The organism is Nocardiopsis sp. TSRI0078 (assembly GCF_001905145.1).
In the GTDB taxonomy this organism is placed as follows: domain Bacteria; phylum Actinomycetota; class Actinomycetes; order Streptosporangiales; family Streptosporangiaceae; genus Nocardiopsis.
This window is the reverse complement of record NZ_LWLB01000010.1, coordinates 1-56,560: the sequence shown is the minus strand read 5'-3', so window position 1 is coordinate 56,560 and position 56,560 is coordinate 1. Positions and strand designations below refer to the sequence as shown.

The window sequence follows — 56,560 nt, the reverse complement described above, 5'->3', positions numbered from 1 at the left end:
CAGCCGGTCCGTCAGCCACGCGGCCAGCAGTTCGGCGCTCGGGTAGTGCGACTCGGCGGTCACCCTGGCCGCGGTCACCCATCCGCACGGCTGGTCCATGGCGCTGGCCAGCAGCGAACGCCACGGCGTCAGCCGGGTCCAGGTCAGGTCCGTGTCGCCCGGGCTGTAGTGGGCCACCCGCTCCACCAGGTCCCTCAGCGGATCCGGGGCGCGCAGGGCGTCGGTGATCCGCCTCTGGGCCAGGCGCCCCACCGGGTCGGAGGCGGGGTCGACCGGGCCGACGCCCGGCCACCACGTCACCACCGGTGCGTCGGGCACCAGCAGCGGGGTGACCACCGAGTCGGCGTGCTCGCCCAGAGGCCCGTACAGCCGCAGCAGTACCGCCTCGCCCGGGCCGGCGGTGCCCGGGCGGCGGATCTCGGCGTCGATGGCCGGTTCGGCCTCGGGGTCGCGCCGGATCAGCGCCACCACGCGTGAGGGGTGCTCGCGGCCCGCCTCGGTGGCGGCGCGCACGGCGTCGTAGTGGTCGGCCTCGTCGGTGACGATGACCAGGGTCAGCACCATGTTCATGGCACCGCCGCCCACGCTGAGGCGCTCGGCCATGAGCGCCTCGGTGATCTGCGAGGTGGTGGTGCGCGGTAGATAGAGCGTCATCGGTCCCTCCCGACGGTCTCGTTGCCGGTCACGGGCGCCGCCACTGGCGTCCGTCCCTGGTGAGCAGCCGATGGGCCGACTCCGGGCCCCAGGTGCCCGAACCGTACTGCTCGGGACGTCCCTCCTTGGCCCAGTACTCCTCGACCGGGTCCAGGATCCGCCAGGACAGCTCGACCTCCTCCTGGCGCGGGAACAGCGGCGGGTCGCCGATGAGCACGTCCAGGATGAGCCGCTCGTAGGCCTCGGGGCTGGCCTCGGTGAAGGACTGCCCGTAGGCGAAGTCCATGCTCACCTCGCGGACCTCCATGCTGGCCCCCGGCACCTTGGAGCCGAAGCGCAGCGTCACGCCCTCGTCCGGCTGGATGCGCAGGACCAGGGCGTTCTGCCCCAGCTCGCTCACGTCGGAGCGGGGGAACAGCTGCTGGGGCGTCCCCTGGAACACCAGCGCCACCTCCGTCACCCGGCGGCCCAGCCGCTTGCCGGTGCGCAGGTAGAACGGCACGCCCGCCCAGCGCCGGGTGTTCACCGCCAGCTTCAGGGCCGCGTAGGTCTCGGTCACCGAGTCGGAGGGGATCCCCTCCTCCTCCAGGTAGCCGCGCACCGACGCACCGCCCTGCCAGCCCGCCGCGTACTGGCCGCGAGCGGTGCCCGTCTCCAGGTCCTCGGGCAGCGACACCGACGCCAGCACCTTCTCCTTCTCCGCCCGGAGCGCGTCCGCGCTGTAGGAGATGGGCTCCTCCATCGCCACGAGGGCCAGGAGCTGCAGCAGGTGGTTCTGGATGACGTCGCGGGCCGCGCCGATGCCGTCGTAGTAGCCCGCGCGACCGCCCACGCCGATGTCCTCGGCCATGGTGATCTGCACGTGGTCCACGTAGCTGCGGTTCCACAGGGGCTCGAAGAGGGTGTTGGCGAAGCGCAGCGCCAGGATGTTCTGGACCGTCTCCTTGCCCAGGTAGTGGTCGATGCGGAACACCGACGACGGCGGGAACACGTCGTCCACCACCGCGTTGAGCTCCTGTGCGCTCTCCAGGTCGTGGCCGAAGGGCTTCTCGATCACCACCCTCCGCCACGGCCGTACCCCGTTCGTTTCCTCGTCCTCCCGGGGCTCGGCGAGGCCGCACCGCTTGAGCTGCCTGACCACGGTCGGGAACAGCTTGGGCGGCAGGGACAGGTAGAACGCGTAGTTGCCGCCGGTACCGCGTGCGGAGTCCATCTCGTGCACGCAGTGGGCCAGGCGGTCGAAGGCGTCGTCGTCGTCCAACTCGCCCTGGACGAACCGGACCCCCTCGCTCAGCTGGCGCCACACGTCCTCGCGGAAGGGGGTGCGCGCGTGCTCGCGCACCGCCTGGTAGGCCTGTTCGGCGAAGTCCTGGTCCTCCCAGTCGCGGCGGGCGAAGCCCACCAGGCCAAAGCCCGGCGGCAGCAGTCCCCGGTTGGCGAGGTCGTAGATGGCGGGCAGGAGCTTCTTGCGCGCCAGGTCGCCCGTGACGCCGAAGAGCACCAGCACGCTGGGTCCGGCGATGCGGGGCAGTCTGCGGTCCAGGGCGTTGCGGAGCGGGTTGGGCACCGCTCCGGGCATCACCGGTTCTTTCACGGGTCTCGTCTTCCTGTCGAGAGTGTCCGGTGGATGGCCGGGGCCCGCGTCCGCCCGTCCTCGCGCGAACGGGCGGACGCGGGCGGCCCGGGGAGGGCGTCGCGGCTCAGGAGAGCTTCTTGAGCTTGGCCGACAGCTCCTCCAGCAGGCTGTCCCAGGACTTGACGAACTTGTCCACGCCCTCCTGCTCCAGCACGGCGAAGACGTCGGTCAGGTCCACGCCGGCGTTCTCCAGGGCGGCGAAGTCGGCCTGGGCCTGCTCGTAGGTGCCGAGCACGGTGTTGCCGGTGATCTCGCCGTGGTCGGCGGTGGCGTCCAGGGTGGCCTGCGGCATCGTGTTCACGGTGCCCCGCGCCACCAGCTGGCTGACGTAGAGGGTGTCCTCGTAGGAGGGGTCCTTCACCCCGGTGGACGCCCACAGCGGCCGCTGCGGCTTGGCGCCGTGCGCCTCCAGGGCCTTCCACTCGGGGGAGGCGAACACCTCCTCGTAGGCCTGGTAGGCCAGGCGGGCGTTGGCCAGGGCGGCCCGGCCCCGCAGGGACAGCGCCTCGTCGGTGCCGATCTCCTTCAGGCGCTTGTCCACCTCGGTGTCCACGCGGCTGACGAAGAACGAGGCCACCGACTGGATGCGGGACAGGTCGTGGCCGTTGGTGCGGGCGAGCTCCAGCCCCTCCAGGAACGCGCCCATCACCTGGCGGTAGCGCTCCAGGGAGAAGATCAGCGTGACGTTGACGCTGATGCCGTGCCCCAGCGCCTGGGTGATCGCGGGCAGGCCCGCGGCCGTCGCCGGGATCTTGACCATCATGTTGGGCCGGTCCACCAGCCACCACAGCGCCTTGGCCTCGGCGACCGTGCGCTCGGTCTCGTTGGCCAGGCGCGGGTCCACCTCCAGGGAGACGCGCCCGTCCACGCGGTCGGTGGAGTCGTAGACCGGGCGCAGGGTGTCCGCGGCCCAGCGGATGTCGTAGGCGGTGATCATGCGGACCGCCTCCTCCACCGAGACGCCCCGCACGGCCAGTTCGCGGACCTGCTGGTCGTAGGCGTCGCCCTCGGCGAGCGCCTTGTCGAAGATGGTGGGGTTGGAGGTGACGCCGACCAGGTGGTGGGTCGACATCAGCTCGGCCAGGTTGCCGCTGCGCAGCCTCTCCCGGCTGAGGTCGTCCAACCAGACGGACACGCCCGCCTCGGACAGGTCTCGGAGTGCGTTGCTCATGGGTTCTCACGCCTTCCTAGGGGCGGACAAGGTGCCGCCCCCGGTCGCACACGTCAAAAAGCGGGACGGGCCCCGCCGGGGTGTCCGGCGGGGCCCGCCGGGGTCAGCTTCCGGCCTTGGCGAGGCTCTTGCGGGCGGCCTCGACGACGGCCTCGGAGGTGAGTCCGAACTTCTCGTACAGGACCTGGTACGAGGCGGAGGCGCCGTAGTGCTCCAGGCTGACCGACTCGCCGGCGTCACCGACGTACTCGCGCCAGCCCATGGCGATCCCGGCCTCCACCGACACGCGGGCGCGCACCGAGGACGGCAGCACCTGCTCGCGGTACTCCTCGCTCTGGCGCTCGAACCACTCCACGCACGGCATGGACACCACGCGGGTGGGCGTACCGGCCTCCTGCAGGGCCTTGCGGGCCTCCAGGGCGATCTGCACCTCGCTTCCGGTGGCCATGATGATCACCTCGGGGGCGTCCCCGTCAGCCTCGGCCAGCACGTAGCCGCCCTTGACCGCGCCCTCGGCCGAGGCGTACTCCTCGCGGTCCAGGGTGGGCACGTTCTGACGGGTCAGCGCCAGCGCGGACGGGCGGTCGCCCCTCTCGATGACGGACCGCCACACCACGGCGGTCTCGTTGGCGTCGGCCGGGCGGATCACGTCCAGGCCGTGGATGGCGCGCAGCGCCCACAGGTGCTCGACCGGCTGGTGGGTGGGGCCGTCCTCGCCCAGGCCGATGGAGTCGTGCGTCCACACGTAGGTGACCGGCAGCTGCATGATCGCGGCCAGCCGGACGGCGGGGCGCATGTAGTCGCTGAAGACCAGGAACGTGCCGCCGTAGGGGCGGGTGGGGCCGTGCAGGGCGATGCCGTTGAGGATCGTGCCCATGCCGTGCTCGCGCACGCCGAAGTGCAGCACGCGCCCGTAGGGGCTGCCCGGGAACATCTCGCTGGCGCGGTCGAAGGGCAGGAAGGAGGGCTCGCCCTTGGGCGTGGTGTTGTTGGAGCCCGCCAGGTCGGCCGATCCGCCCCACAGCTCGGGCAGCAGCGGCGCGACGGCCGAGAGGAACTCGCCGCTGGCCTTGCGGGTGGCGATGCCCTTCTCGCTGGGCTCGAAGGAGGGAACCGCCTTCTCCCAGCCCTCGGGGAGCCTGCCCTCGACCAGGCGGTCGAACAGCTCGGCGCTCTCTCCCGCGCTCTCGTGCCAGGCCTTGAACTCGACCTCCCAGGCGGCGCGGGCCTCGCGGCCCCGCTCCACGGCGCGGCGGGTGTGCTCGATGACCTCGTCGTCGACGTGGAAGGGTTCGTCGGGCAGACCCAGGACCTGCTTGGTGGCGGAGACCTCCGCCTCGCCGATGGCCGCACCGTGGATGGCGCCGCTGTTCTGCTTGTTGGGCGCGGGCCAGCCGATGATGGTGCGCAGGCGGATGAAGGTCGGGCGCCCCGTCTCGGCCTTGCCGCGCAGGATCGCCTGGTACAGGGCGTCGACGTCCTCGACGTACTCACCCGTGGCGGTCCAGTCGACCTCCTCGACGTGCCAGCCGTAGGCGCGGTAGCGCTCGGCGACGTCCTCGGAGTGGGCGATGCGGGTGTCGTCCTCGATGGAGATCCGGTTGTCGTCCCAGATCATGATGAGGTTGCCCAGCTTCTGGGTCCCCGCCAGGGCGCTGGCCTCGTGGCTCACGCCCTCCTGGACGTCGCCGTCGGAGCAGAACGCGTAGACGTGGTGGTCGAAGGGGCTGGCGCCCGGACCGGCCTCGGGGTTGAACAGGCCGCGCTCGCGGCGGGCGGCCATGGCCATGCCGACCGCGTTGCCGACGCCCTGCCCGAGCGGGCCGGTGGTGGTCTCCACACCGGGGGTGTGGCTGAACTCGGGATGGCCGGGCGTGCGGCTGTCCCACTGGCGCAGGTTCTTGAGGTCCTCCAGCTCCAGCCCGTACCCGGCGAGGTAGAGCTGGATGTACAGGGTGAGGCTGGAGTGGCCGATCGACAGCACGAAGCGGTCCCGGCCCGTCCACTCGGGGTCCGAGGGGTCGTGCCGCATGACCTTCTGGAAGAGCATGTAGGCGGCGGGAGCCAGGCTCATAGCGGTGCCGGGATGCCCGCTACCCGTCTTCTCGACCGCGTCCATCGCCAGCGCCCGAACCGTGTCGACGGCGCGGAGGTCGAGGTCCGACCACTCCAGGGATTGCGGGGTGTGGGCGTTCACGGACTTTCGTTCTCCTTCTCGGGCCACCCCTCGCGTTCCGGTGGCCGGGGCGCGGGGGTGTGTCGGTTGCGTTGGTCTTCGAACCGTCGCCGGGCACTGCCGGATCGGCCCGCCCGAGGGCGGGACCGCAGGGGGCGGGGGAGGGCGCGTCCGCGCACGGCTTGCAGGGCGCGGACGTGTCCTCCTTGTCGTCCCCCGAACGACGGCCGTCGCGGCCTGAGAACCACGACAGGTTCGGCCACTGCCGAGCCTATCGTCCGGCTCCGTGGATGTCGTTGCCCGACACCTCTCATTACCGGCAGGTAGGAAGGTGATGTCCGCCCTTTCCGATTCGGAGCGCTGTTAGTTGGCCACTCTCGGTGAAGGTCGGGGGTCCGTGGCCGCCTCCGGACGGTGCGTGGCAGGCTGGAAGCGTGTCGGGGCGTGTGCGACCCTGCTGTACACCCGGTGGCCCCCGTCCGCGACCGTCCCCCCCCGGGGGGATCAGGGAGTTCTCCCGGTGAGGGGGCTGGTCCCCGGCCCCCGTGAGGAAGTACTACAGTATGTCGTTGACGGGGTTTCGGCCGATCCTGACACTTTGTCGGTCTGCTCGACCCCGCGTGGCGAGCAGTGTCGAAATCCCTAGAGTTGTCGAGGTATCCGCGTGTCTGAAACCGAGCCGGTGCCCCCCGTGGGGACGCGAGCGAGCCGTCCGGCCGTGGGGACGCGGTACTGATGGCCCTGACCAACCGAGCTCCGCGAACGAACCCGGACGGTGCCGGGCCCCGGGAGGCTTCCCACGGGGCCGCCTCCCTGGGCGCGTACGTCCGCGCCTACGTCGCGCTCTCCAAGCCCCGCGTCATCGAGCTGCTGCTCATCACCACCATCCCGGTGATGTTCGTCGCCGCCGGGGGCGTGCCGCCGCTGTGGACCGCGGTGGCCACCCTGCTCTTCGGCACCATGTCGGCGGCCAGCGCGAACGCGATGAACTGCTACATCGACCGCGACATCGACCGTGAGATGCGCCGTACCCGCCAGCGCCCCGGCGCGATGGAGCTGGTGACCCCGCGCGGCGCGCTCGTCTACGGCCTGGTGCTGGCCGTGGGCTCCACCGCCGGGTTCGCCCTGCTGGTGAACCTGCTCTCGGCCGTGCTGTCGGTCTTCGCGATCCTGTTCTACATCTTCGTCTACACGATGCTGCTCAAGCGGCGCACCGCCCAGAACGTGGTGTGGGGCGGCATCGCCGGGTGCATGCCGGTGCTCATCGGCTGGGCCGCCGTGACCAACAGCCTGGACTGGGCGCCGTTCGTGCTGTTCCTGGTGGTGTTCTTCTGGACGCCGCCGCACACCTGGACGCTGGCCATGCGCTACAAGGAGGACTACGCGCAGGCCAAGGTGCCGATGCTGCCCGTGGTCGCCAGCGACCGCCGGGTGCTGCTGGAGTGCGTGCTCTACAGCTGGGCCACCGCGGTCGTGTCGGTCGCCTTCTGGCCGGTGGCGGGTACCACCTGGTTCTACGGCGCGGTCGCCGTCGCCCTGGGCGCGCTGCTGGTCTTCCAGGCGCACCGCCTGCTCAACCGCTCCCGCGCCGGCGTGACCGGGGCCAGGCTCAAGACGATGGGCTTCTTCCACCTGTCCAACGCCTACCTGGCGCTGCTGTTCGTGGCGGTCACCGTCGACCCGCTGATCGCGGGCGTCCTGGGCTGACGCCCCGGACCCTCCTGTGGCGGCGCTCCGGTTCCCGGGGGCGCCGCCACAGCCGTCTTTCGGCCGCCACCCGCGGCGGACCCCCGCCAGGAAGCAGCCGGGTCCCGCCGCGCGCACCGGGGCGCGGGCAGCGGTGCGAAGGAGCGCCGGGGCAGGCCCGGGGCCTCAGCGTCCGCGCCAGGCGAGCACGGCCGACCACACCGCGACCCCCGTCAGGGCCAGCGCGAGGGGGACGTGCACCTGGAGCGGCCCGTAGGTGCCCAGTGCCGCCTGCGCGAATCCCAGCGCGAACGCCAGCAGGCTGACCAGCAGGACCGTCCGTGGAAGCCCCGCGCCGCGTCCGGACCCTTGCCAGTACAGCGCCGCGGCCAGCGCCTGCAGCCCGGCCAGTGTGTGCACCCCGAAGGCGCCGTAGTAGTGCAGCGGCAGTGCGTCCGTGTTGTACGTCACCAGCTGCCCGGCGGTCGCGCCCTCCCACAGGATCGCGGCCAGGTGCAGGAGTACGGCCACACGCAGGAGCCACAGCGGGCCCGTGGTGGTCGGAGTCGTGGTCGCCCGGTCCATGCGTGCGGCCCCTTCTGTTCCGGTGTTCGCGGTCTCGTCCCGCCTCGATCCTGCCCCATCCCGGGCGCGGCCGCACCGCCGGGAGCCGGGGTGTGCGCGGGCCCCGCGCTGGTCACGCGGGGGCGGGATCCGCGGTCGCCCCGTCTCCCGCTACGATCGGTGCCCATGCCCCGTCTCGACAGCAAGGCCATCCTGCAGGGCCGCCGCTCCCGTTACTCGCTGACCCTCATCACGGGCACCACCGTCAGCGTGCTCTGCATGATCGGAATGCTGGTCTACCTGTGGCTGCTCGCCCTGGCCGGGGGAGCGGCCGCCGGGATCGACGGCGGGCTCGGCTTCGCCGTCAGCCTGGTCACCGCGGTCATCCCGGTGTGCATCCTGGTGCCGCTCATCCTCATGCTCGACCGGATCGAGCCCGAGCCCGGATGGGTGCTGTTCTTCGCCTTCGCCTGGGGCGCCGGCGTGGCCGTGGTGGTCTCCCTGCTGCTCAACAGCTGGGGCCTGGCCCACGTCACCGTTCCGCTGTTCGGCCGGGACCTGGGCGACTTCCTGGGCACGTCGGCGGTGGCGCCCCTGGTGGAGGAGAGCGCCAAGGGCATGGTGCTGCTCATCCTGCTCTGGCGCCGCCGCAACGAGCTCGACACCTTCACCGACGGGGTCGTCTACGCCGGGATGGTCGCCACCGGCTTCGCCTTCACCGAGAACATCCTGTACTTCCTCAGCGCGTTCTTCGACGGCACCCTGGTGGCCACCTTCGCCATCCGCGGGCTGGTCGCCCCGTTCGGACACCCCGTCTACACCGCGATGGTCGGCATCGGCGTGGCCTACGCCGCCATGCGCACCGGTCCCCTGCGCCTCGCGGCCCCCGTCGCCGGATGGACGGCCGCGGTGCTCCTGCACGGCATGTGGAACGGGTCCACCTACTTCGGCTGGTACGGCCTGGCCGTCGCCTACATGGTGCTGTTCGCCGTGCTCGTGTGCATCCTGGTGCTGGCCACCCGCGACCGCCACCGGCAGATCGGCGCGATCGCCCGCCACCTGCCGCCCTACGTCTCCACCGGGCTGGTCACCCCGGCCGACATCGCCATGCTCAGCTCCCTGCAGGGGCGCCGCCGGGCCCGCGAGTGGGCGGCGCGCAACGCCGGGCGCAGGGGCCGCGAGGCGATGAGGGAGTACCAGCTCGCCGCGACCGAGCTGGCGCTGCTGCACCAGAAGCTGGAGGCGGGGCGGCCCCGCGGGGACTGGAAGACGCGCCGGGACTCCTTCCTGGCGCTGATGCACGTGGCCCGGGACACCTTCCTGGGGCGGCTGCCCCAGCCGGTCGCCCCGGGCTGGGCGGAGAGCCCCACCGACTCGGGCTTCCTGCGCCGGGCCGACTTCGCGCACGTCATCGCCCAGGCGCGGGCTCAGCAGGACTACGTTCCGCGTCACGGACCACAGGGTCAGCGGGGCCCTCGCTGAACTCCTGTCCCGGAGGTGTCAGGCGCGTGGTGGAGAAGTACAGGCGGCAGATCGCGACCCAGGTCAGGGTCGAGCCGAGGACGTGCAGGACCACCAGGGTCTCGGGCAGGCCCAGCGCGTACTGGGTGTAGCCGAGCACGCCCTGGAGGACCACCACGGCCAGGAGGAACGCGCTGCTCGTGCGGACCGGCCGGCGGGCGCCTCCGCGGAAGGCGATCACGGTGGCCAGCAGGGCGCCGGCCAGCGTGAGCCAGGCCAGCGCGGAGTGCAGGCGCGTGACCGCGGGCAGGTCGAAGGTCCAGCGGGGGGCGGCTGCGTCGCCGCCGTGCGGGCCGGTGCCGGTCACCACGGTTCCGGCGATCAGCAGCATGAAGCCGACCACGACCAGGCCGACGCTGAGCGCGTGCAGCATGGGGCCGACGGACACGCGCGGCCTGCCCTCGGGCTCCCGGCAGCGCACGTACAGGGCGACCGTGACGAAGACCACCACCATGGACAGCAGGAAGTGCGCGGCCACGGAGGCGGGGTGCAGGTCGCTCCACACGGTGATGCCGCCGACCACGCCCTGGCCCAGGACGCCGAACGGCACGATGGCGGCCATCCGGACCAGGTCACGGCGGCGCGGGCTCGTCCGCATGACGGCGACGAACGTGATGACGGCGACCGCCAGCACGACGAAGGTGAGCGTCCGGTTGCCGAACTCGATGGCGGCGTTGAGGGCGGCGTGCCCGGTGTTGACGGGCACGAAGCTCTCGGGGGTGCACTTGGGCCACTCCGAGCAGCCCAGTCCCGAGGAGGTGACGCGCACGGTGGCGCCGGTGACGGCGATCCCGGCGTTGACGACGATGTTGCCGAACGTCCAGGCGCGCAGAGACCGCGGAGTGGGGTTCCAGATGGTGCGCGCCAGCAGGACCAGCGCGAGTACTCCGGCGACCGCGACGGCGATCTGCCAGCCCCACAGGGGGACTCCGAGAAGGGCGATGTCCTCCGCCGCGAGTGGGGGGACCGTGTTCGCGGCCAGCACCGCGGAGGCCGGGGAAACAGACATACGACAGACTGTAGTACATCGCTCCGGGAGCTGTTGCCCAGCCCCACCGCAGCTTCCACCTGCGCCGACGCGGCCGTCCCGGGGCGTGGAAGGGGGCGCCCGCGGGCGGGCGCCCCCCGGGGTGGCTAGTTGTTGTCGTGGGCGATGCACTGGCTGAGCAGGTTCAGGTCCAGGTTGACCAACCCGAGGGCGTTCTGCTCGTCAATGCACGCCTGGTAGTCGTCGCTCGTGGCGGAGGCGGTGCCGACCCCCATGCCGAGCAGGCCGGCGGTGAACAGAGCGGTCATCATCAGTTTGGCGGTGGTGCGCATGGCTCCCCCTTCGAACGCGTCGGTCGGCCGTTTGGTCGACCCACCTGGACAGATAACCATTTGTGCGCGTTAGGAAACACATGGTGACGATCTCGGTTTCCTCCGTGGTTTCCGGACGGAGCACCCCAGGACGTCACCAGGTACCCCAGGCCGCCACCATCGGGGACACCGCGGCCCGCTCCCGTGAGCGGCGGGAAGCGCGCCCGCCGGTGCCCGCCTCAGCGGTCGCGGGGATCCTCCCGCGGGGACCGCGCGGAGGCCTCGTCGGCCCCCCGTCCGTCGTCGTCGCGCCCTGACGAGGTGCGCGTGGAGCCCGCGCTGGCCACGATCACACACGCCACCGCGAACCACTGCCACACGGTCAGCAGCTCACCCAGCAGCACCAGCCCCACGAGCGCCGCGGCGGCGGGCTGCAGGCTCATCAGCACACCGAACACCCGCGGCGGCATGCGGCGCAGGGCGCTCAGCTCCAGCGTGTACGGCACGACCGAGGACAGCACGCCGACCACGAGGCCGAACAGCAGCAGGCGCCAGTCCAGCAGGGCCGCGCCGCCCTCGGCGACGCCCATCGGGGCCATGACCACCACGCCGACCACGCTGGCGATCGCCAGCCCGGACGCACCGCTGAACCTCTGGCCCGTCGCCGCGCTGAGCAGGATGTACCCCGCCCACGCGGCCGCCGCCAGGGCCGCGAACACGATGCCGAGCGGGTCCATCGACCCCGACTCCAGTCCCAGCGCGACCACGCCCAGCCCGGCCATGCCCGCCCACAGCAGGTCGATCCGGCGCCGCGAGCCCAGGATCGCGATGGCCAGCGGCCCCAGGTACTCGATGGTGACGGCGATCCCCAGCGGGATCCTCGCGAACGCCTGGTAGATGAGGAAGTTCATCATCGCCAGCGCGGTGCCGTAGCCGACCACCACCAGCCAGTCGGTGCGTGAGCGCGCGCGGAGCACCGGGCGCGCCACCAGGACCAGGAGCACCGCGGAGGTCAGCAGTCGCAGCCACACGACCGCCGCCGGGGGAAGCGCGTCGAACAGGTTCTTGGCCACCCCCGCGCCGGTCTGCACCGAGACGATGCCGACCAGTACCAGCCAGACCGGGGGTACCGCCTCCGCCGCGCGCCGCGGGGAGAGGTGTGCCTGGGGGCGGTTCGGGGTGCTCATGGGAAATCATCCTATGTTTTCGGGCGCCCTCTTCGCCTTCCCGCCCTTGTCGGCCGACACGTCCCGTCCGTCCCGGCCGCTCCCGTCCGGCCGCCGGGCGACGGCCGCGGCCAGCAGCAGGAGCCAGGCGACCGTCGCCACGCCGGGCTGCACCAGCGTCATGACCAGCCCGTACACCGTCTGCTCCGCCCGGTCGGTGAGGAGTTGCAGCCCGATCCACAGGTACGGCAGCGCCGCGGCGCCCAGGTTCGTCCCCAGCGCGGCCCACACCAGCCCGGGCCGCGCCGGCCGCCGCCACACCAGCAGCGCGCCGCCCACGGCGAGCAGGAGCAGCGGGGGCCCGAGGTGCCGGACCGCCATGAACCAGGGAACTCCGATCGCTTCCATGGGCCGGACACTATCGAGTCCGCCGTGGACAACAGAGGGTGAGCATGCGCAAAACAGGCCAAGTGGTGTGAAATGGTTCGTGGCCGTGGACGTTCCACGCCCCCCACCCCCGTAGCCCGCTGGAGTCCCTCACATGTCCCGACGCCGTGCCCGCTCCTCCCGCGTCCACGAACGGTACGTACCCCGCTGGCCCCTCGTCGCCGGAGCCCTGGCGCTGATCCTGGTCGCCGTCATCGGCGGCTACACCGCGGGCCTGCTCGCGACCGAGAGCGCGGAGGCCGAGGAGCCGGACATGCGCGTGGAGGCGGGTCTGCTCGCCGAGCCGCCCGGCGCCCCCGAGGAGAGCGAGGCGCCGGCCGAGGAGGAGACAGAGGAGGCGGTCGTCCATCCGGCGGGGCTGGACCCCGAACTCGTCTACGCCCTGCAGAACGTGCACGGCGACCGCGTCATGGACGTCGCCAACAAGTCCACCGCCAACGGCGCCCCCATCCACCTCTGGGACCGCCACGACGACACCAACCAGCAGTGGCGGTTCGTCCCCGTCGAGGGGGGCTTCTACGAGGTCGAGGGCATCGGCAGCGACAAGCTCCTGGAGATCCCCTCCGACCCCGCGGCCCAGCCGGGGGCGGCGCTGCTCACCCGGACGGGATCGCCCAACCAGCACTGGACCGTGATCGAGGTCGGCCCGGGCGTGGTCCGCCTGGTCAACCGCGCCACCGGCCAGGCCCTGGAGGGGCAGGGCGGGGCTCCGGACAACGGCACCCGGGTCGCCCAGGCACCCGACGGAGGGCACGCCCACCAGCAGTGGCGGCTGCTGCCCGTGGGCTGAGCCCGCCCGGGGATCAGCCGACCAGCAGGGGGCGCACGGTCTTCCAGCACGCCTCGTCGGCGGCGTCGAGCAGTCCGAGGGCGTCGTCCCCGGGGCGGTACGCGCTTCCGTCCGGGCGCCGGGACACCCCGCCCGCCTCGGTGAGCATCAGGGCGCCGGGCGCGTGGTCCCAGGGCAGGGTCCGGTGGAACAGCACGAAGTCCAGCTCGCCCTCGAAGAGGCGGGGGTAGTCCACCCCGGCGCAGTGCGTCCCCGGTCCGACCGAGGCGAACCCGGGCGCCGCCTCCTCCACGCGCCGCCGCGCGGTGGGGCCGAGGAAGCGGGTCAGCACGGCACCGCGCATGCCGGCCGGGGAGGCGGGCGCCGGGGACCGGCGCACACGTACCCCGTCACGCCAGGTGCCCGCGCCCCGTTCCGCGACGTATGAGCGCTTCGCGCAGGGCTGCACGATCCAGGCGGCCACGGTCTCGCCCCCGCGCACCAGGGCCGCCATCACCGCGTACTCGGTGCGGCCGTTCACGAAGTTCCTCGTGCCGTCCAGCGGGTCGACCAGCCAGGCCGTGGGCTCCTCGCGCAGCGCGCGCACCAGCGCGGGATCGGCCGAGGCGGCCTCCTCGCCCACCACCGGCGCGTCGACGATCGCGCGGAGCCGGTCGCTGATGAGCTCCTCGGCCTCGCGGTCGGCCACGGTGACGATCTCCCCGGGCGACTTCTCCACGACCTCGCCCTCGGACAGGGCCCGGAAGCGGGGGAGGATCACCTCCTCCGCCGCTTCGTGGAGGATGGCGGTCACCGCGTCGACGTCGAACATGCTCCGATGCTAGAGCCAGGCCCGGTGGGCGGGGACGGGCGGGGCCCTACTCCCAGCGGAAGAGGCGGCTGGCCAGCAGGCCGCCGACGAGGGCCCACACGGCCAGTACCGCGAAGGCGCCCGGGCCCGGAGGGGCGCCCCCGGCCAGGGCCGCCCGCAGCCCCGAGCTGAGCGCGGTGACGGGCAGGACCGACGCCGCCTGCTCCAGCGGGGCGGGGAAGCTGCTGGTCGGGAACAGTACTCCGCCCAGGCCCAGCATCAGCACGTACACCAGGTTGGCCCCGGCCAGGGTCGCCTCGGCCCGCAGCGTGCCCGCCATCAGCAGGGCCAGCGAGCTGAACGCGGCGGTCGCCAGCAGCACCAGCGCCGCCGCCGCCAGCACGCCCCCCGCGGTCAGCGAGGGCGACCAGCCCAGGGCCAGCGCCACCGCGCACAGGACCACCGCCTGGATCGCCTGTACGCCCAGTACGGCCAGGGTCTTGGCGGCCAGCAGCCCGAACCGGGACAGCGGCGTCGCCCCCAGCCGCTTGAGCACCCCGTAGCGGCGCTCGAAGCCGGTGCCGATGGCCAGGCCCGTGAACGACGTGGACATGACCGCGAGCGCCAGAACGCCGGGCGTGAGCGCGTCGACCCGGGCGCCCTCGCCCACGTCCAGCACCGAGGTGAGGCTGAACCCCACGAGCAGCAGCACCGGGATCACCATGGTCAGCAGGAACTGCTCGCCGTGGCGCAGCATCACCCGGAGCTCCATGCCGGCCTGTGAGGCGACCATCCGCCACATCGGGGCGGCTCCGGGCGCGGGGGTGAACAGTGAGGCGTCGTCGCCTCCGGTCGCGGGCGCGTCGGTCGCCCGGGCGGATGCGGTGAAGGTGTGCTCGGTCATTGTTCGCGCAGTTCCCGGCCGGTGAGTTCGAGGAAGACGTCTTCGAGGGTACGCCGCCGCACGCGCAGGTCCTCGGCCAGTACTCCGGCCGAGGCGCACCAGGCGGTGACCGTGGCGAGGAACTCCGGGCCGAGCGCGTCGGGGTCGTCGGTGGTCACCGTGTACTCGCGGCGGCCGTCGGCGGTGTCCTGCGAGCCGACCCGGCTGCCCTCGGGCAGGGCGGCCTCCAGCCGCGCGGTGTCCACGGCCGCGCTGGTGGAGAAGCACACCTCGCGGCGGCCCCCGGTCAGCTCGGCCGGGGTGCCCTCGGCGGCCAGGGCGCCGCGGTCGATGACGACCACGTGGTCGGCCAGCCGCTCGGCCTCCTCCATGTAGTGCGTGGTCAGAATCACCGCCACGCCCGCCGCGCGCAGGGCCGCCACCAGGTCCCAGGTGGCCATGCGCGCCTGCGGGTCCAGCCCCGCGGTCGGCTCGTCCAGGAAGACCAGTTCGGGGCGCCCGACCACGGCGCAGGCCAGCGACAGGCGCTGCTGCTGGCCGCCGGACAGGCGGCGGAACGGCGTGGCGGCCACGGAGGTCAGGCCGAGCCGCTCCATCAGCAGGCGGGGCTCGATCGGCCGCGCGTGGAAGGAGGCCATCAGCCGCAGCCACTCGGCCGCGCGGGCGCCGGTGGGCACCCCGCCGGACTGGGGCATCACCCCCACGCGGGGCTTGAGGGCGGCGGCGTCGGCGACGGGGTCCAGGCCCAGCACCCGCACCCGCCCGCCGTCGGCGCGGCGGAAGCCCTCGCAGACCTCGATGGTGCTGGTCTTGCCCGCGCCGTTGGGCCCGAGCAGCGCCGTCACCGCGCCCCGGCGCGCGCTGAAGGTGAGGCCGGTGACTGCGGTGGTGGCGCCGTAGCGCTTGACCAGGTCGACGACCTCGACCGCGGCTGTGTCCATGGGCCCTGAGTCTACGTGCGGCCAGGCGGAGCGGCTCACCGCCCCGGGCCGGGCGCCGGGGGCGCAGGGGGCGGGGAGCGCGGGACGTCCGGATGGCGGGACCGCCGTCCCAGAATGCGGTCGCCCGGAATGGTCCGACCCCGGTCCGGGGTTACATCCCGAGTGCGTCACGCGGGTGAAACCGCTGTTAGGCAAGGCTGGCCTTCGTGAGAAAAGGCATGGGTCGGGGTTTGCCTAGGCGGACTTATTTACGCCACACTGATGTTGTCAAAAACGTGAGCCGTGTTCCGAGGAGGGAGGGGAACCCCGTGTCCGAAGGCGTGCCCCGCCCCCTGGCCGGACCGGACCGCGGTGCCGAGACCGGCACCCGCGCCCGGGTCGCCCGGCTCATCCTGGAGAAGGGCCCGATCACCGCCTCCTCCCTGGGAGAGCGCCTCGGACTCACTCCGGCGGCCATCCGCCGCCACCTTGACAACCTGACCAGTGAGGGCATGGTCGAGGCCCGCGACGCCCGGCCCCACGGCGGACGCCGCCGCAGGGGTCGTCCGGCGCGTGTCTTCGCCATCACCGAGGCCGGACGCGACGCCTTCGTCCACGCCTACGACGACCTCGCCACCAGCGCGCTCCGCTTCCTGGCCGAGACGGCCGGTCCCGGGGCCGTCGGCGAGTTCGCCCGCAGTCAGGTCGCCGACCTGGAGCGGCGCTACAAGCCCATGCTGGACGCGGTTCCCGCCAAGCAACGCGTCCGGCTGCTGGCCGAGGCCCTCTCCAACGACGGCTACGCCGCCACCGCGGGCCGGGCGCCCGCACCCGGAGGCGGCGACCAACTGTGCCAGCACCACTGTCCCGTCGCGCACGTGGCCGCCGAGTTCCCGCAACTCTGTGAGGCCGAGATCGAGGCCTTCGCGCGGCTTCTGGGCACCCCGGTGCGCAGGTTGGCCACCATCGCCCACGGCGACGGTGTCTGCACCACGCACGTCACCCCGCGGGGCGACGCGGCGAGCGGGGAGGACGGCACCCCCGCGTCCAAGGCTGTCCGCCAGGCGGCGGACGGCTCAGTTCACCAGCAGGACGTCTGAGTCCAGGAGGAGTCCGCGCATGACGTCTATCGCGCATCCCGAGCTCGAGGGGATCGGAACATACGAGTACGGCTGGTCCGACTCCGACGTTGCCGGTGCCTCGGCACGTCGCGGCATCAACGAAGAGGTCGTCCGCGACATCTCCGCCAAGAAGGACGAGCCGGAGTGGATGACCAAGCTCCGCCTCAAGTCCCTGAGGCTCTTCGACAAGAAGCCCATGCCCGACTGGGGCGCGGACCTGTCCAAGATCGACTTCGACAACATCAAGTACTTCGTGCGGTCCACGGAGAAGCAGGCCACCTCCTGGGAGGAACTGCCCGAGGACATCAAGAACACCTACGACAAGCTGGGCATCCCCGAGGCGGAGAAGCAGCGCCTGGTCGCCGGTGTCGCCGCGCAGTACGAGTCCGAGGTCGTCTACCACCAGATCCGTGAGGACCTGGAGGAGCAGGGAGTCCTCTTCCTGGACACCGACACCGCCCTCAAGGAGCACCCGGAGATCTTCGAGGAGTACTTCGGGTCGGTGATCCCGGCCGGCGACAACAAGTTCGCCGCGCTCAACACCGCCGTGTGGAGTGGCGGGTCCTTCATCTACGTGCCCAAGAACGTGCACGTGGAGATCCCGCTCCAGGCCTACTTCCGGATCAACACCGAGAACATGGGCCAGTTCGAGCGGACCCTGATCATCGTCGACGAGGGCGCCTACGTCCACTACGTCGAGGGCTGCACCGCGCCGATCTACAAGTCGGACTCGCTGCACTCGGCGGTCGTCGAGATCATCGTCAAGAAGAACGCCCGCTGCCGTTACACGACCATCCAGAACTGGTCGAACAACGTCTTCAACCTGGTCACCAAGCGCGCCGTCGCCGAAGAGGGCGCCACCATGGAGTGGATCGACGGCAACATCGGCTCCCAGGTCACCATGAAGTACCCGGCCGTGTACCTGATGGGTGAGCACGCCAAGGGCGAGACCCTGTCCATCGCCTTCGCGGGTGAGGGGCAGCACCAGGACACCGGGTCCAAGATGGTGCACTGCGCGCCCAACACCTCCTCCACCATCGTCTCCAAGTCGGTGGCACGCGGCGGGGGCCGCGCCTCCTACCGGGGGCTGGTGCAGGTGCAGGAGGGCGCCGACCACGCCAAGTCCTCCGTCAAGTGCGACGCGCTGCTGATCGACACCATCAGCCGCTCGGACACCTACCCCTACAACGACCTGCGTGAGGACGACGCCGAGCTCGCGCACGAGGCGACCGTCTCCAAGGTCAGCGAGGACCAGCTCTTCTACCTGATGAGCCGGGGCATGGACGAGGACGAGGCCATGGCCATGATCGTGCGCGGGTTCGTCGAGCCCATCGCGCGCGAGCTGCCCATGGAGTACGCGCTGGAACTGAACCGGCTGATCGAGCTTCAGATGGAAGGAGCGGTTGGTTAAGTTGACCAGCCCGAGCACCGAACCCAAGGCCCACAGCCACGGCCTCGGGGAGATCCCGTTCTCCAAGTTGGCCACCCACGGGTCCTTCGACGTGAACGACTTCCCCGTTCCCCACGGCCGTGAGGAGGAGTGGCGCTTCACGCCGCTGCGCCGCCTCAGGGGCCTGCACGACGGCAAGGCCGTCGCCGACGGCACCGACAAGGTCGAGATCGACGCCCCCGAGGGTGTCACCGTCGAGACTGTCGGCCGCGACGACGCGCGCCTCGGCACCGCCGGCTTCCCCGCGGACCGCGTCACGGCCCAGGCCTACTCCTCCTTCGAGCAGGCCACCGTGATCACGGTCGCGCAGGGCGCGGCCCCGGAGCGGCCCGTCACGGTCGACCGCGAGGCCCAGGGGGGCACGCGCTTCGACCAGTTCGTCATCGACGTCAAGCCGCTGGCCGAGGCCGTCGTGGTCCTCAACCAGACCGGCACGGGCGTGCGCGCGGGCAGCGTGGACGTCCACGTCGGCGAGGGCGCCCGCCTGACCCTGGTCAGCCTGCAGGACTGGGACACCGACGCCGTCGACGTCTCCCAGCACAACGCCCAGGTCGCCAAGGACGCCACGTTCAAGTCGATCGTGATCACCCTGGGCGGCGACCTGGTCCGGCTCTCCCCGAAGGTGGCCTACAAGGGGCGCGGCGCCAACGCCGAGCTGCACGGCCTGTACTTCACCGGCGACGGCCAGCACCACGAGCACCGCTCGCTCATCGACCACAACATCTCCAACACCCGCTCGCGGGTGGAGTACAAGGGCGCCCTGAGCGGCAAGGACGCCCACGGTGTGTGGATCGGTGACGTGATCATCGGCGAGGGCACCACCGGTACCGACTCCTACGAGCACAACCGCAACCTCCAGCTCACCGACGACACCCGCGTGGACTCGGTGCCCAACCTGGAGATCTTCACCGGCGAGGTGGAGGGTGCCGGGCACGCCTCCGCCAGCGGCCGCCTCGACGACATTCACCTGTTCTACCTGCGCTCCCGGGGCATCCCGGAGGACGAGGCGCGCCGCCTGGTCATCCGCGGCTACTTCCTGGAGCTCATCGGCCGGATCCCGGTCGAGGAGCTGCGTGAGGAGATCATGGCCAAGGTCGAGCGAAAGCTGGCCGAGCATGAGTGAGTCCGGTCGCTGGGTGAAGGTCGCCGAGCTCAAGGAGATCCCCGAGGAGGGGGCCCTGGGAGTCGAGACCGACGACGAGACACCCATCGCCCTGGTGCGCAGCGAGGGCGAGATCTACGCCGTGCGCGACGTGTGCTCGCACGCCGAGGTCCGCCTGTCCGAGGGCGAGGTCGAGGACGGCACCATCGAGTGCTGGCTGCACGGATCGTGCTTCGACCTGGGTTCGGGGGCGCCCATCAACCCGCCCGCGACCCAGCCGGTCCCCACTTACGACGTGAAGATCGACGGCGACGACGTGCTCGTGTCGCTGGATGAGAAGAATTCCTGAGGCCTGAAATGACGAAGTTCGAAATCCGCGGTCTGCGCGCCGACGTCCTCATCGGTGAGGACGAGCGGCAGGAGATCCTCAAGGGCGTTGACCTGACCATCAACTCCGGTGAGACCCACGCCATCATGGGCCCCAACGGCTCGGGCAAGTCCACCCTCGCCTACGCGATCGCGGGCCACCCGCGCTACGAGATCACCGAGGGCGAGGTCCTGGTCGACGGCGAGAACATCCTGGAGATGAGCGTCGACGAGCGCGCCCGCGCCGGCGTGTTCCTGGCCATGCAGTACCCGGTCGAGGTCCCCGGCGTGTCCATGTCCAACTTCCTGCGCAGCTCGGTCACCGCCGTGCGCGGCGAGGCCCCCAAGCTCCGCCAGTTCTCCAAGGAGCTGCAGGGCGCCATGAAGAACCTGGCCATCGACCCGGCCTTCGCCGCCCGCGGCGTCAACGAGGGCTTCTCCGGCGGTGAGAAGAAGCGCCACGAGATCCTCCAGCTGGAGCTGCTCAAGCCCAAGGTCGCGATCCTGGACGAGACCGACTCCGGCCTGGACGTCGACGCGCTCAAGATCGTCTCCGAGGGCGTCAACCGCGCCAAGGAGGGCGGCGAGATGGGCGTCATGCTCATCACCCACTACACCCGGATCCTCAACTACGTGAAGCCCGACTTCGTGCACGTCTTCGCGGGCGGGCGCATCGCCGAGTCCGGCGGCGCCGAGCTGGCCGACGTGCTGGAGGCCGAGGGCTACGAGCGTTTCGTGAAGGCGGGCGCATAACCCATGACCACAGTCCGCGAGTTCGGCCGGGCCGGGACGGGCCTGCTTGACGTCGCGGCGATCCGGGAGGACTTCCCGATCCTCTCCCGGACCGTTCGCGACGGACGGCCGCTGGTGTACCTCGACTCCGGCGCCACCTCACAGAAGCCCCGTCAGGTGCTCGACGCCGAGCGTGAGTTCTACGAACGCCACAACGCGGCGGTGCACCGCGGCGCGCACCAGCTCGCGGAGGAGGCGACCGACGCCTACGAGGCGGCCCGGGAGACCATCGCCCGGTTCATCGGGGCCGACGCCGGAGAGGTGGTGTTCACCAAGAACGCCACCGAGGGCGTCAACCTGGTGGCCTACGCGCTGAGCAACTCCGCGACGGCCGACGAGGAGCTGCGCCGCTTCCAGGTCGGGCCCGGCGACGAGGTCGTGGTGACCGAGATGGAGCACCACGCCAACCTGGTGCCCTGGCAGCAGCTGTGCCAGCGCACCGGTGCGACGCTGCGCTGGTTCCCGGTGACCGGGGAGGGCCGTCTGGACCTCTCCGACCTCGGGGACCTGGTCAACGAGCGCACCAAGGTGGTGGCGTTCAGCCACCAGTCCAACGTGCTGGGCACCGTGAACCCGGTCCGGCCCCTGGTCGAGCGGGCCCGCGAGGTCGGTGCGCTGACGGTGCTGGACGCCTGCCAGTCGGTCCCGCACATGCCGGTCGACGTGTCCGACCTGGGAGTGGACTTCCTGGTCTTCTCCGGGCACAAGATGCTCGGTCCCAACGGGATCGGCGTGCTGTGGGGGCGCCGGGAGCTGCTGGAGGCCATACCGCCGTTCATCACCGGCGGCTCCATGATCGGTGTGGTCCACATGGAGTACTCCACGTGGGCCGACCCGCCCCAGCGGTTCGAGGCCGGGGTGCCGATGGCGCCCCAGGCCGTCGGCCTGGCCGCGGCCTGTGACTACCTCTCCGAGGTGGGCATGGACCGGGTGGCCGGGCACGAGCACGCGCTCACCGAGTACGCGCTCGAACGTGTCGGCGCGGTCGAGGGCGTGCGGATCGTCGGCCCGACCGAGGCGGTGGACCGCGGTGGCGCGGTGTCCTTCGTCGTGGACGACATCCATCCGCACGACCTGGGCCAGGTGCTCGACGACCGGGGAGTGGAGGTCCGCGTGGGCCACCACTGCGCCTGGCCGCTGCACCGCAAGCTGGGTATCGTCGCGACCACGCGTGCGTCCTTCTATCTCTACAACACGCCAGAGGACGTGGACGCGCTCGTGGAGGCCATCAGGGCCGCGCAGCAGTTCTTCGGAACCCGGCCCTAGAACGAGGACGACCATGCAGTTGGACGCGATGTACCAGGAGATCATCCTGGACCACTACCGCAATCCGCACCACAAGGGCCTGCGGGACCCGCACAACGCCGAGGCCCACCACATCAACCCCACCTGCGGGGACGAGGTGACGCTCCGCGTGGCGCTGACCCCCGCCGAGGGCGCCGACGTCCTCGACGACGGGGCCGTCGTCAGCGACGTCTCCTACGACGGGATGGGCTGCTCGATCAGCCAGGCCAGCACCTCGGTGCTGACCGACCTGCTCATCGGCCGGACCGTCGCCGAGGGCATGGCCACCCTGGACGCCTTCACGGAGCTGATGCAGTCCAAGGGCAAGGGCGAGCCCGACGAGGACGTCCTGGAGGACGCGGTGGCGTTCGTCGGGGTGTCCAAGTACCCCGCGCGGATCAAGTGCGCCCTGTTGGGGTGGATGGCCTGGAAGGACGCGGTGTCCCAGTCGCTGGAGAAGGAAACCGTCTGATGAGCGAGAACGAGACGACAACGACCGAGGCCGCCGAGGCCGCGGAGACCGCCCCCCTCTCTCCGGAGGCGGAGGCGCTGGCCGAGGAGATCAGCGAGGCGCTCAAGGACGTGATCGACCCCGAGTTGGGCGTGAACGTCGTCGACCTGGGCCTGCTGTACGGGGTGAACGCCGACGACACGACCATCACGCTGGACATGACCCTGACCAGCGCGGCGTGCCCCCTGACCGACGTCATCGAGGACCAGGCCACCAGTGCCCTGGACGAGTTCGAGCGCGACGTCAAGATCAACTGGGTCTGGATGCCGCCGTGGGGTCCGGACAAGATCACCGACGACGGGCGTGACCAGCTGCGCATGCTGGGCTTCAACGTCTGAGGCGGTACGACGTGCGGGCGGGCCGGGACCTGGAGGGTTCCGGCCCGCCCGCGTTCGTGTGCCGGGGCTCCGCCGTCACGGCAGGTCGGAGCCGAAGGGCGAGCGGCCGGCCAGCTCGTGCACCCCGATCGCGATGTCGTGGGCGGTACGGGCGGGCCTGCGGAAGGCCAGCCGGATGTCGTGGTCGCCGTCCGCGCCCTCCATGCGCAGCCGCACACCGAAGCGGTCCACGCCCAGCGGACGCGGCGTGCCGGCGCGCAGGTGCGGTGGCACGTGTTCGGCCAGCGCCTCGACCAGTTCGGGGTGGTCGGCGTCCACGTGGCGCAGCCACGAGGCCTCCCAGCGGCTGAAGGGGTCGGTGCGGGCGGCCGCGAACTCCTGGGGGTGGAGCAGACGGGCGCCCTCGGGGTCGGAGTGGACCAGCAGGGTGGGACGGAGCAGGGCCATCACCGCGCCGTGACCGATCTCCAGGAGCCGGTCGTCGGGATCGGTCCGCACGACCTCCACCGCCCGCTCCCTGGCGGCGCGGGTCTCCAGTGCCGTGAGCGTGCCGCTGATCCAGAGCATGGCGCGGACGGGGTCGCGGAGGTCGACGGGGGCGAGGTCGGTGAACTCGACCATGACGATCGGGTCGTCACCGGGCGCGGCGCCTCCGTCCGTGCCCAGCAGGGGGTGGCCCTCGGGCAGCAGCAGGCTCACCTCGCCGCCGGGATGGACGTGGCAGACGGTCTCGGCCAGGCGGAGGGGGGCGGCGGCCGGCGGCCGGGCGGAGGAGGCCGCGGTCGCGGGGTTGCCCCGGGCCAGGAGGGAACGCGCCCGGTCGGCGGGGGAGGGCAGTGGTGCGGAAGAGGGCATGAAGGACCACCTCGAAGCAATTAGGTAAGGCTAACCTACATCAATCCGGGCATCCTGTGCCAGGGGCTGCGGCCACCGCCGCCCGCGGCCGGGGAGGCGGCCGTGGGGCGGGATCGGCCGGATCCCGCCCCACGCGTCCTCCCGGCGGGTCAGACGGTGGTCGTGGTGCACGTAGTGCGCCAGGTTCCGCGGGTTGCGGATGTAGCGTCGAGGTCGCGGTCCTCCTCCGGCTGCTCGCAGCGGGGGATCGGGGCGACCGCCGAACCGGACGGAACGCGGGCGCGTCACAGTGCGGACCCGTCCGTACGGGCGGGCGCACCCGTGCGGGCCCGGCCCGGGGTCACCGGACCCGTTGGGTGACCACCACACAGGCGAGGACCACGGCCGCGGTGAGCGGGGCGGTGGCGGACAGGTGCTCGCCGAGCAGCAGCACCGCCCACACCAGGGTCAGCAGGGGCTGGGCCAGTTGCACCTGGCTGGCCCGCACCACGCCGATGAGCCCCATGCCGCGGTACCAGGCCACGAACCCGCCGAACTGGCTCACCAGGGCCAGGTAGGCCAGTCCCGTCAGCGCCGTCGGCGTCACGTGGGCGGGTTCCAGGGCGAGAGCCGCGGCCGACAGGGGCACCGTCAGCGGCAGCGACAGCACCAGCGCCCAGGAGATCACCTGCCAGCCCGGAACGCGGCCCGCGAGTCGCCCGCCCTCGGCGTAGCCGGCGGCCGCCCCGGCCAGCGCCGCGAACAGGTACAGGTCGCCCACGCCGAGTGCGCCGCCGGTCCGCACGAGGGTGAACGCGACGACGGCGACGGCCCCGGTGACCGCCGCCGCCCAGAACAGGGGCGAGTGGCGCGTGCCCGTACGCACGGAGGAGTAGGCGGCCGTGGCCAGCGGCAGGGCGCCGACCACCACGGCCGCGTTCCCGGCCGACGTCGTCCGCAGGGCCAGTGCGGTGAACAGGGGAAAGGCGATCACGCACCCGGACGCCACCACGAGCAGCGCCGGGATCTGCCCCGGGACCGGACGGGGGACCCGGGCCGCGCGCAGGCACCCGGCGGCGACCAGCCCGGCCAGGGAGCAGCGCAGGGCCGTCGACGTCCAGGGGCCGAAGCCGTCGAGGGACCACAGGGTCGCGGGGAAGGTGAAGGAGAAGGCCAGGACTCCCAGCGCGGCCCACAGGCTCCCACCGCGCACCGCTACCCGATCCATGACAGTAGCGCTATTCTTTGCTCTCATGAAAAAGAGTAGCAGTGTCGCCGATCTGTGCGAGCGGCTGCGCCTGGCGTTCGACCGCTATCCTCCCGGTGAGAAGCTGCCCTCCAGCCGGGCTCTGGTGGAGCAGTACGGCGTGAGCCCGGTGACGGTCTCCCGCGCCGTCGCCCAGCTCGCCGCCGAGGGCTTCCTCGTCACCCGGCCCGGCGCCGGATCCTTCCGGGCCCGGCGCGAACGTCCCGCACGCGCCCCCGAGGACACCGACACCTCCTGGCAGGAGGTCGTCCTGAGCGCCGAACCGGCCACCGCACCGGGGGAGGGCCTGCCCCGCTCCGTCGACGACACCGGGGTCCTGGCCACCCTCTCCGCGCCCCTGCCGGGCGTGATCGGTCTTCACGGCGGCTACCTGCACGCGTCGCTTCGGCCCGAACGCGCGCTCGCGAGCGCACTGGCGGGCGCGGCCCGTCGCCCGGGAGTGTGGGCGCAGCCGCCGGTCGAGGGCCTGGAGGAGCTGCGCGGCTGGTTCGCCCGGGAGATCGCCGGCCCCTCCGGCCCCCTGGACGCCGCCGACGTCCTGGTCACCGGCGGGGGCCAGAGCTCTCTGACCACCGCCCTGCGGGCGCTGGCGCCGCCGGGCTCCTCCGTCCTGGTGGAGTCGCCCACCTACCCCGGTCTGCTGGCCGCGGCCCGCGCCTGCGGGGTGCGCCCGGTGCCCGTCCCCGTCGACGCCGACGGGCTGCGCACCGACCTGCTGGAGGAGGCCTTCGCCGCCACCGGTGCCCGCCTGCTCCTGTGCCAGCCGCTCTTCCACAACCCGACCGGGGCCGTGCTCGCCCCGCAGCGGCGGGCGGAGGTCCTACGCATCGCCCGCGCCGCGAGCGCGTTCGTCGTGGAGGACGACTTCGCCCGCCGCCTCGCCCACACCGACGCCGCGCCGCTGCCGCCCACCCTGGCGTCGGAGGACGAGCACGGTACCGTCGTGCACGTGTGCTCCCTGACCAAGGCCACCTCGCCCAGCCTGCGGGTGGGGGCGCTCGCCGCCCGGGGGCCGGTTCTGCGCCGCCTGCGCGCCATCCAGGTCGTGGACAGCTTCTTCGTTCCGCGCCCGCTCCAGGAGGCCACCCTGGAGCTCGTGGGCTCCCCGGCCTGGCCCAGGCACCTGCGCGCCGTGGCCGCGGGCCTGACCGAGCGGCGCGCCGCGATGACCGACGCCCTGGTGCGCGAGCTTCCCGAACTGGAGCAGCCCTCCACCCGGCGCGGCGGCTACCACCTGTGGCTGCGGCTGCCCGAGGGGGCCGACGAGTCGGAGACCGTGGCGGGGGCCCTGCGCGAGGGGGTGGCCGTGGCCCCGGGACGGGCCTACTTCCCGGCCGAGCCGCCCGCGCCGCACCTGCGGCTCGGCTTCGCCGGAACCGCGGGAGCCCAGGAGGCGGCCCGGGGCGTGCGTCGCCTGGTCCGCGCCCTGCGGGCACGGTGACGGATCCCGGCCCCGGCTGGTGCGGTGACCGCGAAGGTGCACCGGTTCGCCCGATGAGCCGTGATCTTGTACTTGTAGCGAGTTCGGGCGCCCAGACTCGCTACAAGTACAAGATCATTCGGGGTGAAGCGCTCCTACATACCGTCTAGTGCGTGGCGAACAGGCCCGCGCGCAACTCCGCGGCGATGTCGTTGTCCCCGCGCAGGGACAGCAGGTCGATCAGCGACTGCGGGTCGGCGGGGGACTCGTCGTCGTTGTCGGTGATGCGGCGGGAGAGGATCTTCAGGGCCTCCTCGGTGGAGGCGGGCGCGGTGTACCCGCTCAGGTGCAGGGCACGTGCGGCGGGAGAGTAGCGGCTCAGGTCGGTGGCGGGCAGTTTGCGCGCGTCCAGGCGGTCGCCGGCCACCGTGATGAACATGCGGTCGCCGGGCTGAGCGGCCTGGCGGCGCAGCAGCGGGCGCAGGGAGTCGAACGCGGGCTGGTCGCGCCAGACCAGCACCAGCAGGTCGGCCCCCGGCGCGGTCAGGCACAGCAGGCGCCCGGGCTGCAGGCCCAGGTGGGTGGCGTAGCCGTTGGGGACGGCCACGGGGGCGCCGTTGAGGTGGTCGGCGGTGATGTCGATGCGGTGCCACCAGCGCCCGTCCGGCGCGCGGAAGCAGCGTGCCGACATGGCGGGGTCGCTCGCGCCGGGCCGTGAGGGCGAGGGCGGGTGAGGGGCGGACGCGGCCGGCACCCCGGGCGGAGCACCGTGGGCCTGCCCGGGCGGCGGACCGAGCGGAACGACGCGGTGCGGGTCCAGGACCGCGGTGCCGAGGGAGGCGCCCTGGTCGTGCACGGGTCTTTGCTGGTGGACGGGCTCGGGCTGGGAGGGCGGCTGCCCGTCCGGACGGCGCCGTATCGGCAGCCCGTTCTCGGTGGTGGCCCCCGAGTCCTCCGGCGCGGTGTGGCCCGGGTGGCCCGTGGGCACCTCCATGGGAACCGACGGGTCCACGAACACGTGCCCGTCCCTCAGGCTCACCCCCGGGGTGCTCAGCAGCCAGGCGCGCATCTCCTGCTGGCGGATGCCGATCCGGCCCAGCCGGATGGCGGCCTCGGTCATGCTGGGCGAGTCGCCCAGGAGTTCGCGGGTCTGCCAGCGCAACCGGTTGGGGTCGTCGGCGATCAGCCAGCCGTTGTGCATGCGCCGGTCCGTGAACAGGGTGATGATCACCCGCCACAGGGGCGTGTGCAGGGTGGGCACGTCCACCGGGTGGTCGGGGTGGGCGTTGATCAGCCGGTCGATGGTGGTGGCCGAGCCCAGCTGCTCGGACAGCTCGCGCAGGTGCTTGGTGATCGCCGCGCCCTCGGGAGCGTTGAGCCAGTGCAGCAGGCGCTCCTCGACCTTGCGCTGGGCGGTGCGGATCTCGGTGACGTCCACCGCGATCTGCTCCGACAGCACGCGGATGCTGATGGGGTCGGTGGCGAACAGACGCTCGGCGGCCACGGTGCGCTCCAGTTCGGGCCAGGAGCGGAACATCTCCTCCACCAGGTCCACCAGCGGGTGCTGGCCCAGGGCGGGAGTGGGGGGCCGCTCCTCCACGTGGTCGGAGCGTGTGGCCTTGGGCGGGCCGAAGCTGGGGCGGCGCAGCGTGCGCCCGGGGCCCAGCAGGGAGCTGCGGAACTGCGAGCGCAGGTCGCCCGCGCCGCCGGCCTGGGCACCGTCGCCGCCCACCGCCTCGGAGCTCAGGGCGGAACTGGGGATCATCGCGGCGGAGCTGACCATGGCGGTGGAGGCCGCCGACTGGTCGTCGGCCTCGGCCTCGGGCTCGTGGTTCTCGGCGCGCTGGGCGCGCAGGGCCCTCAGAGTGCGGATCGCGCGGGTGGCCGGGGTCTGCGGCGGGGCCGGGTCGGATCCGGCGCCCTCGGAGCCCGCGTCGCGGTCGGTGCCCGTGGCGGCGTTGAGGTAGTCCAGCGCGTTGCGCACGTGCTCGGGGGCCGAGTCGGGCATCCAGTGGGCGATGGTGCGCACGGCCTCCATCATCAGCGCGGGGGAGGGCGTGGGCCCCGCGGGCAGTTCGCAGCAGGGCCGCAGTGCGCGCCAGGCCACCGTGCTCACCACGTCCATGGCGCCGCAGCCGGGAAGCTGCCACCCGGCGATCTCCTGGGGACTGGCGGAGACGAGGTGCTCCCAGTCCCCGGCGGTGGCGACGACCGCGCCGCGGACGGGCTCGGAGAGCTCGGAGCAGTCCACCGGCTGGGCGCGCAGGCTCGGCAGGAACTCGGCCAGGGGGACGTGGGCCCACTGCTCCAGAGCCAGGCGGGCGATACCGTGGGCGAGCCAGGGCGGGCCCGCGATGTCCAGGACGCGCGCGACCGGCAGCGAGTGCCACCAGCCGTCGATCAGACGGTCGTGGTGGAGCAGGGGTGCCACATCCGGCGACTTCGACCACCGCAGCGCGGGCGCGAGGTCGACGAGGCAGATCGGAGAGACGGCGTTCATCCGCTGGGGACCTCGACCTCCTGGTGTCTGCACGTGAATTGGGGAGGAACCGCACGGGCCTTCGGTTCGATGCACCACAGTACGCGCCCCTCACCCGCGTGGGGCCGGACGGCGGAGCCGGTCCGGTGCGCCGTGGGTGGGCACGGCGAGCCGGGGGACAGGGGTGCCGTGAGCACTTCCCCGAGATCGTACGTGCCTGCGGGCCACATGGGTACCCCCGGGTATGCCTGGTCCGGGGGTGTCGCCGGTGAACACGGTGTGTGTTCGCCGCCACAGGGGAACTCCGCGCCCGCGACCCGTGCGGGTATGTGATCTACCTCATAGTGGACTTTGTGCTCCTCACGGACCAATCGGTCGTCGGTATTCACGGCGCCTTCACGCCCGTGCCCCTTCCGGGCAACACGGGCGTGCCGCGCACCGCGCAGGATGAGGCGGACACTGGAGCGCGTCGACGTGCTTTCGGCCCAGGCGGGCCGTCACCGGTGGTGGGTATGCTGGACGGGCACTGTCCTCGCCCGAACGACCTTCGGCCGGGCGGCCGCGCCCGGCGGCCGATCAGGGGTCGACGGTGTTCGGACACGGGTCGGTGGCCAGGCTGCGGCCCGACACCAGGATTGCCGTACACGCGCGCCCCCGGCGCTGCCCAGGCGTGGGACGGTCGAGCCGGATGATTGGTTGACGTGACAGACCTTGAAACGAATCCCCCAGCGGCCGCTCGCCTGAGCAGACCGGACGCCATCCGGTCCTACGTGGCGATCGGCGACAGCATCACCGAGGGGATGGAAGACGACAGCGGCCCGGGTGGCGAGTACCGGGGCTTCGCCGACCGCCTCGCGGAGCACCTGGGTACGGTCAGCCCCGACTTCCGCTACGCCAACCTGGGTGTGCGCGGGCGCCGGATGCGGCACATCTTCGGTGAGCAGCTCGCCCAGACGCTCGAGTGGAAGCCCGACCTGGTCACCGTCCTGGCCGGAGGCAACGACGTCCTGCGCCCGGGCAACGACCTCGACCGGCTGGCCGAGCAGTTCGAGTGGGGCATCCGCCAGCTGCGCGACGCGGGTATCCGCGTGGTGATCCTGTCGGGTCACGACACCGGGTGGATCCCGGTCCTGCGCTACTACCGCGGCCGCATCGCCGTGTTCAGCATGCACATGAGGGCCGTCGCCGAGCGCACCGGCACCGAGATCGTCGACCTGTGGGCGCTCAACGCCCTCACCGACCCCCGGGCCTGGAGCGAGGACCGCCTGCACCTCAACGGCGCGGGACACCAGATCGTCGCCGCGCGCATCGCCGACCTCCTCGGCTTCCCCATGGGCCCGCCCGAGTCCTGGACCGATCCGTGGACCACCCCGCCCCAGCAGCTGCCCAGGATCCTGCGCCGCAGGGAGAACCGCCGCTGGGCGCGCCAGTACCTGGTGCCGTGGCTGCGCCGCCGCGCCATGGGCCGCTCCTCCGGCGACGGCCGCATGCCCAAGCGCCCCCGGCTGGACTACCTGCACGACGAGGCCACCCGCGCCGAGATCGCCAGGAGCATCGAGGAGGGCGGCGTGCGGGAGCCGGCCTACAACGGCTTCGACCCCGCGGAGGGGGCGCCGACCAGCAGCCCGTCGGGCACCAAGGGCCCCGAACCCGTGGACTGACCCGCGTCCGCGGAGTCCGCGTCCCGAAGGAGCGGGGCCGCGCCCCGACCGGGATCAGCTGCGCGACAGCGACTGGATGAGTTCGCTGATGTGCACCACGCCCAGGCACTGGCCGTAGGCGTTGGTCGCGATCAGGTCGTCGTAGACCCGCTCGGTGTCCTGGCCGGCCACACGCAGCGCCGCGAGCGCCGACATCCACGCCGGGACCGTGCGCGGCGACTCCGCCAGCCGCAGAGCCGGGCGCTTGGCGTGCAGAGCGTGCCCGTAGCGGCCGGTCACCGACAGCAGGAACCTGGTCCGGTCGATCACCCCCACCGGCCGCTCCCGGTGGTCGATGAGGATGACGCTGTTCAGCGCGGGGTTCCCGGTGAAGGACTCCAGCACCTGCTCGGCGGTGGCGTCGGAGTCCACCCCCACCGGCGGCACCATGAACTCGGTGACCCGGGGGCCGGAGTCCTCCTGGCCGCCCTGTCCGGCGGTCGGTTCGGGCACCGGGGCCACCCGCTCCCCGGGCCGCCAGGTCTGGTCCGCGAAGAACGGGCCCGTCCCCACACGGATCCCGCAGCGACGCAGCCGCACCACGTCATCGGCGGAGAGCACGCCCGAGGCGAGTGCGTACACCCCGCTGCCCCGCCCGATCCGCGCCAGGCCCTCCACCACCGTGGCGTGCCGCTGGTCCTCGGCCACCCCGGACACGATCTCGGGGTCGATCCGCATGAGGAACGGCGCGGCCTCCACCACCAGGTCGGGCCGCACCATCGCCGTGCCGAACCCGCACCGGAACCCGGCCGACCGAAGGCGGGAGGTCCCCGACACCACGGTCGCCCTCGCCAGCTCGGCCAGGTCGGCGCTGAGCATGAGGGTGATGTCGCGCGGGCGGCGGCCCGCACGGCGCAACCGGCTCTCCAACAAGGGCACGAACCCCTCGCCGGCCAGCATCCGCGCGGGCAGCGGCAGCACCAGCGGAAGCAGGCTCTCGGTCGCGGCCGCGTCCCTCACCAGGGACAGGAGCCACTCGGCCACCGCCGACTCCTCCTGGACGGTCACCTCCGCGTGGGAACCCCGTACGGCCGGCGGCGGGACGGCGTCGACCTCGACGGCGACCACGGAGCCCGAGTCCAGGTCCACGACGGGTCGGTAGACGGAGGCGCGCGGAGAGCGGTGGAGGGGCGGACCGGGTTCCTTCCGCTGCGCCGGGGGAGTGTGTTGGGGATGCAGAGGAGACACAACCTTCATGGTGACCGGGAACCGGTCCTACCTGAAGGCCTCTTCTCGGCTGTTCAACTCACCTTCACAGCTTGTTCCGCGGCCGGTGTCGTCCCTGTCCTACGGCCCCGAGGCCCCACACACGACGACGCCCCCGCCGGTCGGCGGGGGCGTCCGTGGAGTCCGGAACCCGGATGCGGCGGGGAGGACGCCACAGGGGGATGTCGCCGTGGGCGCCGCGCGGCGGTCCCTGCCGGCGTCGGGTCAGGCGCGGCGGAAGACCACCGCGACGTTGTGGCCGCCGAACCCGAAGGACTCGTTGATGGCGGCCACGTCACCGGCGGGCATGTCCCGGGGCTTGTCGCGGACGATGTCCACGACCACGTCCGGGTCGAGCTCGTCGATGTTGATGGTCGGCGGGATGCGCCCGTCGTGCAGGGCCAGGATGGTGGCGATCGACTCCACGGCGCCCGCGCCGCCCAGCAGGTGGCCGGTCATGGACTTGGTGGAGGTCACCGCGATCCGGTCGGCGGCGGAGTCGCCCAGGGCCGAGCGGATGGCGCGGGTCTCCCCGACGTCTCCGGCCGGGGTGGAGGTGGCGTGCGCGTTGACGTGCACGATGTCGGCGGGCGTGAGGTCGGCGTCGTCCAGGGCCACCGTGATGGCCCGGGCCTGCCCGACGCCCTCCGGGTCGGGCTGGACGATGTCGTAGGCGTCGTTGGTGTATCCCACACCCGAGGCGTGGGCGTACACGCGGGCGCCGCGCCTGGCGGCGTGCTCGGCCGACTCCAGGACGAGGATGCCCGCGCCCTCGCCCATGACGAAGCCGTCGCGGTCCTTGTCCCAGGGGCGGGAGGCCCTCTGCGGGTCGTCGTTGCGCGTGGACAGAGCGCGCATGGAGGCGAACGAGGCGATGTTGAGCGGGTGGATCGCCGCCTCGGTGCCGCCCGCGATCACCACGTCGGCGCGGCCGGAGCGGATCATGTCCACACCGTTGGCGATGGCCTCGGCGCTGGAGGCGCAGGCGCTCACCGGCACGTGCGAACCGGCCCGGGCGGTGTACTCCAGGCTGATCGCGGCGGCGGGGCTGTTGGGCATGAGCATGGGCACGGTGAACGGGGAGACCCGCTTCCAGCCCTTCTCACGGAAGGTGTCGTACTGCTCCAGGATGGTGAGGATGCCACCGATACCGCTGGAGACCACGACGCCCAGGCGGACCGGGTCGACCTCGGGGGACCCCGCGTCCTGCCAGGCCTCCTGTGCGGCGATCAGCGCGAACTGCTGGGTGCGGTCCAGGCGGCGCAGACGCGGCCGGGGCAGCTTCTCGGAGGGCTCCTGCGCGATCTGCCCGGCGAAGTGCACCGGCAGTTGCTCGTGCCACTCCTCCGGCAGCGCGGTGATGCCGGAGCGGCCGTCGAGGAGCGCGGACCATGTGGTCGCGACGTCACCCCCGAGGGGGGTGGTGGCGCCGAGGCCGGTGACGACGACATCGGTCTTGGACATGATCCGATCGCCCTTCTCGTGGGTCGTTCCCGGTCACGGTGCCGGGAGGCGTTGGCGTATGTGAGGCAGAGGCCGCGTGTGGCGGCGGGTGGGGCGCCGGGACGGGGTGCGTCCCGGCGCCCGGACACGCTACTTCTGGATGAAGTTGATGACGTCCTGGACCGTCTTGAGGTCCTTGAGCTGGTCGTCCGGGATCTCCACGCCGAACTTGTCCTGGGCGGCGATGGCGATCTCCACCATGGACAGCGAGTCGATGTCGAGGTCGTCCACGAAGCTCTTCTCCGGGGTGACCTCGGTGGCCTCGGTGCCGACGATCTCCTCGATGATCTCGCCGAGGCCTGCCAGGATCTCCTGCTCGCTGTGAGCCATGTCGTGTTTCTCCTTGCTTGGTGGTTCGGTGTCGCTTCAGGGACACCGTGCGGGCCGGATTCGATGGTCCCGGCCCACGCGGTGTTGACCGCGGGCTCGGGCGGTGCTCAGGGGATGCGGATCACCTGAGCGGCGTAGACCAGCCCCGCTCCGAAGCCCAGGGTGAGTACGGTGCTCCCCGACGGCAGCTCCCCGCGCCCGATCATGCGCGAGAGCGCGAGAGGGATGGACGCGGAGGAGGTGTTGCCAGCGGTGACGATATCGTGGGCCACGAGTGCCTGGGGCGCGCCCAGCTTCTTGGCGATGGACTCCACGATCCGCAGGTTGGCCTGGTGGGGGACGAAGGCGGTCAGCTCCGAGGGCTCCACACCCGCCCGCTCCATGGCCTCCAGGGCGACCTTGTACAGCTCGGTGGTGGTCCACCGGAAGACCGCCTGGCCCTCCTGGTACAGGTACCGGTGGTCGCGCAGGTAGATCTTGTCGGCGCGCTCGCCGGAGGAACCCCACACCACGGGGCCCACGCCCTGCTCCTCGGAGGCCGAGACGATCGCGGCCCCGGCGCCGTCCGCGAAGATCACACAGGTGCCGCGGTCCTCCCAGTCCACCCAGTCGCTGAGCTTCTCCGACCCGATCACCAGCACGTTGCGGGCGCTGCCGCCGCGGACCATGTCCGAGGCCACGCCCAGCGCGTAGCAAAAGCCCGCGCAGGCGGCGTTGAGGTCGAAGGCGCCGGGGGCGGTGATGCCCAGCCGTGCGGCCACGGTGGCGGCCGTGTTGGGGATCTGGTCCTGGACCGTGCATGTGGCCACGATCACCAGGTCGACGTCCTCGGGGGACAGCCCGCCGGCAGCCAGGGCCTTGCCGCCCGCCGCGACGGCCATGCTCGCCACGGTGTCCTCGGGCCCCGCGATGCGCCGCTCCCTGATGCCGACACGGCTCTGGATCCACTCGTCGGTGGTGTCGACGCGCGCCTCCAGATCGGCGTTGGTGAGGACCTGGGAGGGCTGGTACTCGCCGAGGGCGACGATCGCCGCCCCTCCGGGAGCGCTCGGGGAGCTGAACATGGTTAGCCTTCCTGGTCGGTGGCCGCGGGGGACCCGGCGTGCTCCTTGATGAGGGCGCCGGCGCGGTCAAGGTCGTCGGGGGTCTTCACCGCGAGGAGCTCGACGCCCCGCAGCGCGCGCTTGGCCAGACCGGTGAGCGTGCCCGCCGGGGTGAGCTCGATCATCGCGGTCACCCCCAGGTCGGCCAGGGTCCGCGTGCACGCGTCCCAGCGTACGGGGGAGGAGATCTGGGAGACGAGCCGGTCCAGGTACTCGGCGCCGCCGCCGACCACCGCGCCGTCGGCGTTGGAGAGCAGGCGCACGGTGGGGTCGGACGGGGACAGGGTGGCGGCGACCTTGCGCACCCGCTCCACGGCCGGAGCCATGTGCTCGGTGTGGAAGGCGCCGGCGACCGACAGGGGGCGCAGCCGGGCCCGCTCGGGCGGGTTCTCGGCGAACGCGGCGAGCTGCCCGGTGGTGCCGGCGGCCACGATCTGCCCGGAGCCGTTGTCGTTGGCCGGGGTCAGACCGGCGTCCGCGAGGGCCTTCAGCACCTGTTCGCGGTCGCCGCCGAGCACCGCGGTCATCCCGGTCTCCGTCCGCGCGGCGGCGTCGGCCATGCCCCGGCCGCGCTCGGCGACCAGCGCCAGCGCCTCGTTGGGGGACAGGACGCCGGAGATCGCGGCGGCGGTGAACTCGCCGACGCTGTGACCGGCGACCGCGTCCACCAGGGAGCTCTCGGCGGGCAGCGCCGGGGAGGGGGAGGACACGGGGCCGAGCACGGCGGAGGCCGCCACCAGGCCGGCGCTGACCAGCAGGGGCTGGGCGACGGCGGTGTCGCGGATCTCCTCCGCGTCCGCGGTGGTGCCGTAGCGCACCAGGTCGAGTCCGGTCACCTCGGACCACGCCTCGAACTGCGCGGAGACACCGGGCAGTTCGAGCCACGGGGAGAGGAAGCCGGGAACCTGGGCGCCTTGGCCGGGAGCAACGATAACAAGCACGACATCAACCTTGCCCTGTAGAGGATCACCAGTCAGAGGGGGAGGGGCACGAAGTTCACTCGCCACCGTTTGTGGGGACCCCACAAAACGGGGCCGGGTGCGTGTCCTCAAGCCGCAGACCAGGTGGGAGAGATCACCTCCGACGGTACGCGGTGTGCGCGTTCGTCGGTGGCGGCGGGGAGGTGGCCGCCTCCGGCCGCCGCGAACGCGGGACAGGCCGCTGACCGGGGCACGTGGGGATGCGAACCTGGGAGTGTGAACACCGAACCCCACCAGCCCGAGGACGACGACCAGACCGCTCCGGCGACCCCGAGGGGGAGGGCCGCGGACGCGCCGGCCCCCACGGACCAGGAGCGGGAGCGCGTACGCGCCGAGACCGTGCGCCGCCTGGAGCGCTCCATGGGCGTGCTCGGTACGGCCGCCGTGGCGCGCATGGAGCAGCGCCTGGGCTGGTTCCGCCGCATGTCGGCCGAGGACCGCTCGTGGATCGGCCTGGTCGCCCAGTCCGGTGTGGCCGCCTTCGTCGACTGGTTCCGCAACCCCGAGCGCGGGCGCCCCGCCATCACCGTGGAGGTCTTCGGCACCGCGCCGCGCGAGCTCACCCGCTCCGTCTCCCTCCAGCAGACCGTCGACATGATCCGCGTGGTCATCGACGTGGTCGAGGGCCAGGTGGAGGAGCTGGCCGCTCCCGGCGGCGCACAGCAGCTGCGCGAGGCCGTGCTGCGCTACACGCGCGAGGTGGCCTTCAGCTCCGCGAAGGTCTACGCGCGGGCGGCGGAGGCCCGGGGCGCCTGGGACGCCCGGCTGGAGGCGCTGATCGTCGACGCCCTGCTGCACGGGGACCACGAGGACGGGCTCCAGACCTGGGGTTCGGCGCTGGGCTGGTCGCACACGCCGGTCATCGCGGTGGCCGGTGAGGCCGGCGACGGCGACGACGGGAACAAGGTCCTGGACGACCTGCGCGCGGCCGCGCGCCGCCTCGGACACGACGTGCTGGCCGGCATGCAGGGCCGGCGCGTGGTCGTGGTGGTCGGTGTGGGGGACCGCTACCCGGTACGGGACCTGCCGGGCGCGGCCGCCGAGCCGCTGGCCGGGCTCTTCGGCTCCGGGCCGGTGGTGGCGGGCCCCGCCGTCCCGGACCTGCGGGCCGCGGGGGCCTCGGTGCGTGCCGCGGTCAACGGGCTGCGCGCCGCCGTGGCCTGGCCGGACGCCCCGCGTCCGGTCCTGGCCGACGACCTGCTGCCCGAGCGCGCGCTGCAGGGCGAGGCCGAGGCCCGGCGGCAGCTGGTGGAGGAGGTGTACGTCCCCCTGCTCGGCGCGGGCTCCCCGCTGCTGGACACGCTGTCGGTGTACCTGGAGCACGCCTCCTCCCTGGAGGCCACCGCGAGGATGCTGTTCGTGCACCCCAACACGGTCCGCTACCGGCTCAGCCGGATCGCCGAGCTGACCGGGCGCACCCCCTCCGACGGACGCGGGTCGTTCGTCCTGCGGGTGGCCGTCGCCCTCGGGCGCCTCTCCGAGGCGCAGGAGGGTTGATCCGGACCCGGGAGGGTTGATTCGGACCGCGGAGTGTGGGAAATCGGTCAACACCGGGACACGAGGGAACCGTAGGGCGTAATCTGATCGTTGCCTGTCATGTCTGTCCACTTACGGAAGTTTCACCTGCACCGGGCATGTCTGTAACCGACCGTGTGCGCCCGGGGACTACATGAAAACGGATAGCTTTGTGGCGGGCGGGTGGCCGACGGGGCCGTTGAGGCTGACACATCATCCTCGGGCGAAGGCCCCCGCACCGCCTCGTCACGACGTTCTTGGGGGGTCAACGCTGTGGCAGAGCGACCGAGGATGGATTCCCGGTTCTTTCGTCCTGTGATCGATTTCGTACTCCAGCCCACGCAGGAGGGCGAGCTGCGCCGACGGGCGCTGTTCTGGCTGCCCGCGCCACTGCCCGTGCTGGGGCTGGTCTACCTCCTGGTCGGCGGAACGCTCTCCGCCTCGGGGTGGACCATACTGCTGGCGTCGAGCGTGGGTGTGGGAACGCTGTTGCTGGCACTGATCGTGCATCCCACGCCCCTTCCCGAGGGGTTGGCGCCGCCGGCGTCCGCACGCCGGTCGCTGCACCGGTTCCGCCAGTTCACCGGGCTGCGGATCGCCCTGGCGCTGATCCCGGTGGTGATCGGCGCCGCCGCCGCGGTGATCGGCGGCGGCATGTACCCGCTGTTCGCCGCGCTGGTGCTGGCCTGGCCGCAGCTGCTGCTGGCCATGCCCACCTTCTTCACCATCACCAGGGCGCGCAGGGCCATGGAGGCGTGGGGCACCACCGCCTACCTGTGGCACGCGCTGTCGCGCCCGGCGAAGGTGACCTGGCCGGTCGTCACACCCCTGGTGAACTCCTGGCGGGCCTGGCAGGCCGAGAACGCCAGGCGGGAACAGCGCCGGCAGGAGGAGGAGAAGGCCTGGAAGCAGGCCGTGCGCGAGGAGAGCGAGCGGGCGGACGGCGACGACGCCTCCACCGAGGCCTCCTCTGCGGAGCGCACCCGCCCGTCGCCGGACGGGGGCCGGTCGGCCCATGAGGCGACCGAGGTGCTCCCGCACCTGGGATCCGGACACGGTGGCGGTGAGGAGGAGCCGACCGAGGTCATGCCCCACCTGGGCCCGGGCCGGGAGGTCAGGCCGACCCGTGTGCTTGCGCACCTGGACGGTGCCGGGGCGGACGCCGACGGCGCGCGGGAGTCCGGCGACGAGGACGCCGACCGCGGTACCGGCACCGGCCGGGAGAGCGGTACGGGCGGTGGCGGGGACGGCGGCTCCGGCCCCGACGCCTCCTCCCGAGCCCCTCGCGGAACCGTGAACCGGGCCCGGTCCCTCCTGGCACAGGGCAGCGGCGCGCTCGGCCTGGCGGTGCGCAGGACCCGGCGCGGCGCCCGCTCCACCCGCCGCCCGACCCCCAACAAGCCCTGACGCGCTCCCGGCGCGCTCGGCCCGAGCGCGCCGGGCGGCACGGGTGGGCCCCTCCCCGACGTCCGTGCGGGGCGGGGGAGGGGCGCCCGTGCCGGGGCGCCCGGGACCGCGAGCACGTGTGCGACCGCTCCGCCGGGCGGGGACCTCGCGGGGCGGGGGAGGCGGGGTCTTCAGATCCTCGCCTGCACGCGCACCCGGGGCAGGGCGTCGGCACCGCCCTCGGCGCAGTGGTACCAGGCGGCCTGTGCCCTGCGGCCGTCGAAGGCGACCTCTCCGATGGTGTTGCCGAAGTAGGGCCTGTTCTCCAGGCTCCAGCACAGGTCGGGTTCGGGGACCCGGGCCGACCGGGACAGCGCCTGCCCGATCAGGCGCAGCGGCCGGCTGACGGACAGGTGGACCAGGCGTCGCATACTGGGCGGCACCTGGTTGCACAGGGGGGAGGACACCAGCTGGGCCACCCGGGTCCCGTCGCCGTCGACCTCCCGGTGCCCGGCGCGCGCCATGTAGGAGAAGTGCACGTCCCCTCCCAGGAACAGCACGGTGGCCGGGGCCGGGCCGCGCTCGCCCCGGGAGAGCTCCCCGACCGCGTCGGACAGCCGGCGCAGGGAGTACCGGAACGCGGCCCAGTGCTCCAGGTCGATGCCCTGGCGCAGCCTCTCGGCCGGGCCGCGCGCCCACCCGCCCCAGGCGCCCGCGCACACCGCCTCGTTCCAGCTCTCCAGGTGGTGCACCGCGTGGGGCAGCAGGACCGGGACCGTCGAGGCGACCACCACGTGGTCGGGGCCGCCGGTGAGGTGCTCGTCCAGCCAGTCGTGGCCATGCGGGCCCAGGATCGACCGGGACCCGCGGGAGAGGTCGGACTCGTCCAGGGCGCGGGAGCACCGGGTGTCGACCACCAGTACCCGGACCGAACCGATGTCGTGGCGGTGGCCCCACTGGTACCCCGACGGCTCGGTGTGCGCCCGCCAGGCGAAGGCGTCGACCGCGTCGGCGGCGTCGCCCTCGGAGTCGCGCACGGCGACCCACAGGGGGTCCTTGTCCCTCTCCTCGGGGGAGAGGTTGCCCACGTGCTGGTACACCCAGTAGGAGCCCAGGCCGCTGGTGATGCGGATGCGCCACCAGGGCTGCGCGTCCATGGCGCTACGCCAGGCGGCGGAGGTGTTCCAGTCGTCGCGGATGTCGTGGTCGTCGAAGACCATCAGGGTCGGCACGGTGGACAGCAGCCACCGCACCTGGGGGTCGCTCCAGGCCTGCCGGTACAGCTCGGCGTACTCGTCGTAGTGGACGACCTCGTCCACGGGGGTGTCCTCGGAGCCCTCCCGCTCACGGGCGCGGCGCAGGAAGTCGAGCATCGAGTCCTGGACCTCGTCGGCGTAGACCTGGTCGCCGATGAGCAGCAGCGCCAGATTGTCCTCGACCGGCTCGCGGGCCAGCCGCCGCGCGGTGGCGCGCAGCATGTCGGGACCGTAGCGGACCACGCCCTCGGGAGTGTCGCCCGTGGGAGTGTGGCAGGAGCCGTACAGCAGCCGCGTGGGCGCGTCCGGGCGCACGGTCCGCACGGTGCTGGGCGGGAAGGGGCTGTCGGGCTCGGGCCAGACCCGGTCCTCGTCCAGGAAGACCTCGTAGGGCAGGACCGCCCCCGGGGGCAGGCCCTCGACCGTGCACACGGCGTAGTGGTGGCCGTGCACGGTGAAGGTCCGCGCGGCCGCCGTCACGCCGCCGTCGACCACGACGCGTACCAGACAGGGGGCGTCCGTCTCCACCCACACCGTGGCCGTGGTCGGCCCCGGATGCCTGAGCAGCGGACCCAGACGTAAAGAAGCAGTCACCGTTTTCCCTCCATTCGACCAGGTTCGCACATGTGGTGGACGAGTATGGTCCGTCCCCCCGGGGGGGCGCGGGGCCCACGGCCGGGACCGCGATGGTTGCACGAGCGCCGCGCCTGCGCGAAGGTGGCGCTATGCGGACACAGATCCTTGAGCTGCACACCGGTGGATCGGAGAGCATCACCGACATCACCCGCCAGTGCGGCGACTTCGTCGCAGAGAACGGGGGCGACGGACTGCTCAACGTCTTCGTCCCGCACGCGACGGCGGGTGTGGCGATCATCGAACTCGGGGCGGGGTCCGACGACGACCTCCTCGCCTCCCTGGACGACCTGCTCCCGGCCGACGACAGATGGCGCCACAAGCACGGCTCGCGCGGTCACGGGCGATCGCACGTGATGCCCGCCTTCATCGCTCCCCAGACCACCGTCCCGGTGATCTCGGGAAGACTCGAACTGGGTACGTGGCAGTCCATCGCGGTCGTCGACCTGAACGTGGACAACCCGGACCGGCGGGTACGGCTGTCCTTCCTGTCGTCCTCCTGAGCGGAGGGAACGCGGACAGGTTTGGCAGCGCGTTGACGGAACATGCCGCTAGCGTGTGAACTAGGCCATCAGCGATGGTCGCGGACCCACGTGACGGGCGGCGAAATGGCCCGGCATCGTTGTGACAACTGCTTCGTGCAGGCAAGATTGATAAAAACCATCTGTGGAGGAGAACTTTCGTGAGCGCGACCGCGGGCCAGGCACAGAGCGAACGTGGCTTGGCTGACCGACTCGGATTCAAGCCGGGTCAGGTGGTGCAGGAATTCGGCTTCGACGACGACGTGGACGAGGGCCTGCGCGCATCCATCACCGAACTCACCGGTGAGGAGCTGGTCGACGAGGACTTCGACGGTGACGTCGACGCGGCACTGTTGTGGTGGCGGTCCGACGAGGAGGAGGACCTCACCGACGCGTTGATGGACACGGTGACCACCATCGCCGACGGCGGGACCATCCTGGTGCTGACCCCGAAGGCGGGACGTGAGCTGCACGTGTCCCCCAACGACGTGGCCGAGGCCGCGACGACGTCTGGCCTGTCACAGACCAGCGCGGTCAGTGTCGGTGCCGACTGGTCGGGTACGCGCCTGGTCGTCCCCAAGCGGTGACGGACACCACCCGAGAAGGGTGAGGCATCCGGTGCCGCGCGTCCCAGAGGAGGACGCGCGGCGCTGAGGGGCGCCCGCCGACCGGCGGGACGCCAGTCGACGAAGGTGTTCCATGACCGTCCCCGTGGGCGCCGCCGCGCCCGATTTCACCCTCCAGGACCAGTACGGCCAGGACGTCTCGCCGGCCGACCTGCGCGGCCGCCCCGTCCTGCTGGTCTTCTACCCGCTCGCCTTCTCCGGCGTGTGCTCCGGCGAACTCGCCGACCTGAGCGAGCGCCACGCCGAGTTCACCGGGCTCGGCGCCACCGTCCTGGCGGTGTCGGTGGACTCGGTCTTCTCCCTGCGCACCTGGTCCGACCGCGAGGGTTTCCCGTTCGCCCTGCTGTCGGACTTTTGGCCGCACGGCCGCGTGGCCGACGCCTACGGGGTGTTCGACCACGAACGGGGCACGGCTCGGCGGGGCACCTTCCTGATCGACGCCGAGGGCGTCGTGCGCTGGTCGGTCCTCACCGCGGCCTCCGAGCCGCGCGACGTGGACGAGTACCTCAAGCGCCTGTACGAGCTCGCCTGAGACCCAGGCGCGAGGATCCTCGCAAAGCGGTATGATCTCCTCCGACACACGGGCGCGTAGCTCAGTTGGTTAGAGCAATTGCCTTACAAGCAATAGGCCAGGGGTTCGAGTCCCTTCGCGCCCACTCGACTCCGAGACGACTCTGCTCGGGGGACTGCGTCCTCCTCGCCGGGTCGTCTGGTCGTTCCTTCTGGGGGACGACCCCCAGACCCCCGGTGTGGGGCTTCGCCCCACGGGTTGTAGTTGGCTTGCCCAGGGTCCACGCGCGCGAGCGCGCTCCAGTAGCGTGTCGGAGGAAGAGGCCATCGACCGCTCATGCCGCCACGGCCGCTGCTGCGTAGTCGGTTCCCCGAACCCGCGACCAACCGTCCGCTATGCCCGGATTACGGCAACTAGCTGAATGCTCACCTGTGTTCACACGAGCTGACATGGGTCGGACTTGTTCAAAGCCGCGTTGGACCCGTCACGCGGTGGCTACCCACTCGATCCGATGGGTAGCCACCGCGGGGGCTGCTCAGAACTCGATACCGCGGTCACTTCCGCTGTCTGGTGAGCTGTTGCTCGGTTCCGGTGTACTGCCGGTGTTCTGCGAGCGCGTGCCGGACGGGACGGTTCCGCGTTGAGCGATGCGCGCGGCTCTGGAGGTGCCGGAGGGGAGCTGTCCGCTTTGGGCGATGCGCGCGGCTCTGGACACCGCACCGGTCTTGGCCGGTTCCGGCACCGCGGTCGTGTCCTGGAACTGCTCCTGGAGCGCCTCACCGATCCTCCTGCGCGGCCCGGACGCCGTGGGCGCCGCTACCGTGGTCCCCTTACTCCGCAGGTCCCGGTGATCCTGCTCCGCGTAGTCGACGGTCATCGTGACCATGTCATCGACCGGTTCGGTACGCACCGCGGGATCCGTGCTGCGCATGTAGGCGACGATGGAGTCGAAGCGCGCGATCTCCTGGGGAGTGGGGGTTCTGCCGCGCTCCTCGATGATCGCCTCGCGGGCACCCAGATCGTTCTGCATGGACCCGTCCGGGGTGCGGTGGTTCTCGTAGAGGACCTCGCCGTTGCGGTCGGTCACGTAGATGTGGTCGACCTTGCCCGTGGATTCCAGGTAGTGGGCGATGTGGGGGTTGTTCGTGTAGGACGCGTCGTGAAGACGGGGGTCGACCCACCGCCCGTACCCCTTCGTAGGGTCATCACGGTCCTTCTGGTAGCGGTGGGCGATACCGAGCATGCTGTTCGACTCGTGGGTCGCGACGAACACCGCGGTCGTCTCATACCCCCGATCGCGGAATGCGTCGAGCCAGTAGTCGGCGTGCTCCGGCTGTCCGAAGGGGTGGCTGGCGACCACGTCGTACTTGGGGCCGCCCATGTCACCGCGAAGGTGGCCGATCAGCTCCTCGTGGAGGTCGGTGGGCAGCCTCCGCTCAACGGCGGACTGGCCCTGCAGGCCGTTGGCCCGCATGATCTGCGCGTACCGTGGATGGATCTCGGCGTTGTCGTCGCCGTCGTAGGACGCGACCGGCTGCTCCCCGAGAGCGCTGGTCACGTCTTTTTGGGTCTTCGTCTTACCCGCGGCCTGTTGACCCGTGATGATGATGAACCGCGGTTTCTTACCGGCCGAGCGAGCGGGAACATCTTCGGGAATGAGGTCGCTGATGCGCTGGTTCTTGCGCAGCTCAATCCAGGCGGCTTCCCGAGGGTCACTGGAGTGGCTCACGATTCACTCTGCTTTACCTTTTCGCGAAGCCGGCGGATGAGTTCTGGATATTCAGCGACGATCGGCTTCGCAACCTCCACCTCCATCCATTTCATGGACTTCAGTAGTTTCGAGTGCCGCTTGCTCTCATTTTCGTACTTTTCTTTCTGTTCGGGGTTCTCCTCGTGGAAGGCCAGGTCCACGTAGAGATACCCCACCATCCTAATATAGGATTCGGCCTTCTCCCTCAGGTCCAGGTATTCCATCAGATCCATGCCCTCGGGCGGAACGGAGTAGTCCTTTCGGGGGTTCGGGCCGCGCTGATCGCCCTTGTTCTTGCTGTTCACGGAACTCATCTCCTCAGATTTCGAATGGCGTGATGATAACATCTGTGTCTGCGCCGCCCAGGCCCCATCTACTGAGCTTTGATGTGTGGATTGGCGTTCACGCGAGCCGGGAAAACCCTGTTCATGGAGTTCTCTCCCGCTTCACCCCGTACCCCCGCCGAGTACGGGAAACGACGCCTGATCGCAGCGGGGCTGTTCGACCAGGGCGAGCTGTCCCAAGCCGCGATCGCCTGCCTGCTCGGCGTGAGCAGGCAAGCCGTCCACAAATGGCACCGGGCCTGGAAGGACCAGGGGCCCGCCGCGCTGGCCGCTCGCCCCTGTGGCGCCGAACCCCTCCTGGACACAGAGCAGGAGCGCGCCCTGGCCGAGGCGTTCCACTCCTTGTTCGAGGCCGAGTCGGTCCGCAACCGCGGGTCCTGGAAGAACCTGGACGAGGTGGAGCTCGCGGTCGCCGAGTACGTGGACTGGTTCAACCACCGCCACCTGCACGGCGGGACCGGACCGGTCCCGCCAGTGGAGTGCGAAGCCGACTTCTACCAGGATGAGTCCGCCTCAGCGGAAGTCGAAGCGTTGGTTCCGGGTCTTCTGAAGAACCCGGCACAAAACACCACTCCACTCCGGAGCCATCCTGCTCGCGCGTGAATCCGGGACGATCCTGTTCGCGCGTGACCGCGCTCGCCGGGTCGCTCCGTCGTTTCCTCTGGGGCGGTCCCGGGCCTCACCAGCCCTCGGCCCGCGCCCACCGCCGTTCCAGCTCCGGCGCCAGGGTGCGCATGAACGTCGCGCCGATGTGGCCGTTGTCCCAGTACACGAGGACGTTGCCGATCACGGGACGGCACACGCCGGACCCGCAGAACCGGTCGGTCAGGTCCAGCACCGTCACGTTCGCGGGCAGGGCGAGCCCCTCCAGCGGTGAGACCGGCGCCATCGACTCCTCCCGAGCCGAGACGCACTCCCCCGGGTCGGACCCGGCCAGGCAGGAGGGCACGTCGAAACGGAACCTCGGGGTGTCGCGCACGGCGACCACGCCGATCCCCATCTCCTCCAGCTCGCGCCACCGGTCCACGTAGCCGTCCACGACCTGCTCCTCGCCGTAGCCGGCCGAGGTGTCCAGGCTGGTGGTGGTGCCCGTGGTGAAGACCGTGTCGGGACGCAGCCGTTCGAGCTCGGCCATCACCCCGCGGTTCCACTCCGTGCACGACGTGTACGGCTCGCCCTTGTAGGTCTGCGGGGCGTCGGTGAACAGGCAGGCGCCCTTGACGATGTTGAGCAGCCGCCAGTCGTGTGCCAGGGCGATGCTCTCCAGGGCGGGGAACCAGTGCGCCGCGTGCGAGCCGCCCACCAGCGCCACCGTACGCACCGGGTCGTCGGAGCCGTAGACGCACGTGATCACCTCGGCGTCGGCGGTGGTCTGGTTGCAGCCGTCGGCGTAGGTCACGGGGGCCTCCTCCGCGGCCCAGGCCAGCGGCGGGTAGACCGGCAGGTCCGGCACCCCGGCACTGTCGGCCACGGCCGCCCCCGGGTAGCTGCGGCCGTCGGCGAGCAGCTCCTCCCACCGGGCGCGTTCGGCGGACTGGTGCCCGGCCCAGGCACCGGCCGTGAGTAGTACGGGCAGCAGGCAGGCCAGGGCCACCGCCGTTCCGCGCAGCGGCGCCCGGTTCCCGCCTCCGCGCCCCAGCGCGGCCAGCCGGTCGGCCACCGGGGTGGTCGCCGCCGCCAGCAGCACCGACACCGCCAGGACGGCCGCCCCGCCCCACGGGGTCGCGAGCTCGCGTCCGGTGACGGACAGGTGGAACACCAGCAGGGGCCAGTGCCACAGGTACAGCGCGTAGGAGATCGAACCCAGGTAGCGCAGCGGCCGCAGGGTGAGCAGCCGGTCGGCTCCGAGGGCCGAACCGGAGGTCCCGGCCACGACGACGGCCGCGGCGGCCAGGGTGGGCCACAGCGCCGCGTACCCGGGGAAGGCGGACGACACCTGCAGCAGCACCCCGCACAGCACCAGCGCCGCCAGGCCGGTCCAGCCCAGCGCCACGCGCGCCGCCCGTGGCGGCCTCGTCCGCGGCAGCAGCAGGGCCAGCAGCCCGCCGAGCGCGAACTCCCACAGCCGGGCACCGGTGTCGAAGTAGGCCCACGGCTGGTCGGCCCGGGTCATCAGTACCGAGTAGGCCAACGAGAGCACGAGGACCGCGGACAGGGCGACGAGCAGCAGGGTGCGCGGGTCGCGTCCGCGTCGCCGGGCCGTCCACACGGCGGCCGCGATCAACGCGGGCCACACCAGGTAGAACTGCCCCTGCACCGACAGCGACCAGAAGTGCTGGAGGGGGTCGAGGTCGCCGCTGCGCGCCAGGTAGTCCACCGAGCCCAGCGCCAGGTGCCAGTTCGTGTGGTACAGCAGGGCCGCGGCCGCGTCCCCCGGTGCGTCGTGCCATCGCGTCTCGGGCAGGAGCAGCCGCGTCGCGGCCAGCGTCGCCAGGACGACGACGGCGGCGGTCGGCACCAGGCGCGCGGCCAGCCGGCCCAGGAAGGCGCCGTAGCGGATCGTCCCGCCGGCGGCCGCGCGCACCAGGGAGGCGGTGATGAGGAAGCCCGTCAGCATCAGGAAGACGTCGACGCCGCCGGAGACCCGCCCCAGCCAGACGTGGTAGGCGGCCACCAGGAGCACGGCCACGGCCCTCAGGCCGTCGATCTCGGGCCGGTGGCCGTCGGTGCCGGCGACGGCGGGCCGTACACGCCCGGTCCCGTCGGGGGAGGTGGGGAGGGACACGGACGGGCACTCGCTCTCACGTGGTCGGGGTCGTACGGGGAGGGCGGTCATTGTGCCCGCCCCGGATGACCGCGAGGAGGACGGAGGCTGAACTGTGCGCCACCGCCGCGGTGCCGGGTGGACGGTGGCGCGCGTACCCGCGCGTGCCGCGGCCGGTGGCGACCGCGGGTGCCCGGTCCTGACGACCGGCGACGACCGCGCAATGGGACGAATCCCCTTTCGCGGATTTCTCCGAGGCCTGCTTGACAGTTCTTCGGGGTGCGGAATAAATTGCTTTCGTGCCGTGCGGCGCCGTCGGGACGACAGGACGGCAGGACGCCGGGCGGTACCCGACCTCGAGGAGTTGATGCCGCCGTGACGCGCTTCCAGGACCTCCTCTAGAGCCTTCTCCGCGCACGCCCTCCGCGCCCGGGCCCGGTACACCACGGCCCCCCGCGCGGCCGCGTGCTCCGTGCGAGCCTTTCCGGCGACGGCCGACGGCGCCCGCGCGCCGTGTCCGTCCACCGCCCTTCGGCCGTGTCCGCGATCCATGTCCGGGAACCGCCTTTCCAGGCCGTTCCTGTTTTCTTCGTGCGCCATTCCACGGATCGCCGACACGTCTTTATCCGTGCACCGGATCCAGATTCTCCGTGCGCCACACCAGAAAGGAAGAACGTTATCTCCACCACTGACGCGACCACCGTCCGTGTGCCCGCCACCGACGAGGAACGCGCCGCCGTGCGCGAGCTGTTCACCTCGGGGGCCGTCTTCTCGGTCTCCCCGTCCGGGGACGCGGGCACGGGCGCCCTCCTTCCGGACACGGGCGGTGTCCCCTGCGACTGGGTCGACGCCGACCGCGCGGGGATCGGCGGGGGCGTGCTCGTGTACGTGCACGGGGGCGGTTTCGAGTACACCAACCCCGGGACGGAGCGGGTCATGGCCCACCGCCTGTCCCGGGCCGCCGGGCGGCCCGCCCTGCGCGTGGACTACCGGCTCGCGCCGAAGCACCCGTTCCCGGCGCCGGTCGAGGACGTGGCCGCCGTCTACCGGGCCCTGCTCGCCCAGGGGGTTCCCGCGTCGCGGATCATCCTGGCCGGGGAGTCGGCGGGCGCCACGCTGCTGCTGTCGGCGCTGCTGGTCCTCAAGGAGGAGGGGACCGACCTCCCCGCCGGGGCGGTCCCGGTCTCGGCGCTGACCGACCTCACCATGGCCAGCCCCTCGCTCACCGAGAACGAGGGAAAGGACCTGCTCAGCGGCGCGGCCACCGGCCACATCCTGCCGCAGTACCTGGCCGGGGCGGCGCCGGACCGGGCGCCGCAGTCGCCCCTCCACGGTGACCTGCGCGGCCTGCCGCCGCTGCTGCTGCCCGTCGGAGGGGACGAGCTGTTCCTGGACGACGCGCGGCGCTTCGCCGAGGCCGCCGCCGCGGCGGGGACCGACGCCCGCGTCGACCTGTACGAGGGCATGCCGCACGCCTTCCACGCCACCGTGCTCGTCGAGGATCCGCCGCCGACCGGGCGCACCTTCCTCGCCCGCCTGCGGGAGTGGACGGACCGCCTCGGCTGACCCCGGACCGCGCCCGCTCCCGGTGGGCCCCGCTTGCGGCCGTGCCCGTCGGGACGGGCCCCGTCCCGACGGGCACGGGCGCGCCCCCGCCCGGGGTCGGGCGGGGGCGACGGGAGCGCGGCGGGTCAGCGGCGGGTGCGGGCCCCGACGGTCTCGGGGGCCGCGTCCTCACCGGCGCGGGCGAGCTCCTCCCCCTCGATGTCGACCGAGGGCAGCCACCGGCCCAGCCACCGGGGCAGCCACCAGGCCGCGCGGCCGAACAGCGACATCAGCGCCGGGACGAGCGTCATCCGCACCAGGAAGGCGTCCACCAGGACGCCCACGGCCAGGGCGAACGCGATCGGCTTGATCATCTCGTCGTGGCCGAACACGAACGATCCGAACACCGAGACCATGATCACCGCGGCCACCGTGACGACCCGGGCGCCCTGCCGGAAGCCCGTGACCACCGCCTCGCGGGCCTCGGCCCCGTGGGTGAACTCCTCGCGCATCCGCGAGACGAGGAAGACCTCGTAGTCGATGGCCAGGCCGAAGAGCACACCCAGCAGCAGGATGGGCAGGAAGGCCAGCAGCGTCGGGGAGCTCTCCACGCCGAGCAGCTCCGCGCCGTGCCCCTGCTGGAAGACGGCCACGGTCAGCCCCAGCGCCGCGCCCGCGCTGAGGACGAACCCCAGGGCGGCCTTCAGCGGCACTAGCACCGAGCGGAACACCAGCATCATCAGGATCAGCGCCAGTCCCACGACGATGCCCAGGAACAGCGGCAGGGCCTCGTTCAGGCGCTCGGAGATGTCGATCCCCGCCGCGGTCGCCCCGGTGACCGAGATGGCCGCTCCGGTGTCGGACTCCATCGCGCCGCGCTCGCCGCGGATGTCGTGCAGCAGGTCCTCGGTGGCCGTGCTCGACGGCCCCTCCTCCGGCAGCACCGTGATGATCGCGGTGTCCCCGGACTCGTTGTAGGCGGGGGCGTAGACGTCCTCCACGCCGCCGAGCCCCTCCACGCGCTCGGCGATCTCCTCGGCCGCGGCCCCACGGTCGGAGGAGTCGCGCAGGTCGGCCACCAGCAGCAGCGGTGAGGCGTAGCCGGGCCCGAACTCGTCGCTGATGATCTCGTAGGCCTGGCGCTGGGTGGTGTCCTCCGCGGCCGTGGAGTCGTTGGGCAGGCCCAGGCGCAGGTCCGCCGCCGGAAGCGCGGCCGCGCCCAGGGCCAGCACCACCGCGATCACGGGCAGCACCGGGTGGCGCACCAGCAACCGGGCCCACTTGCTGCTGAGCGTCTCACCCGCGGTCAGCGAGGCCTCCGAGCGGCGTCCCAGGACCGGGAGCCGCAGAGCGCCGATCCCGGTGCCCAGGAAGCCGAGCAGCGCGGGGAGCAGGGTGATCGCACCCAGCACGGCGGTGAACACCGTCACCGAGGCGACCACGCCCATGACGCCGAGGAAGGGCACGCCCACCACGTTCAGGCCCACCAGGGCGATCATCACGGTGACCCCGGCGAACACCACGGCGCTGCCCGCGGTGCCGATCGCCCGCGAGGTCGACTCGTGCGGATCCATGCCCTCGGCGAGCTGCTGGCGGTGGCGGGACAGGACGAACAGGGAGTAGTCGATGCCCACGGCGATGCCGAGCATCACGGCCAGGATGGGCGCCGTGCTGGTCAGGTCCAGCACGGAGGCGAGGGAGAAGACGGAGGCCATGCCCAGGCCCACACCGGCCAGGGCGATGAGGATCGGCATGCCGGCCAGGACCAGGGCCCCGAAGTTCAGGATCAGCACGGCCAGGGCCACGACCACGCCCAGGATCTCCCCGGCGCCCATGACCGGGGTTCCCATGGACAGCGACTGGCCGCTGTACTCCACCGTCAGCCCGGCGTCGCGCGCGGCGTCGCCGCTGTCGAGGATCGCGTCGACCGTCTCCTGGTCGACGTCGCTGTCGGGCTCCGCCAGCTGCACCTGGAGCAGCAGCGCCTGCTGGTCGTCGGAGAACAGCGGGATCTGTTCGAGGGCCTCCTCCTCGTCGAAGGCGGGGCTCTGCTCGGCGACCCTGTCCGCGGCCTCCTCCTGCGCCTGGGCGATGAGGGCGTCCCGGCCGGGGGTGCCCTCGGGCACCTGTCCCTCGGCCTCCTGACGGGCCAGGTCGCGCGCCTCCTGCTCGGCCTCGGCGAGGGCGTCACCGTAGGCCTCACGAGCGTCGGCGAGCAGGCCGAAGGGGTCGGTGACGCTCTCCACGCCCTCCACGTCCCGGAGCTCCTCGGCGGTGGCGCCGACGGCCTCCCGGTACTCCTCCGAGGCCGTCGGCTGCTCGCCCTCCGGTGCCTGCACGACGACGGTGACCGTCCCACCGCCGCGCTCGGGGAAGCGCTCGGCGAGCATGTCCGCGGCTTCCTGGGACTCCGTGCCCGGAATCTCGAAGGTGTCGCTCATCGGTGTGCGAAAGGTCAGCGCCGCCGTGGCGGCGACCGCGATCAGCGCGAGCCACGCTCCGAGCACCCACCACCGTCTGCGGTAGGAGAAGGATCCGATTCGGTACAGCAGGGTCGCCATGCTCCGCCTCTCTCGTGTCGTGTTCCGGCCGCCCGGCCGGCGGACCGCGGGCCATGGACCCAGGCCACCGCCCTCGGATGAGGAAGACCTGCGAGGAGGATGAGAATCAGCTGTGAACCCGTCCGGCGGCGTGAGGCGTGTGTCACTTCCATCTCCCGGGGAGGCGTCGCGCGGAGGGAAGGTGAGGGTCACGGTCGTGCCCTCCTCGACCGTGGAGCGCAGGCGGGCGCCGCCCCCGTGGGAGGCCATGACCGCCTTGACGATGGACAGGCCCAGCCCGCTGCCCTCGCGCTCGTGCGCGGAGGGATCGCGGTAGAAGCGCTCGAACGCGAAGGCCGACGACTCGGGCCCGATACCGGGACCGGAGTCGGAGACCTCCAGGACGGCCCGTCCGTCGACCCGTTCCAGGCGCACCACCGCGTCGCTGTCGGACGGTGTGTGGGTGAGCACGTTGGCCAGGACGTTGGCGAGCGCCTGGTGCAGGGAGTCCCGGTCGCCGGTGACCAGGCACTCGTCCCGTATCTCGGTGCGGATGAGGCGTTCGGGCGCCGCGGCGTGCGCGTCGGCCACGCAGTCGCGCACCAGTTCCGCCAGCGGCACCACCGACGGCCGTGTGAGGGGCGGGGCCTCGGCCCGCTCGTCGAGCCGTGACAGGTACAGGAGGTTCTCCACCAGGCGCGACATGCGCTCGGCCTCCGCCTGGGCCCGGGGCACCACGTCCGGGCGCTCGCGCATGGTGACCACGCCCTCGGCGAGCATCTGGAGGTACCCGCGCACCACCGTGAGAGGGGTGCGCAGCTCGTGGGAGGCGTCCGCGGCGAAGCGGCGCATGCGCTCCTCCGACTCCGTCCTCGACCGGATCGCCGACTGCAGGTGCGCGAGCATGCGGTTGATCGACACGGTCAGGCGCCCGGTCTCGGTACGGAGCCGCCTGGGGTCCACCGGGACCCGGCGGTCCGTGTCGCCGTCCGCGATCGCCTCGGCCGTGTCCACGACGTCGTCCAGCGGGCGCAGTCCCCAGCGCAGCACGGAGGAGGCGATGGAGCCGAACACGGCCAGCAGCAGGACGGAGGTCACCGCGCCGGTCAGCACCAGGCGACCGACGGCCGCCTCCACCGGCTCCAGCGGCAGGGCCACCACCAGGCGCGCCTCGTGGCGGGGCAGCTCCATGTACGTGATCCGGTAGGAGGAGCCCTCGTGCTCGACGGTCGTCGGGGTGCCCTCGTCCACGCGCCCGGAGGCCGCGTCCAGCAGGGACGAGTCGAAGGTGGGGTCCCGGTGGACGACCGAGTCGGACTCGATCTCGACGAGGAGCTCGCGTGGAGCGCTCACGTCGCCGATCAGCGCCTCGGGGTCGTTGGCCAGGATCTCGTCCTGCCGGGCGCGGACGAACTCGGCGATGATCTCCAGCTGCCCGTCCAGCCGGTCGGTCAGGTAGGCGCGCAGGGTGAGCACGCCGACGGACGTCGCGATGGCCAGCGCCAGGGCGGTGACCGCCATGAGCAGGGCGATGAGCCTGGCGCGCAGGGTCACGGGGCCTCCACGGGCCCGGCCGGGCGCCGCGGGCTCACGCCTGCTCCCCGCGGCCGCGCATCGTGTAGCCGAAGCCCCGGTGCGTGTGGATGACGTTGGGCCCCAGCGCGTTGAGCTTGCGCCGCAGGTAGCCGATGTAGGTGTCGACGATGTTGGAGCTGCCGCCGTAGTCCACGCTCCACACGTGGTCGATGATCTGCTCCCTGGAGAGCACCCGGCCCGCGTTGTCCATGAGGTAGAGCAGGAGTTCGTACTCGGTGCGCGAGAGGCGGACCGGCTCCCCGGCGCGGCGGACCTCGAACAGGTCCTGGTCCAGCTCGACGTCGTCCACGCGCAGGACGCGGTGCGCGGGAGGCCCGTGGCCCTCGGAGCCGGGCCGCAGGCGGCGCAGGACGGCGCGGACACGGGCGACCAGCTCGTCCATCTCGAACGGTTTGGTGATGTAGTCGTCGCCCCCGTACGTGAGCCCGGCGATGCGGTCCCCGGGGGCGTCGCGCGCGGTCAGGAAGACGATGCCGGTGTCGGGCCTGGCCCCGCGGACCTCCTGGCACAGCGTGTAGCCGTCCCCGTCGGGCAGCATGACGTCGACCACCAGCAGGTCGGGGTCGTGGTCGGCCAGCGCACGGCGCGCCTGCCCCAGGGACGTGGCCGTCACCACGTGGAAGCCGTGGAAGCTCAGGACCGTGGCGACGAGGTCGACGATATTGGGCGCGTCGTCCACCACGAGAATGGTGTTCTTGCTCATCGGCCCCCATCGAACCAGGGCAACATGAGAGATCCCTGAGAGACACACCTGCTGGACGGCGCACCTTCACGGAACGCCGTCCGCTGACGCGGGGCCCGAGCGTGTGCGACGGTTGCCGGGGCCGATCCGTACGGTGCGGGCACCCCGGTCCGCCCGGCCGCCCCGAGGGGAGTGGACACATGCGCGTGTACTACGACACCGAGTTCGTCGAGCGGGGACCGGAGCATCCCCTGGTCCTGGTCAGCATCGGCATGGTGGCCGAGGACGGCCGCGAGCTGTACGCGGTCAGCGGCGAGTTCGACCAGGACCTCGTGCGCTCGCATCCGTGGCTGTCGGAGAACGTCTGGCCGCACCTGCCCCTGCGCGACGGGCCGGAGGGCACCGTCCTGGACGCGGACCACCCGCACGTGCGCACCCGCCGGGAGATCGCGCGCATGGTCCACGAGTTCCTCCGCGCCACGCCCGAACCGCAGCTGTGGGCGTGGTACGGCTCCTACGACCACGTACTGCTGTGCCAGCTGTGGGGAACGATGAAGGCCGTGCCGCGGGAGGTCCCGGTCATCACCTTCGACCTCAAGCAGGAGGCGGTGCGGCTCGGCGACCCGCAGCTCCCGCCGCAGCCGTCGGGCCTGCACCACGCGCTCGCCGACGCCCGGCACCTGAGGCTGCGCGCGCGGTGGCTGGCCGAACGCTCCTGAACGCTCGCGCCGCTCCCGTCCTCCCCGGGCGCGTGACCGACCCTCCCGGTGCGCGTCCGGCGCCGGATGGCGGCCCGTTCCGGATGACGCCGGCATCGGGATCTCCCGTGTATCCGGGTGTCCGGGACATCTCGCCATAGGATGGGCGGACGCCAAGCGAGGGAGGACGATGGCCCGGCTCACGAGGGCGCAGCGGCAGGCCCGCAACCGGACGCGCGTACTGGCCGCGGCCTGGGACGAGTTCGCCGAGCACGGCTTCCGCGACGCCAAGATCGACCGCATCGCCGAGCGCGTCGAGCTCACCCGGGGCGCGGTCTACTCCAACTTCCCCGGCAAGCGGGCCCTGTACTTCTCGGTCCTGGCCGAGGCGGCCGAACGCGCCGCCGAGACCGTCCGCCCCGAACCCGGCCACACCGCCCACACCGCGCTGGGCGCCCTCGCCCGCGCATGGGCCTCCCGGCTCCCCGTCACCGACGCGCCCCTGCGGGCCGGCGCCGGGCTCACCCCCGAGATCCTGGCCGACGAGCCCACCCGGCAGGCCTTCGCCCAGCTCATGCGCCTGGACGCCCTCCTGCTCGCGCTGTCCCTGGAGGCGCTGGAACCCCCGCCCGAACCCGGTGGGCGCCGGGTGAGGGTGGCCGAGGCCGTGCTCACCACCCTGTACGGGACCAGCCAGATGGTCGGCGTCGCACCCGGGTTCGTCGACCCCTTCACCGTGGTCCGTGCCTGTGAGCGGCTGGCCGACCTGGACGTGGACGACGCCTGGCCGCCGCCGCACATCGCCTACACCGCCCCGGCACTGCCCGCCGACGAGGAGTGGTCGCCGCCGGAGGCCTTCGACGCGGTCCGACGCCGGACCGTGTCCCTCGCCGAGGACGGGATCGTCGTGGTCCTGGGCACGCACCGCCTCGAAGCCGTGGAGGAGGCGGTGCGCTCCGCTCCCGCCGGGGCGGCCGTGACCGCCGTGGTGGTCACCGACGATCCGGCCGTGCGGATCCCGCTGGCCCGGACGGCGGTGGCCGACCTGTGCGGCTGCCTGCGCCGGTCCTTCCCGGAGCGGGCCTGGCCGGGCCTGCGCCTGGTGTTCGACGAGTCCGGTGAGACCGCCGCCGCGGTGGGCGTGCCGGAGGCCGATGACACCACCGAGGCCGCCGTCCGCGTCCGCTCCGGGCGGATCGTGGCACGCTCCGACGCCCGCGGCGCCGGCCACGCCGTCGCCGTGCTCGAACCGGCCCTCGGCACGGAGGCGGGCTGCCGGTAGGCGGCCCGGGCCCCTCGGGAGCCGTGGTTCCCGAGGCCGCAGGAGGGGGCCGGTCCGGGCGGCCTCCACCGGGGCGCGCCCGGCCCCGGTGCACGGAGGATCCGTCACCCGGAGGGGCCATCACCGGGAGGGAGCCTTCCCTACGGGGCCGACCGCCCGGGGCGCGGCACCCGCGCCCCCGTCGGCCCCGTGCCCGAGGCGCGGGCCCGCACCGCCTCGGCGGAGCCGAACCCCGCCGCCACCCAGGCCGCGACCTCGCCGCGGGGCACACCCGCGTCCCACCACTCGCACATGAGCGCCAGGGCGTCGCGGCCCCTCCCGGCCAGCGCGGCGCCCTCCTCCGGGGAGAACCCGATCTCCCGGTACACCCCCGCCTGCACGGGGTCCACCCCGGCGCGGGCCCACGGCACGGCGTCGGCGCCGTCCCACCCCGTGTCCAGATAGGCGCGTGCGGCGGCCGCCGGCACCCCCGCCGAGAGCAGGGCGTCCATGGACTCGGCCTGTTCCTCGCTCAGGTCCAGGCCGGGGAGCCGCCGGGCGGGCAGCAGGGCCCGCAGCAGCCGCCGGGGCCGGGGGCGCTCACCCGCCAGGTGCCGCTCGGCCGCCTCGTCGGGGGAGTAGCCCAGCTCGTGCCAGCGCACGGCGTCCCGCGGGGTCATCCCCGCGCGGAGCAGGGGCCGGACCGTGTGCGGGGTCGTCCCGGCCGCGCGCCACTCCAGGGCGGGGCCGGGACGGTACACGCCGCTGTCCCGCCAGCGCTCGGCGGCGCCCAGGGCGAATCCGGCGCCGATCCAGCGGCGGGCGTCCGCGACGGTGAAACCGCGCGCGGTCCACAGGTACAAGTCCTCGGGTCCGGGCCCGTGGTCGTCGAACGCGACGTGCATGGTCTCCTCCGTCCGCCGGGGTCCGTGCCCGGCCCTTGGGTTCCTCGTCCGTGCGGCTCCGTGGACGCGGGCGCCCGTCCGTCCCGCCCCTTCACGCGGCTCCGGGGAGGGAGCCCGGCCCGTGGGCGGCGTCGCCGCTGGTGGAGAAGCGGTCCACCCCTTGATAGTCAACTTAGGTTGACGCCACGGCGAAGTCAACACCAGTTGACTCCCGGTGGGGCGGGCGTGTCCGGGCCGGCCGGTGGAGGGGCGACGGCGCTGCTTTGCGGCCCGCCCCGGCAGGGGATACCTTGAGATTTCGGATGTTGAGATCATCTGGCTTCGGGGGCGACCCCGCCGATCCACCCGGGCGAGGCCCGCGTGAGGAGAACGTTTCTAGTGACACGCACCGGTGCCAGCGGGCCCCTGCTCAAGTGCTCGTTCTGCGGCAAGGACCAGAGCGAGGTCCGCAGACTCATCGCCGGCCCGGGCCACATCTGTATCTGCGACGAGTGCGTCGGCCTGTGCAACGAGATCATGGAGGAGGACGAGCACGTCCTCCCGGCCGGGGACGAAGGGGATGCGCTTCCCAAGCCGC

Annotated in this window: 50 protein-coding genes and 1 tRNA gene (1 of these 51 cut by a window edge); 24 read left to right on the top strand and 27 right to left on the bottom strand. The window is 72.3% G+C overall.

Annotation, left to right across the window (positions count from 1 at the left end; genetic code table 11):
• The 4 genes from A6A08_RS09970 to tkt all read right to left on the bottom strand — a co-directional run.
• Positions 1–654, bottom strand: the 5' portion of a protein-coding gene (locus A6A08_RS09970) for a glucose-6-phosphate dehydrogenase assembly protein OpcA (protein ID WP_073702270.1). It extends 267 nt beyond the left edge of the window; the window shows 654 of its 921 coding nt (coding positions 1–654); the start codon lies at positions 652–654; its stop codon lies off the left edge, out of view.
• Between the two features lie 28 nt (positions 655–682).
• Positions 683–2,233 carry a glucose-6-phosphate dehydrogenase gene (gene zwf, locus A6A08_RS09965; RefSeq protein WP_073702269.1) on the bottom strand — a complete coding sequence of 517 codons (1,551 nt, stop codon included), beginning with the start codon at positions 2,231–2,233 and terminating at the stop codon, positions 683–685.
• Positions 2,234–2,354: 121 nt separating this feature from the next.
• Positions 2,355–3,461: a transaldolase gene (gene tal, locus A6A08_RS09960; protein WP_073702268.1), complete on the bottom strand. Its 1,107-nt coding sequence runs from the start codon at positions 3,459–3,461 to the stop codon at positions 2,355–2,357.
• Between the two features lie 103 nt (positions 3,462–3,564).
• The gene (tkt, locus tag A6A08_RS09955; protein WP_073702267.1) at positions 3,565–5,658 is read right to left on the bottom strand and encodes a transketolase; all 2,094 of its coding nucleotides are present in this window, start codon (positions 5,656–5,658) and stop codon (positions 3,565–3,567) included.
• A 714-nt stretch (positions 5,659–6,372) separates the two neighbouring features.
• Between tkt and A6A08_RS09950 the strand changes: the two genes are divergently transcribed.
• Positions 6,373–7,344: a heme o synthase gene (locus A6A08_RS09950; RefSeq protein ID WP_073702266.1), complete on the top strand. Its 972-nt coding sequence runs from the start codon at positions 6,373–6,375 to the stop codon at positions 7,342–7,344.
• A gap of 165 nt (positions 7,345–7,509) precedes the next feature.
• Here A6A08_RS09950 and A6A08_RS09945 read toward each other — a convergent pair whose 3' ends face one another.
• Positions 7,510–7,908, bottom strand: a complete 399-nt coding sequence (locus A6A08_RS09945; protein WP_073702265.1) for a hypothetical protein — start codon at positions 7,906–7,908, stop codon at positions 7,510–7,512.
• 165 nt (positions 7,909–8,073) lie between these two features.
• Between A6A08_RS09945 and A6A08_RS09940 the strand changes: the two genes are divergently transcribed.
• On the top strand, positions 8,074–9,369 hold the full coding sequence (locus A6A08_RS09940; RefSeq protein ID WP_073702264.1) for a PrsW family intramembrane metalloprotease: 1,296 nt from the start codon (positions 8,074–8,076) through the stop codon (positions 9,367–9,369).
• On the opposite strand, the gene A6A08_RS09935 is transcribed toward A6A08_RS09940, so the two are convergent.
• The 4 genes from A6A08_RS09935 to A6A08_RS09920 all read right to left on the bottom strand — a co-directional run bounded on the left by A6A08_RS09935 (position 9,296) and on the right by A6A08_RS09920 (position 12,281).
• Positions 9,296–10,417, bottom strand: coding sequence for a heme A synthase (locus A6A08_RS09935; protein WP_073702263.1), 1,122 nt, complete (start codon positions 10,415–10,417; stop codon positions 9,296–9,298). The genes A6A08_RS09940 and A6A08_RS09935 overlap by 74 nt on opposite strands.
• Before the next feature lie 125 nt (positions 10,418–10,542).
• On the bottom strand, positions 10,543–10,728 hold the full coding sequence (locus A6A08_RS09930) for a hypothetical protein (RefSeq protein ID WP_073702262.1): 186 nt from the start codon (positions 10,726–10,728) through the stop codon (positions 10,543–10,545).
• A 218-nt stretch (positions 10,729–10,946) separates the two neighbouring features.
• Positions 10,947–11,894 (bottom strand): DMT family transporter, encoded by a 948-nt coding sequence (locus tag A6A08_RS09925; protein WP_073702261.1) that lies wholly within the window; start codon positions 11,892–11,894, stop codon positions 10,947–10,949.
• A gap of 6 nt (positions 11,895–11,900) precedes the next feature.
• Positions 11,901–12,281 (bottom strand): hypothetical protein, encoded by a 381-nt coding sequence (locus tag A6A08_RS09920; RefSeq protein WP_073702260.1) that lies wholly within the window; start codon positions 12,279–12,281, stop codon positions 11,901–11,903.
• Between the two features lie 133 nt (positions 12,282–12,414).
• On the opposite strand from A6A08_RS09920, the gene A6A08_RS09915 reads away from it, so the two are divergent.
• On the top strand, positions 12,415–13,110 hold the full coding sequence (locus A6A08_RS09915) for an RICIN domain-containing protein (RefSeq protein WP_073702259.1): 696 nt from the start codon (positions 12,415–12,417) through the stop codon (positions 13,108–13,110).
• A 13-nt stretch (positions 13,111–13,123) separates the two neighbouring features.
• Here A6A08_RS09915 and A6A08_RS09910 read toward each other — a convergent pair whose 3' ends face one another.
• The 3 genes from A6A08_RS09910 to A6A08_RS09900 are packed head-to-tail and all read right to left on the bottom strand — an operon-like array spanning position 13,124 to position 15,745.
• A complete protein-coding gene (locus tag A6A08_RS09910) occupies positions 13,124–13,921 on the bottom strand; it encodes an inositol monophosphatase (RefSeq protein WP_073702258.1) in 798 nt (265 codons plus the stop codon).
• A gap of 46 nt (positions 13,922–13,967) precedes the next feature.
• Positions 13,968–14,804: an ABC transporter permease gene (locus tag A6A08_RS09905; RefSeq protein WP_073702257.1), complete on the bottom strand. Its 837-nt coding sequence runs from the start codon at positions 14,802–14,804 to the stop codon at positions 13,968–13,970.
• Positions 14,801–15,745, bottom strand: a complete 945-nt coding sequence (locus tag A6A08_RS09900; protein WP_073702256.1) for an ABC transporter ATP-binding protein — start codon at positions 15,743–15,745, stop codon at positions 14,801–14,803. Before A6A08_RS09900 ends, A6A08_RS09905 begins: the two co-directional genes overlap by 4 nt.
• 308 nt (positions 15,746–16,053) lie before the next feature.
• On the opposite strand from A6A08_RS09900, the gene A6A08_RS09895 reads away from it, so the two are divergent.
• From A6A08_RS09895 to A6A08_RS09860, 8 genes are read left to right on the top strand one after another with little or no spacing between them, the layout of a single operon-like run.
• Positions 16,054–16,824, top strand: coding sequence for a metalloregulator ArsR/SmtB family transcription factor (locus A6A08_RS09895; RefSeq protein ID WP_073702255.1), 771 nt, complete (start codon positions 16,054–16,056; stop codon positions 16,822–16,824).
• Positions 16,825–16,843: 19 nt separating this feature from the next.
• Positions 16,844–18,256: a Fe-S cluster assembly protein SufB gene (gene sufB / locus A6A08_RS09890; RefSeq protein ID WP_073702254.1), complete on the top strand. Its 1,413-nt coding sequence runs from the start codon at positions 16,844–16,846 to the stop codon at positions 18,254–18,256.
• A gap of 1 nt (position 18,257) precedes the next feature.
• A complete protein-coding gene (sufD, locus tag A6A08_RS09885; protein ID WP_073702253.1) occupies positions 18,258–19,418 on the top strand; it encodes a Fe-S cluster assembly protein SufD in 1,161 nt (386 codons plus the stop codon).
• Positions 19,411–19,746, top strand: a complete 336-nt coding sequence (locus A6A08_RS09880; RefSeq protein WP_073702252.1) for a non-heme iron oxygenase ferredoxin subunit — start codon at positions 19,411–19,413, stop codon at positions 19,744–19,746. The genes sufD and A6A08_RS09880 overlap by 8 nt, the downstream gene beginning before the upstream one ends.
• 8 nt (positions 19,747–19,754) lie before the next feature.
• A complete protein-coding gene (gene sufC, locus A6A08_RS09875; RefSeq protein ID WP_073702251.1) occupies positions 19,755–20,516 on the top strand; it encodes a Fe-S cluster assembly ATPase SufC in 762 nt (253 codons plus the stop codon).
• Between the two features lie 3 nt (positions 20,517–20,519).
• Positions 20,520–21,821, top strand: coding sequence for a cysteine desulfurase (locus A6A08_RS09870; protein WP_073702250.1), 1,302 nt, complete (start codon positions 20,520–20,522; stop codon positions 21,819–21,821).
• 13 nt (positions 21,822–21,834) lie between these two features.
• Positions 21,835–22,311 (top strand): Fe-S cluster assembly sulfur transfer protein SufU, encoded by a 477-nt coding sequence (gene sufU / locus A6A08_RS09865; RefSeq protein ID WP_073702249.1) that lies wholly within the window; start codon positions 21,835–21,837, stop codon positions 22,309–22,311.
• Positions 22,311–22,688, top strand: a complete 378-nt coding sequence (locus tag A6A08_RS09860; protein ID WP_073702248.1) for a metal-sulfur cluster assembly factor — start codon at positions 22,311–22,313, stop codon at positions 22,686–22,688. The genes sufU and A6A08_RS09860 overlap by 1 nt, the downstream gene beginning before the upstream one ends.
• A gap of 75 nt (positions 22,689–22,763) precedes the next feature.
• Here A6A08_RS09860 and A6A08_RS09855 read toward each other — a convergent pair whose 3' ends face one another.
• Complete coding sequence (locus tag A6A08_RS09855; RefSeq protein ID WP_073702247.1) at positions 22,764–23,543, bottom strand: DUF2470 domain-containing protein; 780 nt, start codon at positions 23,541–23,543, stop codon at positions 22,764–22,766.
• A gap of 340 nt (positions 23,544–23,883) precedes the next feature.
• Positions 23,884–24,750 (bottom strand): DMT family transporter, encoded by an 867-nt coding sequence (locus A6A08_RS09850; RefSeq protein ID WP_242422299.1) that lies wholly within the window; start codon positions 24,748–24,750, stop codon positions 23,884–23,886.
• Between the two features lie 25 nt (positions 24,751–24,775).
• Here A6A08_RS09850 and A6A08_RS09845 point away from each other — a divergent pair, with 25 nt between their 5' ends.
• Positions 24,776–26,230, top strand: a complete 1,455-nt coding sequence (locus A6A08_RS09845) for a PLP-dependent aminotransferase family protein (protein WP_073702245.1) — start codon at positions 24,776–24,778, stop codon at positions 26,228–26,230.
• A 145-nt stretch (positions 26,231–26,375) separates the two neighbouring features.
• Here the strand turns inward: A6A08_RS09845 and A6A08_RS09840 are convergent, their stop codons facing one another.
• Positions 26,376–28,709: a hypothetical protein gene (locus tag A6A08_RS09840; RefSeq protein WP_073702244.1), complete on the bottom strand. Its 2,334-nt coding sequence runs from the start codon at positions 28,707–28,709 to the stop codon at positions 26,376–26,378.
• Positions 28,710–29,458: 749 nt separating this feature from the next.
• Here A6A08_RS09840 and A6A08_RS09835 point away from each other — a divergent pair.
• The gene (locus A6A08_RS09835) at positions 29,459–30,349 is read left to right on the top strand and encodes an SGNH/GDSL hydrolase family protein (RefSeq protein ID WP_073702243.1); all 891 of its coding nucleotides are present in this window, start codon (positions 29,459–29,461) and stop codon (positions 30,347–30,349) included.
• A gap of 54 nt (positions 30,350–30,403) precedes the next feature.
• Here A6A08_RS09835 and A6A08_RS09830 read toward each other — a convergent pair whose 3' ends face one another.
• The 5 genes from A6A08_RS09830 to A6A08_RS09810 all read right to left on the bottom strand — a co-directional run bounded on the left by A6A08_RS09830 (position 30,404) and on the right by A6A08_RS09810 (position 35,471).
• A complete protein-coding gene (locus A6A08_RS09830) occupies positions 30,404–31,585 on the bottom strand; it encodes an EAL domain-containing protein (RefSeq protein ID WP_199866895.1) in 1,182 nt (393 codons plus the stop codon).
• 234 nt (positions 31,586–31,819) lie between these two features.
• Positions 31,820–33,058: a beta-ketoacyl-ACP synthase II gene (gene fabF / locus A6A08_RS09825; protein WP_073702241.1), complete on the bottom strand. Its 1,239-nt coding sequence runs from the start codon at positions 33,056–33,058 to the stop codon at positions 31,820–31,822.
• Between the two features lie 129 nt (positions 33,059–33,187).
• Entirely contained in the window at positions 33,188–33,427 is a 240-nt protein-coding gene (locus A6A08_RS09820; protein WP_073702240.1) for an acyl carrier protein, read from the bottom strand.
• A gap of 107 nt (positions 33,428–33,534) precedes the next feature.
• Positions 33,535–34,491 (bottom strand): beta-ketoacyl-ACP synthase III, encoded by a 957-nt coding sequence (locus tag A6A08_RS09815; RefSeq protein WP_073702239.1) that lies wholly within the window; start codon positions 34,489–34,491, stop codon positions 33,535–33,537.
• A 2-nt stretch (positions 34,492–34,493) separates the two neighbouring features.
• Complete coding sequence (locus tag A6A08_RS09810) at positions 34,494–35,471, bottom strand: ACP S-malonyltransferase (protein ID WP_083609035.1); 978 nt, start codon at positions 35,469–35,471, stop codon at positions 34,494–34,496.
• Positions 35,472–35,726: 255 nt separating this feature from the next.
• On the opposite strand from A6A08_RS09810, the gene A6A08_RS09805 reads away from it, so the two are divergent.
• Both A6A08_RS09805 and A6A08_RS09800 read left to right on the top strand, forming a co-directional pair.
• Complete coding sequence (locus A6A08_RS09805; RefSeq protein WP_073702238.1) at positions 35,727–37,007, top strand: CdaR family transcriptional regulator; 1,281 nt, start codon at positions 35,727–35,729, stop codon at positions 37,005–37,007.
• Positions 37,008–37,340: 333 nt separating this feature from the next.
• Positions 37,341–38,432, top strand: a complete 1,092-nt coding sequence (locus A6A08_RS09800) for a hypothetical protein (RefSeq protein ID WP_073702237.1) — start codon at positions 37,341–37,343, stop codon at positions 38,430–38,432.
• Between the two features lie 170 nt (positions 38,433–38,602).
• Here A6A08_RS09800 and A6A08_RS09795 read toward each other — a convergent pair whose 3' ends face one another.
• Entirely contained in the window at positions 38,603–40,261 is a 1,659-nt protein-coding gene (locus tag A6A08_RS09795; protein ID WP_073702236.1) for an alkaline phosphatase D family protein, read from the bottom strand.
• Between the two features lie 131 nt (positions 40,262–40,392).
• Between A6A08_RS09795 and A6A08_RS09790 the strand changes: the two genes are divergently transcribed.
• The 4 genes from A6A08_RS09790 to A6A08_RS09775 all read left to right on the top strand — a co-directional run bounded on the left by A6A08_RS09790 (position 40,393) and on the right by A6A08_RS09775 (position 42,103).
• The gene (locus A6A08_RS09790; RefSeq protein WP_073702235.1) at positions 40,393–40,803 is read left to right on the top strand and encodes a secondary thiamine-phosphate synthase enzyme YjbQ; all 411 of its coding nucleotides are present in this window, start codon (positions 40,393–40,395) and stop codon (positions 40,801–40,803) included.
• 179 nt (positions 40,804–40,982) lie between these two features.
• Entirely contained in the window at positions 40,983–41,408 is a 426-nt protein-coding gene (locus tag A6A08_RS09785; protein ID WP_073702234.1) for a DUF3052 domain-containing protein, read from the top strand.
• A gap of 112 nt (positions 41,409–41,520) precedes the next feature.
• The gene (locus tag A6A08_RS09780) at positions 41,521–41,979 is read left to right on the top strand and encodes a peroxiredoxin (RefSeq protein ID WP_073702233.1); all 459 of its coding nucleotides are present in this window, start codon (positions 41,521–41,523) and stop codon (positions 41,977–41,979) included.
• Positions 41,980–42,029: 50 nt separating this feature from the next.
• Positions 42,030–42,103, top strand: a tRNA-Val gene (locus A6A08_RS09775).
• A 390-nt stretch (positions 42,104–42,493) separates the two neighbouring features.
• On the opposite strand, the gene A6A08_RS09770 is transcribed toward A6A08_RS09775, so the two are convergent.
• On the bottom strand, positions 42,494–43,687 hold the full coding sequence (locus A6A08_RS09770) for a zeta toxin family protein (protein ID WP_073702232.1): 1,194 nt from the start codon (positions 43,685–43,687) through the stop codon (positions 42,494–42,496).
• Entirely contained in the window at positions 43,684–44,013 is a 330-nt protein-coding gene (locus A6A08_RS09765) for a hypothetical protein (protein ID WP_073702231.1), read from the bottom strand. The genes A6A08_RS09770 and A6A08_RS09765 overlap by 4 nt, the downstream gene beginning before the upstream one ends.
• A gap of 123 nt (positions 44,014–44,136) precedes the next feature.
• Between A6A08_RS09765 and A6A08_RS09760 the strand changes: the two genes are divergently transcribed.
• Entirely contained in the window at positions 44,137–44,655 is a 519-nt protein-coding gene (locus A6A08_RS09760; RefSeq protein ID WP_073702230.1) for a helix-turn-helix domain-containing protein, read from the top strand.
• A 76-nt stretch (positions 44,656–44,731) separates the two neighbouring features.
• On the opposite strand, the gene A6A08_RS09755 is transcribed toward A6A08_RS09760, so the two are convergent.
• Positions 44,732–46,828, bottom strand: coding sequence for an acyltransferase family protein (locus tag A6A08_RS09755; RefSeq protein WP_073702229.1), 2,097 nt, complete (start codon positions 46,826–46,828; stop codon positions 44,732–44,734).
• 636 nt (positions 46,829–47,464) lie between these two features.
• On the opposite strand from A6A08_RS09755, the gene A6A08_RS09750 reads away from it, so the two are divergent.
• On the top strand, positions 47,465–48,322 hold the full coding sequence (locus tag A6A08_RS09750) for an alpha/beta hydrolase fold domain-containing protein (RefSeq protein ID WP_083609031.1): 858 nt from the start codon (positions 47,465–47,467) through the stop codon (positions 48,320–48,322).
• A 125-nt stretch (positions 48,323–48,447) separates the two neighbouring features.
• Here A6A08_RS09750 and A6A08_RS09745 read toward each other — a convergent pair whose 3' ends face one another.
• Both A6A08_RS09745 and A6A08_RS09740 read right to left on the bottom strand, forming a co-directional pair.
• The gene (locus tag A6A08_RS09745) at positions 48,448–52,395 is read right to left on the bottom strand and encodes an MMPL family transporter (protein WP_242422291.1); all 3,948 of its coding nucleotides are present in this window, start codon (positions 52,393–52,395) and stop codon (positions 48,448–48,450) included.
• 34 nt (positions 52,396–52,429) lie between these two features.
• The gene (locus A6A08_RS09740; protein ID WP_073702228.1) at positions 52,430–53,140 is read right to left on the bottom strand and encodes a response regulator transcription factor; all 711 of its coding nucleotides are present in this window, start codon (positions 53,138–53,140) and stop codon (positions 52,430–52,432) included.
• Positions 53,141–53,319: 179 nt separating this feature from the next.
• Between A6A08_RS09740 and A6A08_RS09735 the strand changes: the two genes are divergently transcribed.
• Both A6A08_RS09735 and A6A08_RS09730 read left to right on the top strand, forming a co-directional pair.
• Complete coding sequence (locus A6A08_RS09735) at positions 53,320–53,838, top strand: 3'-5' exoribonuclease (protein ID WP_073702227.1); 519 nt, start codon at positions 53,320–53,322, stop codon at positions 53,836–53,838.
• A gap of 169 nt (positions 53,839–54,007) precedes the next feature.
• Complete coding sequence (locus A6A08_RS09730) at positions 54,008–55,099, top strand: TetR/AcrR family transcriptional regulator (RefSeq protein WP_073702226.1); 1,092 nt, start codon at positions 54,008–54,010, stop codon at positions 55,097–55,099.
• A 140-nt stretch (positions 55,100–55,239) separates the two neighbouring features.
• On the opposite strand, the gene A6A08_RS09725 is transcribed toward A6A08_RS09730, so the two are convergent.
• Complete coding sequence (locus A6A08_RS09725) at positions 55,240–55,983, bottom strand: hypothetical protein (protein WP_073702225.1); 744 nt, start codon at positions 55,981–55,983, stop codon at positions 55,240–55,242.
• Between the two features lie 378 nt (positions 55,984–56,361).
• Between A6A08_RS09725 and A6A08_RS09720 the strand changes: the two genes are divergently transcribed.
• The coding region (locus A6A08_RS09720; protein ID WP_274534025.1) for a ClpX C4-type zinc finger protein at positions 56,362–56,560 on the top strand (199 nt) is incomplete at its 3' end.

Bases quoted from the DNA above. Each gene is read 5' to 3' on its own strand.
- A6A08_RS09780 (WP_073702233.1), top strand. From the start codon at position 41,521: ATGACCGTCCCCGTGGGCGCCGCCGCGCCCGATTTCACCCTCCAGGAC.
- A6A08_RS09830 (WP_199866895.1), bottom strand. From the start codon at position 31,585: ATGAAGGTTGTGTCTCCTCTGCATCCCCAACACACTCCCCCGGCGCAG.
- zwf (WP_073702269.1), bottom strand. From the start codon at position 2,233: ATGCCCGGAGCGGTGCCCAACCCGCTCCGCAACGCCCTGGACCGCAGA.
- A6A08_RS09845 (WP_073702245.1), top strand. From the start codon at position 24,776: ATGAAAAAGAGTAGCAGTGTCGCCGATCTGTGCGAGCGGCTGCGCCTG.
- A6A08_RS09850 (WP_242422299.1), bottom strand. From the start codon at position 24,750: ATGGATCGGGTAGCGGTGCGCGGTGGGAGCCTGTGGGCCGCGCTGGGA.
- sufU (WP_073702249.1), top strand. From the start codon at position 21,835: ATGCAGTTGGACGCGATGTACCAGGAGATCATCCTGGACCACTACCGC.
- A6A08_RS09935 (WP_073702263.1), bottom strand. From the start codon at position 10,417: ATGTCTGTTTCCCCGGCCTCCGCGGTGCTGGCCGCGAACACGGTCCCC.
- A6A08_RS09735 (WP_073702227.1), top strand. From the start codon at position 53,320: ATGCGCGTGTACTACGACACCGAGTTCGTCGAGCGGGGACCGGAGCAT.
- A6A08_RS09790 (WP_073702235.1), top strand. From the start codon at position 40,393: ATGCGGACACAGATCCTTGAGCTGCACACCGGTGGATCGGAGAGCATC.
- A6A08_RS09880 (WP_073702252.1), top strand. From the start codon at position 19,411: ATGAGTGAGTCCGGTCGCTGGGTGAAGGTCGCCGAGCTCAAGGAGATC.
- A6A08_RS09755 (WP_073702229.1), bottom strand. From the start codon at position 46,828: ATGACCGCCCTCCCCGTACGACCCCGACCACGTGAGAGCGAGTGCCCG.
- A6A08_RS09820 (WP_073702240.1), bottom strand. From the start codon at position 33,427: ATGGCTCACAGCGAGCAGGAGATCCTGGCAGGCCTCGGCGAGATCATC.
- fabF (WP_073702241.1), bottom strand. From the start codon at position 33,058: ATGTCCAAGACCGATGTCGTCGTCACCGGCCTCGGCGCCACCACCCCC.
- A6A08_RS09815 (WP_073702239.1), bottom strand. From the start codon at position 34,491: ATGTTCAGCTCCCCGAGCGCTCCCGGAGGGGCGGCGATCGTCGCCCTC.
- A6A08_RS09760 (WP_073702230.1), top strand. From the start codon at position 44,137: ATGGAGTTCTCTCCCGCTTCACCCCGTACCCCCGCCGAGTACGGGAAA.
- A6A08_RS09740 (WP_073702228.1), bottom strand. From the start codon at position 53,140: ATGAGCAAGAACACCATTCTCGTGGTGGACGACGCGCCCAATATCGTC.
- A6A08_RS09855 (WP_073702247.1), bottom strand. From the start codon at position 23,543: ATGCCCTCTTCCGCACCACTGCCCTCCCCCGCCGACCGGGCGCGTTCC.
- sufC (WP_073702251.1), top strand. From the start codon at position 19,755: ATGACGAAGTTCGAAATCCGCGGTCTGCGCGCCGACGTCCTCATCGGT.
- A6A08_RS09910 (WP_073702258.1), bottom strand. From the start codon at position 13,921: ATGTTCGACGTCGACGCGGTGACCGCCATCCTCCACGAAGCGGCGGAG.
- A6A08_RS09840 (WP_073702244.1), bottom strand. From the start codon at position 28,709: ATGAACGCCGTCTCTCCGATCTGCCTCGTCGACCTCGCGCCCGCGCTG.
- A6A08_RS09860 (WP_073702248.1), top strand. From the start codon at position 22,311: ATGAGCGAGAACGAGACGACAACGACCGAGGCCGCCGAGGCCGCGGAG.
- A6A08_RS09730 (WP_073702226.1), top strand. From the start codon at position 54,008: ATGGCCCGGCTCACGAGGGCGCAGCGGCAGGCCCGCAACCGGACGCGC.
- A6A08_RS09870 (WP_073702250.1), top strand. From the start codon at position 20,520: ATGACCACAGTCCGCGAGTTCGGCCGGGCCGGGACGGGCCTGCTTGAC.
- A6A08_RS09920 (WP_073702260.1), bottom strand. From the start codon at position 12,281: ATGGAAGCGATCGGAGTTCCCTGGTTCATGGCGGTCCGGCACCTCGGG.
- A6A08_RS09930 (WP_073702262.1), bottom strand. From the start codon at position 10,728: ATGCGCACCACCGCCAAACTGATGATGACCGCTCTGTTCACCGCCGGC.
- A6A08_RS09940 (WP_073702264.1), top strand. From the start codon at position 8,074: ATGCCCCGTCTCGACAGCAAGGCCATCCTGCAGGGCCGCCGCTCCCGT.
- A6A08_RS09945 (WP_073702265.1), bottom strand. From the start codon at position 7,908: ATGGACCGGGCGACCACGACTCCGACCACCACGGGCCCGCTGTGGCTC.
- A6A08_RS09950 (WP_073702266.1), top strand. From the start codon at position 6,373: ATGGCCCTGACCAACCGAGCTCCGCGAACGAACCCGGACGGTGCCGGG.
- tal (WP_073702268.1), bottom strand. From the start codon at position 3,461: ATGAGCAACGCACTCCGAGACCTGTCCGAGGCGGGCGTGTCCGTCTGG.
- sufB (WP_073702254.1), top strand. From the start codon at position 16,844: ATGACGTCTATCGCGCATCCCGAGCTCGAGGGGATCGGAACATACGAG.
- A6A08_RS09900 (WP_073702256.1), bottom strand. From the start codon at position 15,745: ATGGACACAGCCGCGGTCGAGGTCGTCGACCTGGTCAAGCGCTACGGC.
- A6A08_RS09905 (WP_073702257.1), bottom strand. From the start codon at position 14,804: ATGACCGAGCACACCTTCACCGCATCCGCCCGGGCGACCGACGCGCCC.
- A6A08_RS09725 (WP_073702225.1), bottom strand. From the start codon at position 55,983: ATGCACGTCGCGTTCGACGACCACGGGCCCGGACCCGAGGACTTGTAC.
- A6A08_RS09915 (WP_073702259.1), top strand. From the start codon at position 12,415: ATGTCCCGACGCCGTGCCCGCTCCTCCCGCGTCCACGAACGGTACGTA.
- A6A08_RS09925 (WP_073702261.1), bottom strand. From the start codon at position 11,894: ATGAGCACCCCGAACCGCCCCCAGGCACACCTCTCCCCGCGGCGCGCG.